Origin of the sequence: Microbacterium sp. NPDC086615, from assembly GCF_040686055.1 — a bacterium.
Lineage (GTDB): Bacteria > Actinomycetota > Actinomycetes > Actinomycetales > Microbacteriaceae > Microbacterium.
This window is the reverse complement of sequence record NZ_JBFBJJ010000011.1, coordinates 46,380-99,893: the sequence shown is the minus strand read 5'-3', so window position 1 is coordinate 99,893 and position 53,514 is coordinate 46,380. Positions and strand designations below refer to the sequence as shown.

Annotated in this window: 59 protein-coding genes, 1 tRNA gene and 2 pseudogenes (1 of these 62 cut by a window edge); 34 read left to right on the top strand and 28 right to left on the bottom strand. The window is 71.2% G+C overall.

The genetic code is table 11. From position 1 onward, the window contains the following. Both AB0O24_RS12520 and AB0O24_RS12515 read left to right on the top strand, forming a co-directional pair. Positions 1-1,175, top strand: partial view of a primary-amine oxidase gene (locus AB0O24_RS12520; RefSeq protein WP_307385463.1) — the 3' portion only. It extends 877 nt beyond the left edge of the window; the window shows 1,175 of its 2,052 coding nt (coding positions 878-2,052); its start codon lies off the left edge, out of view; it ends in the stop codon at positions 1,173-1,175. 4 nt (positions 1,176-1,179) lie between these two features. Then, a complete protein-coding gene (locus AB0O24_RS12515; protein WP_307385461.1) occupies positions 1,180-1,674 on the top strand; it encodes a hypothetical protein in 495 nt (164 codons plus the stop codon). A 141-nt stretch (positions 1,675-1,815) separates the two neighbouring features. On the opposite strand, the gene AB0O24_RS12510 is transcribed toward AB0O24_RS12515, so the two are convergent. Further along, positions 1,816-1,974, bottom strand: a complete 159-nt coding sequence (locus AB0O24_RS12510; RefSeq protein WP_307385460.1) for a hypothetical protein — start codon at positions 1,972-1,974, stop codon at positions 1,816-1,818. A 57-nt stretch (positions 1,975-2,031) separates the two neighbouring features. On the opposite strand from AB0O24_RS12510, the gene AB0O24_RS12505 reads away from it, so the two are divergent. Next, positions 2,032-2,790, top strand: coding sequence for a DUF6338 family protein (locus AB0O24_RS12505; RefSeq protein WP_307385459.1), 759 nt, complete (start codon positions 2,032-2,034; stop codon positions 2,788-2,790). A gap of 108 nt (positions 2,791-2,898) precedes the next feature. On the opposite strand, the gene AB0O24_RS12500 is transcribed toward AB0O24_RS12505, so the two are convergent. The 4 genes and pseudogenes from AB0O24_RS12500 to AB0O24_RS12485 all read right to left on the bottom strand — a co-directional run bounded on the left by AB0O24_RS12500 (position 2,899) and on the right by AB0O24_RS12485 (position 4,890). Further along, positions 2,899-3,291, bottom strand: a complete 393-nt coding sequence (locus tag AB0O24_RS12500; RefSeq protein WP_363375340.1) for a glycosyl hydrolase-related protein — start codon at positions 3,289-3,291, stop codon at positions 2,899-2,901. Continuing rightward, a pseudogene (locus AB0O24_RS12495) lies at positions 3,289-3,588 on the bottom strand (glycoside hydrolase family 38 C-terminal domain-containing protein); the annotation flags it as partial. The pseudogene AB0O24_RS12495 and the gene AB0O24_RS12500, both read right to left, overlap by 3 nt. Before the next feature lie 29 nt (positions 3,589-3,617). Continuing rightward, positions 3,618-3,868 (bottom strand): annotated as a pseudogene (locus AB0O24_RS12490) (ROK family transcriptional regulator); the annotation flags it as partial. Positions 3,869-3,957: 89 nt separating this feature from the next. Then, on the bottom strand, positions 3,958-4,890 hold the full coding sequence (locus AB0O24_RS12485) for an ROK family protein (protein ID WP_363375283.1): 933 nt from the start codon (positions 4,888-4,890) through the stop codon (positions 3,958-3,960). A 163-nt stretch (positions 4,891-5,053) separates the two neighbouring features. Here AB0O24_RS12485 and AB0O24_RS12480 point away from each other — a divergent pair, with 163 nt between their 5' ends. From AB0O24_RS12480 to AB0O24_RS12470, 3 genes are read left to right on the top strand one after another with little or no spacing between them, the layout of a single operon-like run. Further along, the gene (locus tag AB0O24_RS12480) at positions 5,054-6,094 is read left to right on the top strand and encodes a MoxR family ATPase (protein WP_193753590.1); all 1,041 of its coding nucleotides are present in this window, start codon (positions 5,054-5,056) and stop codon (positions 6,092-6,094) included. 7 nt (positions 6,095-6,101) lie between these two features. Beyond that, the gene (locus AB0O24_RS12475) at positions 6,102-7,346 is read left to right on the top strand and encodes a DUF58 domain-containing protein (RefSeq protein ID WP_363375280.1); all 1,245 of its coding nucleotides are present in this window, start codon (positions 6,102-6,104) and stop codon (positions 7,344-7,346) included. After that, positions 7,333-9,624: a DUF3488 and transglutaminase-like domain-containing protein gene (locus AB0O24_RS12470; protein WP_363375277.1), complete on the top strand. Its 2,292-nt coding sequence runs from the start codon at positions 7,333-7,335 to the stop codon at positions 9,622-9,624. Before AB0O24_RS12475 ends, AB0O24_RS12470 begins: the two co-directional genes overlap by 14 nt. Positions 9,625-9,708: 84 nt before the next feature. Here AB0O24_RS12470 and AB0O24_RS12465 read toward each other — a convergent pair. From AB0O24_RS12465 to AB0O24_RS12450, 4 genes are all read right to left on the bottom strand, one after another. After that, positions 9,709-9,800, bottom strand: a tRNA-Ser gene (locus tag AB0O24_RS12465). Between the two features lie 49 nt (positions 9,801-9,849). After that, on the bottom strand, positions 9,850-10,791 hold the full coding sequence (locus tag AB0O24_RS12460; protein ID WP_275801064.1) for an acetamidase/formamidase family protein: 942 nt from the start codon (positions 10,789-10,791) through the stop codon (positions 9,850-9,852). Then, positions 10,788-12,212: an APC family permease gene (locus AB0O24_RS12455; RefSeq protein WP_363375274.1), complete on the bottom strand. Its 1,425-nt coding sequence runs from the start codon at positions 12,210-12,212 to the stop codon at positions 10,788-10,790. Before AB0O24_RS12455 ends, AB0O24_RS12460 begins: the two co-directional genes overlap by 4 nt. A 45-nt stretch (positions 12,213-12,257) precedes the next feature. Next, a complete protein-coding gene (locus AB0O24_RS12450) occupies positions 12,258-13,148 on the bottom strand; it encodes a proline iminopeptidase-family hydrolase (protein WP_275801059.1) in 891 nt (296 codons plus the stop codon). A 78-nt stretch (positions 13,149-13,226) separates the two neighbouring features. On the opposite strand from AB0O24_RS12450, the gene AB0O24_RS12445 reads away from it, so the two are divergent. Beyond that, positions 13,227-13,973: a GntR family transcriptional regulator gene (locus tag AB0O24_RS12445; protein WP_363375271.1), complete on the top strand. Its 747-nt coding sequence runs from the start codon at positions 13,227-13,229 to the stop codon at positions 13,971-13,973. 353 nt (positions 13,974-14,326) lie between these two features. Here AB0O24_RS12445 and AB0O24_RS12440 read toward each other — a convergent pair whose 3' ends face one another. Both AB0O24_RS12440 and AB0O24_RS12435 read right to left on the bottom strand, forming a co-directional pair. Further along, positions 14,327-14,902, bottom strand: coding sequence for a GNAT family protein (locus AB0O24_RS12440; protein ID WP_275801057.1), 576 nt, complete (start codon positions 14,900-14,902; stop codon positions 14,327-14,329). Next, positions 14,899-15,270: a MerR family transcriptional regulator gene (locus AB0O24_RS12435; RefSeq protein WP_363375269.1), complete on the bottom strand. Its 372-nt coding sequence runs from the start codon at positions 15,268-15,270 to the stop codon at positions 14,899-14,901. Before AB0O24_RS12435 ends, AB0O24_RS12440 begins: the two co-directional genes overlap by 4 nt. Positions 15,271-15,378: 108 nt before the next feature. On the opposite strand from AB0O24_RS12435, the gene AB0O24_RS12430 reads away from it, so the two are divergent. Next, positions 15,379-16,872: a SulP family inorganic anion transporter gene (locus tag AB0O24_RS12430; protein ID WP_363375266.1), complete on the top strand. Its 1,494-nt coding sequence runs from the start codon at positions 15,379-15,381 to the stop codon at positions 16,870-16,872. A gap of 239 nt (positions 16,873-17,111) precedes the next feature. Here AB0O24_RS12430 and AB0O24_RS12425 read toward each other — a convergent pair whose 3' ends face one another. Next, positions 17,112-18,047, bottom strand: coding sequence for an AraC family transcriptional regulator (locus tag AB0O24_RS12425; RefSeq protein WP_275801054.1), 936 nt, complete (start codon positions 18,045-18,047; stop codon positions 17,112-17,114). A gap of 282 nt (positions 18,048-18,329) precedes the next feature. On the opposite strand from AB0O24_RS12425, the gene AB0O24_RS12420 reads away from it, so the two are divergent. Continuing rightward, complete coding sequence (locus AB0O24_RS12420; protein ID WP_275801053.1) at positions 18,330-18,671, top strand: hypothetical protein; 342 nt, start codon at positions 18,330-18,332, stop codon at positions 18,669-18,671. Between the two features lie 6 nt (positions 18,672-18,677). Here the strand turns inward: AB0O24_RS12420 and AB0O24_RS12415 are convergent, their stop codons facing one another. Continuing rightward, a complete protein-coding gene (locus tag AB0O24_RS12415) occupies positions 18,678-19,088 on the bottom strand; it encodes a MarR family transcriptional regulator (protein WP_363375262.1) in 411 nt (136 codons plus the stop codon). Positions 19,089-19,313: 225 nt separating this feature from the next. Here AB0O24_RS12415 and AB0O24_RS12410 point away from each other — a divergent pair, with 225 nt between their 5' ends. The 4 genes from AB0O24_RS12410 (at position 19,314) to AB0O24_RS12395 (ending at position 22,438) form a co-directional block, all read left to right on the top strand. Further along, the gene (locus AB0O24_RS12410; protein WP_363375259.1) at positions 19,314-20,045 is read left to right on the top strand and encodes a hypothetical protein; all 732 of its coding nucleotides are present in this window, start codon (positions 19,314-19,316) and stop codon (positions 20,043-20,045) included. Further along, a complete protein-coding gene (locus AB0O24_RS12405) occupies positions 20,042-20,455 on the top strand; it encodes a phage holin family protein (RefSeq protein WP_307385420.1) in 414 nt (137 codons plus the stop codon). The genes AB0O24_RS12410 and AB0O24_RS12405 overlap by 4 nt, the downstream gene beginning before the upstream one ends. Then, positions 20,452-21,015 (top strand): DUF3618 domain-containing protein, encoded by a 564-nt coding sequence (locus AB0O24_RS12400; protein ID WP_363375256.1) that lies wholly within the window; start codon positions 20,452-20,454, stop codon positions 21,013-21,015. Before AB0O24_RS12405 ends, AB0O24_RS12400 begins: the two co-directional genes overlap by 4 nt. Positions 21,016-21,241: 226 nt before the next feature. Continuing rightward, positions 21,242-22,438 carry a glycosyltransferase gene (locus AB0O24_RS12395; protein ID WP_363375253.1) on the top strand — a complete coding sequence of 399 codons (1,197 nt, stop codon included), beginning with the start codon at positions 21,242-21,244 and terminating at the stop codon, positions 22,436-22,438. A gap of 117 nt (positions 22,439-22,555) precedes the next feature. Here the strand turns inward: AB0O24_RS12395 and AB0O24_RS12390 are convergent, their stop codons facing one another. After that, positions 22,556-22,882 (bottom strand): hypothetical protein, encoded by a 327-nt coding sequence (locus AB0O24_RS12390; RefSeq protein WP_363375250.1) that lies wholly within the window; start codon positions 22,880-22,882, stop codon positions 22,556-22,558. A 419-nt stretch (positions 22,883-23,301) separates the two neighbouring features. On the opposite strand from AB0O24_RS12390, the gene AB0O24_RS12385 reads away from it, so the two are divergent. The 3 genes from AB0O24_RS12385 to AB0O24_RS12375 are packed head-to-tail and all read left to right on the top strand — an operon-like array spanning position 23,302 to position 26,220. Continuing rightward, a complete protein-coding gene (locus AB0O24_RS12385) occupies positions 23,302-24,390 on the top strand; it encodes a type III polyketide synthase (protein ID WP_275800591.1) in 1,089 nt (362 codons plus the stop codon). Beyond that, positions 24,387-25,109 carry a methyltransferase domain-containing protein gene (locus AB0O24_RS12380; RefSeq protein ID WP_275800589.1) on the top strand — a complete coding sequence of 241 codons (723 nt, stop codon included), beginning with the start codon at positions 24,387-24,389 and terminating at the stop codon, positions 25,107-25,109. Before AB0O24_RS12385 ends, AB0O24_RS12380 begins: the two co-directional genes overlap by 4 nt. Then, complete coding sequence (locus AB0O24_RS12375) at positions 25,102-26,220, top strand: NAD(P)/FAD-dependent oxidoreductase (RefSeq protein WP_363375247.1); 1,119 nt, start codon at positions 25,102-25,104, stop codon at positions 26,218-26,220. The genes AB0O24_RS12380 and AB0O24_RS12375 overlap by 8 nt, the downstream gene beginning before the upstream one ends. A gap of 55 nt (positions 26,221-26,275) precedes the next feature. On the opposite strand, the gene AB0O24_RS12370 is transcribed toward AB0O24_RS12375, so the two are convergent. Together AB0O24_RS12370 and AB0O24_RS12365 are read right to left on the bottom strand one after the other, a co-directional pair. Continuing rightward, entirely contained in the window at positions 26,276-26,599 is a 324-nt protein-coding gene (locus AB0O24_RS12370; protein ID WP_275800586.1) for an L-rhamnose mutarotase, read from the bottom strand. Between the two features lie 140 nt (positions 26,600-26,739). After that, positions 26,740-27,612: an amidohydrolase family protein gene (locus AB0O24_RS12365; RefSeq protein WP_275800584.1), complete on the bottom strand. Its 873-nt coding sequence runs from the start codon at positions 27,610-27,612 to the stop codon at positions 26,740-26,742. Positions 27,613-27,734: 122 nt separating this feature from the next. Between AB0O24_RS12365 and AB0O24_RS12360 the strand changes: the two genes are divergently transcribed. Then, positions 27,735-28,472, top strand: coding sequence for a FadR/GntR family transcriptional regulator (locus AB0O24_RS12360; protein ID WP_058597079.1), 738 nt, complete (start codon positions 27,735-27,737; stop codon positions 28,470-28,472). Between the two features lie 3 nt (positions 28,473-28,475). On the opposite strand, the gene AB0O24_RS12355 is transcribed toward AB0O24_RS12360, so the two are convergent. Then, on the bottom strand, positions 28,476-29,777 hold the full coding sequence (locus AB0O24_RS12355; protein ID WP_275800582.1) for an L-fuconate dehydratase: 1,302 nt from the start codon (positions 29,775-29,777) through the stop codon (positions 28,476-28,478). Then, positions 29,774-30,751: an aldo/keto reductase gene (locus AB0O24_RS12350; RefSeq protein ID WP_363375243.1), complete on the bottom strand. Its 978-nt coding sequence runs from the start codon at positions 30,749-30,751 to the stop codon at positions 29,774-29,776. Before AB0O24_RS12350 ends, AB0O24_RS12355 begins: the two co-directional genes overlap by 4 nt. Before the next feature lie 208 nt (positions 30,752-30,959). On the opposite strand from AB0O24_RS12350, the gene AB0O24_RS12345 reads away from it, so the two are divergent. The 6 genes from AB0O24_RS12345 to AB0O24_RS12320 are packed head-to-tail and all read left to right on the top strand — an operon-like array spanning position 30,960 to position 35,952. After that, on the top strand, positions 30,960-31,982 hold the full coding sequence (locus tag AB0O24_RS12345; RefSeq protein WP_363375241.1) for an alcohol dehydrogenase catalytic domain-containing protein: 1,023 nt from the start codon (positions 30,960-30,962) through the stop codon (positions 31,980-31,982). After that, complete coding sequence (locus AB0O24_RS12340; protein WP_275800576.1) at positions 31,979-32,737, top strand: SDR family oxidoreductase; 759 nt, start codon at positions 31,979-31,981, stop codon at positions 32,735-32,737. The genes AB0O24_RS12345 and AB0O24_RS12340 overlap by 4 nt, the downstream gene beginning before the upstream one ends. Beyond that, positions 32,734-33,387, top strand: coding sequence for a bifunctional 4-hydroxy-2-oxoglutarate aldolase/2-dehydro-3-deoxy-phosphogluconate aldolase (eda, locus tag AB0O24_RS12335; RefSeq protein WP_275800574.1), 654 nt, complete (start codon positions 32,734-32,736; stop codon positions 33,385-33,387). Before AB0O24_RS12340 ends, eda begins: the two co-directional genes overlap by 4 nt. Beyond that, positions 33,384-34,325: a sugar kinase gene (locus AB0O24_RS12330; protein WP_275800573.1), complete on the top strand. Its 942-nt coding sequence runs from the start codon at positions 33,384-33,386 to the stop codon at positions 34,323-34,325. Before eda ends, AB0O24_RS12330 begins: the two co-directional genes overlap by 4 nt. Positions 34,326-34,348: 23 nt before the next feature. Further along, positions 34,349-35,200, top strand: coding sequence for a fumarylacetoacetate hydrolase family protein (locus tag AB0O24_RS12325; protein WP_363375238.1), 852 nt, complete (start codon positions 34,349-34,351; stop codon positions 35,198-35,200). Then, positions 35,197-35,952, top strand: coding sequence for an SDR family oxidoreductase (locus AB0O24_RS12320; protein ID WP_363375235.1), 756 nt, complete (start codon positions 35,197-35,199; stop codon positions 35,950-35,952). Before AB0O24_RS12325 ends, AB0O24_RS12320 begins: the two co-directional genes overlap by 4 nt. Before the next feature lie 206 nt (positions 35,953-36,158). On the opposite strand, the gene AB0O24_RS12315 is transcribed toward AB0O24_RS12320, so the two are convergent. From AB0O24_RS12315 to AB0O24_RS12305, 3 genes are all read right to left on the bottom strand, one after another. Beyond that, positions 36,159-36,986 carry a UbiA family prenyltransferase gene (locus tag AB0O24_RS12315; RefSeq protein WP_275800596.1) on the bottom strand — a complete coding sequence of 276 codons (828 nt, stop codon included), beginning with the start codon at positions 36,984-36,986 and terminating at the stop codon, positions 36,159-36,161. A gap of 510 nt (positions 36,987-37,496) precedes the next feature. Further along, a complete protein-coding gene (locus AB0O24_RS12310) occupies positions 37,497-38,063 on the bottom strand; it encodes a DUF2231 domain-containing protein (protein WP_363375232.1) in 567 nt (188 codons plus the stop codon). Continuing rightward, entirely contained in the window at positions 38,060-38,941 is an 882-nt protein-coding gene (locus tag AB0O24_RS12305; protein WP_363375229.1) for a manganese catalase family protein, read from the bottom strand. The genes AB0O24_RS12310 and AB0O24_RS12305 overlap by 4 nt, the downstream gene beginning before the upstream one ends. A 233-nt stretch (positions 38,942-39,174) precedes the next feature. Here AB0O24_RS12305 and AB0O24_RS12300 point away from each other — a divergent pair, with 233 nt between their 5' ends. The 4 genes from AB0O24_RS12300 (at position 39,175) to AB0O24_RS12285 (ending at position 42,085) form a co-directional block, all read left to right on the top strand. Further along, the gene (locus tag AB0O24_RS12300; RefSeq protein ID WP_058615312.1) at positions 39,175-39,630 is read left to right on the top strand and encodes an Hsp20/alpha crystallin family protein; all 456 of its coding nucleotides are present in this window, start codon (positions 39,175-39,177) and stop codon (positions 39,628-39,630) included. Between the two features lie 302 nt (positions 39,631-39,932). After that, complete coding sequence (locus AB0O24_RS12295) at positions 39,933-40,904, top strand: iron-containing redox enzyme family protein (protein WP_275796006.1); 972 nt, start codon at positions 39,933-39,935, stop codon at positions 40,902-40,904. Next, the gene (locus AB0O24_RS12290; RefSeq protein ID WP_307385398.1) at positions 40,901-41,101 is read left to right on the top strand and encodes a CDGSH iron-sulfur domain-containing protein; all 201 of its coding nucleotides are present in this window, start codon (positions 40,901-40,903) and stop codon (positions 41,099-41,101) included. The genes AB0O24_RS12295 and AB0O24_RS12290 overlap by 4 nt, the downstream gene beginning before the upstream one ends. Before the next feature lie 3 nt (positions 41,102-41,104). After that, positions 41,105-42,085 (top strand): glycosyltransferase family 2 protein, encoded by a 981-nt coding sequence (locus AB0O24_RS12285; protein WP_363375226.1) that lies wholly within the window; start codon positions 41,105-41,107, stop codon positions 42,083-42,085. Positions 42,086-42,197: 112 nt separating this feature from the next. On the opposite strand, the gene AB0O24_RS12280 is transcribed toward AB0O24_RS12285, so the two are convergent. Continuing rightward, a complete protein-coding gene (locus tag AB0O24_RS12280; protein WP_363375223.1) occupies positions 42,198-42,560 on the bottom strand; it encodes a sugar ABC transporter ATPase in 363 nt (120 codons plus the stop codon). Positions 42,561-42,808: 248 nt separating this feature from the next. Here AB0O24_RS12280 and AB0O24_RS12275 point away from each other — a divergent pair, with 248 nt between their 5' ends. The 3 genes from AB0O24_RS12275 to AB0O24_RS12265 all read left to right on the top strand — a co-directional run bounded on the left by AB0O24_RS12275 (position 42,809) and on the right by AB0O24_RS12265 (position 45,243). Then, positions 42,809-43,135: an ATP-dependent DNA ligase gene (locus AB0O24_RS12275; RefSeq protein ID WP_363375337.1), complete on the top strand. Its 327-nt coding sequence runs from the start codon at positions 42,809-42,811 to the stop codon at positions 43,133-43,135. A gap of 65 nt (positions 43,136-43,200) precedes the next feature. Then, complete coding sequence (locus AB0O24_RS12270; RefSeq protein WP_275796004.1) at positions 43,201-44,391, top strand: FAD-dependent oxidoreductase; 1,191 nt, start codon at positions 43,201-43,203, stop codon at positions 44,389-44,391. A 399-nt stretch (positions 44,392-44,790) separates the two neighbouring features. After that, complete coding sequence (locus tag AB0O24_RS12265; RefSeq protein ID WP_058629416.1) at positions 44,791-45,243, top strand: SRPBCC family protein; 453 nt, start codon at positions 44,791-44,793, stop codon at positions 45,241-45,243. Positions 45,244-45,308: 65 nt separating this feature from the next. Here the strand turns inward: AB0O24_RS12265 and AB0O24_RS12260 are convergent, their stop codons facing one another. Continuing rightward, positions 45,309-46,301 carry an aldo/keto reductase gene (locus tag AB0O24_RS12260; protein WP_363375219.1) on the bottom strand — a complete coding sequence of 331 codons (993 nt, stop codon included), beginning with the start codon at positions 46,299-46,301 and terminating at the stop codon, positions 45,309-45,311. Between the two features lie 150 nt (positions 46,302-46,451). On the opposite strand from AB0O24_RS12260, the gene AB0O24_RS12255 reads away from it, so the two are divergent. Beyond that, on the top strand, positions 46,452-46,883 hold the full coding sequence (locus AB0O24_RS12255; RefSeq protein WP_363375216.1) for a hypothetical protein: 432 nt from the start codon (positions 46,452-46,454) through the stop codon (positions 46,881-46,883). A 37-nt stretch (positions 46,884-46,920) separates the two neighbouring features. Here AB0O24_RS12255 and AB0O24_RS12250 read toward each other — a convergent pair whose 3' ends face one another. The 3 genes from AB0O24_RS12250 to AB0O24_RS12240 all read right to left on the bottom strand — a co-directional run bounded on the left by AB0O24_RS12250 (position 46,921) and on the right by AB0O24_RS12240 (position 50,236). Then, positions 46,921-48,417, bottom strand: coding sequence for a PepSY domain-containing protein (locus AB0O24_RS12250; RefSeq protein ID WP_363375213.1), 1,497 nt, complete (start codon positions 48,415-48,417; stop codon positions 46,921-46,923). A 370-nt stretch (positions 48,418-48,787) separates the two neighbouring features. Beyond that, positions 48,788-49,402, bottom strand: coding sequence for a hypothetical protein (locus AB0O24_RS12245; protein WP_363375210.1), 615 nt, complete (start codon positions 49,400-49,402; stop codon positions 48,788-48,790). Positions 49,403-49,444: 42 nt separating this feature from the next. Then, positions 49,445-50,236 (bottom strand): hypothetical protein, encoded by a 792-nt coding sequence (locus AB0O24_RS12240; RefSeq protein WP_363375208.1) that lies wholly within the window; start codon positions 50,234-50,236, stop codon positions 49,445-49,447. Positions 50,237-50,306: 70 nt separating this feature from the next. Between AB0O24_RS12240 and AB0O24_RS12235 the strand changes: the two genes are divergently transcribed. Further along, positions 50,307-51,311 (top strand): DUF1731 domain-containing protein, encoded by a 1,005-nt coding sequence (locus AB0O24_RS12235; RefSeq protein WP_275801429.1) that lies wholly within the window; start codon positions 50,307-50,309, stop codon positions 51,309-51,311. A 56-nt stretch (positions 51,312-51,367) separates the two neighbouring features. Here the strand turns inward: AB0O24_RS12235 and AB0O24_RS12230 are convergent, their stop codons facing one another. Next, positions 51,368-51,526 carry a hypothetical protein gene (locus AB0O24_RS12230; protein ID WP_193751287.1) on the bottom strand — a complete coding sequence of 53 codons (159 nt, stop codon included), beginning with the start codon at positions 51,524-51,526 and terminating at the stop codon, positions 51,368-51,370. A 135-nt stretch (positions 51,527-51,661) separates the two neighbouring features. Between AB0O24_RS12230 and AB0O24_RS12225 the strand changes: the two genes are divergently transcribed. Further along, entirely contained in the window at positions 51,662-51,922 is a 261-nt protein-coding gene (locus tag AB0O24_RS12225) for a hypothetical protein (protein WP_307385384.1), read from the top strand. Positions 51,923-51,927: 5 nt separating this feature from the next. Here the strand turns inward: AB0O24_RS12225 and AB0O24_RS12220 are convergent, their stop codons facing one another. Continuing rightward, entirely contained in the window at positions 51,928-52,857 is a 930-nt protein-coding gene (locus AB0O24_RS12220) for a helix-turn-helix domain-containing protein (RefSeq protein ID WP_363375205.1), read from the bottom strand. A gap of 89 nt (positions 52,858-52,946) precedes the next feature. Here AB0O24_RS12220 and AB0O24_RS12215 point away from each other — a divergent pair, with 89 nt between their 5' ends. Beyond that, complete coding sequence (locus tag AB0O24_RS12215) at positions 52,947-53,408, top strand: GNAT family N-acetyltransferase (protein ID WP_363375202.1); 462 nt, start codon at positions 52,947-52,949, stop codon at positions 53,406-53,408. Positions 53,409-53,514 lie beyond the last annotated feature (106 nt).

Here is a 53,514-nt window from a genome sequence, read left to right as displayed (position 1 = left end):
CCTACGCCGACCCCGCGCCCAACCGGTTCTGGCAGAACTACTTCGACACCGGCGAGTACCTCTTCGGCCGGTACACGAACGAGCTCGAGCTCGGTTGCGACTGCGTCGGCGACATCACCTACGTCGACGCCGTGCTGTCGGACGAGAACGGGATGCCGCGCACCATCCGCAACGCCGTGTGCATGCACGAGGAGGACTTCGGCACCCTCTGGAAGCACACCGACATCTTCACCGGCGCCAGCGAGGTGCGCCGCTCACGGCGGCTGGTCATCTCGTTCTTCACCACCGTCGGCAACTACGACTACGGCTTCTACTGGTACCTGTACCTCGACGGCACGATCGAGTGCGAGGCGAAGCTCACCGGCATCCTGTTCACCTCCGCCTACCCGGGCGAGGGCTACCCGTACGCCTCGGAGGTCGCGCCGGGCCTCGGGGCGCCGTACCATCAGCACCTGTTCTCGGCGCGGCTCGACATGACCGTCGACGGGGTCGCGAACGTCGTGAACGAGATCGACGCGGTGCGCGTGCCCATCTCGGCCGAGAACCCCGCCGGGAACGCCTTCACGAAGAAGGTGACGCCGATCACGTCGGAGAAGGTGTCGGGCCGCGTCGCCGACGGCGCCGTGAACCGCGTGTGGCAGATCGCCTCGACCGAGAAGACGACGGAGCGCGGACAGGCGACGTCGTACATGCTGTTCCCGACCGAGACTCCGGTGCTGCTGGCCGATGACGCCTCTTCGATCGCCGCGCGCGCGGCGTTCGCCACGAAGAACCTGTTCGTGACGAAGTACGACCCCGATGAGCGATACGCCGCGGGCGACTTCGTCAATCAGCACCCGGGTGGTGCCGGCATCCCGGCCTTCATCGCGGGCGACGAACCGCTCGTCGGCGAAGACGTGGTGCTCTGGCACACATTCGGACTCACGCACTTCCCGCGCAACGAGGACTGGCCCGTCATGCCGATGGACTACGCGAAGTTCACACTGAAGCCGTACAACTTCTTCGAGCGCAATCCCGTCCTGAACGTCCCCGCGCCGGCGAACACGCATTGCGCGCCGACGGCGCATGCCGACGGGCACGGCCACGGCCCGCACGCGGATGAGGCGGTCGGCGCGCACGGTCATGACCACAGCACGCACGGTCACGACGGGCACGGCGACGCGCACCACTGTTGAACCGATGAGCGAGATCCTCCACGCCTGGGCGGTCGCCCCCGCCGCGGTCGGCGCCTGCTGTCTGGCAGCCGATCGCGCGCGGGTGCGGCCGCCCGAGGTCGCGGCATCCGTGCTGATGCTGCTCGCGATGCTGGATGCCGCGGTGTTTGGCGTGATCGCGCCGGTGTGGTGGACGGTTCTGCTGCTGACGGCGGCCCTCGGGCTCGGGGCCTGGCGTCGCCCGCGGCAACGCCGGGTGCCACGCGTCCCCGCCGTCATGACGCTGCACACGACGCTCGGAATGATCGTGATGGCCGGCCTGCAGCTGGCGATGGGCGGGCACGCGACCTCATCCGGCCATGCTCACGGGCTCTCCTTGCCCCCCGTGCTCGTGGGCGCAGCGGCCGTCTACGCCGTGCTGTCGCTCGAGGCCATGCGACGGATGCCGGCGCGGCTCGACCGTGCGCAGATCGGGGCCATGGCGGCATCCGTCATCCTCATGGGCGTTGCAGCGATGTAGGCAGGTCCCCGCCCCCTCCGCCCGGTCTCAGTCCCGTGGGCGTGACGTCCCGTGCAGGTCCAGGACCCAGATCAGCAGGAGGAGAAGAAATGGGCCTCGCTGCGTCGGCAGCGAGGCCCATCGATGTGTTGGGAGTCGTGATCAGCGCGACGATCGCGACGGTGAGTCGCTCGGCGGCTTCGGAAACTGGTTGGCCGGACGGACGGTCGGCTCGACACGGTTGTTCACAGGCTGCTGCGCATGCTCGATCGTCTGTCCACGCATCGTCGTATAGTGCGCGTTACCCGAGTAATTCGTCATGGCATCCTCCATTGACTGTGTGGGACGAATTTAGCACCCGGAGTCTGGAGATGACACGTGCCCACAGATCTCGTCGGCGTCGCGTTCTACGTCCTCCTCATTCTCCCGGGCGTCATGTTCGCGATCAGTCGCGAACGACACCGCCCCCGCATCAAGCAGTCCGCTTTCCGAGAGACCGCCACGGCCATCTTCGTCAGCACCGCAATCGCGGCATCATTCGGCTTCACCGTCGCGATCGCTTCGTTGCTGTCACCGCCTGTTCATTCCGAAGTCGTTCGTTTCCTCGAAGATCCCGCGCTGTACGCCCGCGAACGCTTCGAGGGGTTCGTCATCTTCGGTTTCGTTCTTCTGAGTGTGGCGACCTGGGCTGCCTGGTGGTTGGGGAGCAAGCGAGCCGATGACCTCATCTTCGCCCGCCGCGCGGAAGACCCCAACCGAGACTCCTGGGGCTATGTCTTCACCAGGAAACCCGAGGCGCGTAACTTCGCAGGGGTCCGCCTGAAGGAGGGCACCTGGGTCCAGGGGTTCGTCGACACGTACGGCAACGTCGGTGAAGAGGGTATGCCGAAAGCACTCACTCTGGTCGGCGCCATCGGCATTCGCCCTCCTGGGGGAGAGCTCGAAGCCTACGAAGGCGAAGTGCTCGTGCTCAAAGACGCCGAGATCTTGTACATGACGGTGACGTACATGGACGGGGAACCGGCCCCCGTTGCGGACGCGGCGCGAACGACCCCACGGCAATCCATCCGTATCGGAGTCGTCGCATTGCTTGTGCTGATGATCGTCCTTCTGGTCGCATTCCACGCGAACGGCTGAGAGCAGCCTCTCCCCCTCGGGGAGGTCATGACGACGAAGCGGCCGGGGTGCGATGCACCCCGGCCGCGTGTCAGTCGGATGTCAGCGCGACAACCGCACCGTGACGAGCTAGAACGGACGCAGCTCGAGATCCACGACGCCGCCCTGCACAGCGGTCACCGCTGCGGCATCCACGTCACGCTCCAGCAGGTCGGTCTCGCTCACGCGGGCGACGTAGAACCCGGCCTCGAGGCGCGCGTGCACCCGCTGACCGAGCGCCTCGTACAGGCGCACGACGACGTCTCCCGAGCCGTCCTGCGCGAGCTTGATCGCCTCGACGACCACGCCCGGCTGATCGATCGTCACCAGCGGGGCGACCGATTCCTCGGCGGCATCCGTCACCACCCGCGCGGGCAGGTTCGTCCGGTAGCCCTCGGCCACGGCATCCACGACCTCGGCCTCGACGACGATGCCCACCTCAAGGTGGTGCACACCCTGGTCCTGGCCCGGGTCGGGGAACATCGCCGAGCGGATGATCGACAGACGCACGAGCGAGTACGTGCCGCCGGCCTCGCGCTCGTGGCGCGTGATGTCGTGACCGTACGTCGAGTCGTTCGTCACCGCGACGCCGAAGCCGGGCTCGGCGACCCGCACCCAGCGGTGCGCGGCGGTCTCGAAGCGGGCCGAGTCCCCCGACGTGTTCGTGTGGGTCGGGCGCACGATGTGTCCGAACTGGATCTCGGATGCCGCGCGGTCGGTGTGCACGTCCACGGGGACCCCGAGCTTGAGCAGCTTCTGCTGCTCGTGCCAGTCCACGTCGAGCGAGAGGCGTGCCCCGCCTCGGCGAGAACGGCGAAACGCGAGCGGGGCTCGAGCTTCAACAGGGTGCGAGGCTTGCCGGGACCCGAGATGACCTTGCCCGCCTCGACGATGAGGCCCTCATCGGCGAGACGGCGCGTGACGTTGCTGTGGGTCTGGGCGCTGAGTCCCGTCCGTGCCGCTCGACGCGGCTGAGCCCCTCGGGGGCACGGCGGATCAGGTCGAGCACGAGGGTCTGGTTGTACTCGCCGACAGCCGGCAGGTTCGACCCCGTCCGCATCGCCCCTCGCTCTCGCTCGTCGGCCCGTGACGCGGACTCCGCTCAGCGTACGCCCGCGTAGAAGTAGCGCCCCGCCGCGTCGTCGTCCGTCAGGCGCCGAGCGCGAGCGCCGCTGCGCCCAGCAGGGGCCCGTCGCCGTCGAGGCCGGAGCCGACGATGCGACAGCGTCGCGCGTAGGCGTGCACCGCCGCGGCTTCCGCCGCCAGGCGCACCTGATCGACGTAGTCGTCGGCGACCTGCGAGAACCCGCCCGCGATCGCGACCGCTTCGAGGTCGCACAGCGTCGCCGCCGCGGCGATGGCCTGGCCGACCGCGGTCGCCGAGCGCGACACGGCGGCGCGGGCGATCTCGTCGCCGGCACGGTACGACGCCGCCAGGTCGAGTCCGGTGGCACCCTCCCAGCCCTGCGTGCGCGCCCACGCGACGGTTCCGGGACCGGCGGCCACGGCTTCGAGAGTGGATGCCACGGCGTCACCGTCGTGGATCGTGCGCACGAACGTCTGCCCGAGGTGACCCGCGTTGCCGCTCGCCCCGCCCATCGGACGCCCGTCCAGGACGAATCCTCCGCCGACCCCCGTGGAGACGACGATCGCCATCGCGTTCCGGCATCCGCGCAGAGATCCCCGCCAGTGCTCGGCGAGCGCGATGCACGTGCCGTCGAGGGCGAGCGTGATCGGACCGTCGATCAGACCGCTCAGCACCTCGTCGATCGGGAGACCGGCGGCCTGGGGCAGGTTGAGCGGCGAGACCGAGCGCGACGGGAGGTCGACCGGTCCGGCGCTGCCGACGCCGATCGCGCCGACACGCAGACCGGGGACCGCAGCCAGCGCCCCCTCCGCCGCTTCGCGGACGTTGCGTGCGATGGCCTTGCGGTCGTTCTCGCGCCCGGTGGGCCGGCGCGTCACGCTCTCTCGCACCACCTCGCCGGCGACCGACACGACGGCAGCGTCGACCTTCGTCCCGCCGATGTCGACGGCGAGAACGTGGGTGTACGCGGGCAGGGACGGGGTGGCATCGGACATGCGCGCTCCTCGGGTGAACGAATGCTCCCCGATCCTAGGGGCCGGTGCATCCGCCGAGTGACGCCTGTGCACCGCGCCCCGGACGGCCCCGAGCCCCGCGGCGCAGGTTACGATCAGGTCACGGCGGCAACGGCTGCCGCCGCCCATCGACACGAGGGATGCCATGGACGAGACGGCCACGCCCGAGGCGGCATCGCGACTCCGCCGCACCGAGACCGCCCGCCCGGGAAGTGACGAGCCGCTCACCGCGGAGTCCTTCGCCCGGCTGACCGATCAGATCACGGCATCCGTCTCGAACGTCATCGACGGCAAGCCGGAGGCCGTCCAGAGCGCTCTGATCGCGCTCCTGGCCGAGGGGCACCTGCTCATCGAGGACGTCCCCGGGGTGGGCAAGACCATGCTCGCCCGCGCGCTGGCCGCGACGGTCGACGCCGACGTGCGACGCATCCAGTTCACGCCCGACCTCCTACCCGGAGACATCACGGGCGTCTCGGTTTTCAACCCGGTCACGCGGCAATTCGAGTTCACGCCTGGCGCGGTGTTCGCCAACATCGTCATTGCCGACGAGATCAACCGCTCCTCCCCCAAGACGCAATCGTCGCTGCTCGAGGCGATGGAGGAGCGCCAGGTGACGATCGACGGGCGGACGCACGTGCTGCCCTCCCCGTTCCTCGTCGTGGCGACGCAGAACCCCTTCGAGATGGAGGGCACCTACGCCCTCCCCGAGGCTCAGCGCGACCGCTTCCTCCTGCGCATCTCGATGGGCTACCCCGATGCCGCCGCCGAAGCGCTCATGCTGCGCCAGCGCGACTCCGTGAACCCCCTGGACGGGATCGTGCCCGTCGTGACCGCGCGGCAGATCACCGCGATGATCGCCTGGGCCCGCGGGGTGCACGTCGCCCCCGCGCTCGAGGAGTACGTCGTGGCGCTGGCGCAGGCGACGCGGAGCCACCCCGACATCCGCCTGGGCGCGAGTCCGCGGGCCACTCTGCAGCTGGTCCGTGCGGCCAAGGTCCGGGCGGCGCTCGACGGGCGCGCCTACGTCATCCCCGACGACCTGACGTCGCTGCTCAACCCGGTGTTCGGTCACCGCCTCATCGCGAACCGCTCCGCCGCGGGCGGCCGCGCGGGAGCGGTCGTGGTGTCCGAGGCGCTCGACCGCATCGCCGCGAGCGTGCGCGTCCCGCTCGCCGCCCGAGCGTGAGGACCCGATGAGACGCCGGTGGCCGCTGACCCTCCGGGGCAGCGGTGCCGCCGTGCTCGCGGTCGCCTCCCTCGTCATCGCGCAGCGGGCCGGCATCCCCGAACTGATGTACTTCGGCGTGCTCATGGCCGCGCTGCTGGCCGCGGCCGCCGTCACCCTCCTGATCGCGCGGCGCACCGACCGCGTCACGCGGACCGTCCGCCCCGACGTGATCGACGTGGGATCGCGCACCGACGTCGTCGTGCGCGTCGGCCTGCAGACGGCCCTGCCGACCGCTCCCGGCCGATGGGCCGACGCCCTTCCCGCGGGGGTGAGCGGGAACGCGCGGGGTCTGTTCCCGGCGACGGCGTCATCGCTCGGCCGCGACACCGTCCCCGTCGAGCTCCGTTACGAGATCGTCGGCCGCGAGCGGGGCGTTCATGCGCTGGGACCCCTCGAGGTCGTCACGACCGACCCGTTCGGCCTCGTCCGTCGCCGATTCAAGCTCGGGCGGCCCTCCCCGATCACGGTCGCCCCCGCGATCGTCGACCTTCCGCCGCTTCCCCCGACCGGGGGCGAGGCGGGCGGTACCCGGCAGTCCTCGGCGCTGCAGCTCGGGGAGGGCGTCGACAACCTGGTCGCCCGTCCCTACGCCCCGGGCGACTCGATGCGGCGCATCCACTGGCGCGCGACCGCGCATCGCGACACCCTCATGGTGCGCCAGGAGGAACAGGAGTCCAGCCCCGCGGCGACCGTCGTGCTCGATCGTGCCCCGTCGCGGTGGTCCGCCGCGGCCGGCGAGGCGCCGAGCGCCGACATCGCTTTCGAGACGGCGGTCTCGGCGTGCGTGTCGGCGGTCGCACGCCTGGTGCACGAGGGGTACACGGTCGACGTCGTCGACAGCGACGGCGAGCTCCTGGCCGAGCCCGTCGACGGCGGAGAAGAGGGAGAGGCGCGCGCGCTCGCGGCGTCGTTCGCCGGCCTGACCGCGCGCATCGACGGTTCGTCCGCGCGCGTGATCCCTGCGTCGGCAGCGGTCATGATGGGACCGGTCGTGGTCGTCACGGCCGACCCCTCGCGTGACCCCGCGCTCGTCCCCGGCGCCTTCGCGCAGCGCTCGGCGCTGCCGATCATGGTCCTGGTGTCGGCCCAGCCCGATCTCGACGTCCCGCTCGCCGCGGGGTGGCGCGTGGCATCCGTCCGCCCCGGTGGCGACATCGCCGCCGCGTGGGCCGAGGCGACCGAGAGAGGACTCGCCGATGTCGGCCGGTGATGTGACGCAGCTGCGCACGCCCCGTCGCCGTCGCGACGCGTCGTTGCTGACCCTCGGCCTGTTCGCGGCGATGGCCGCTGCCATGCTCCCCGTGTTCTCGGTCATGGCTCCGGGCTCGTGGACCGTCCAGGCCGCTTTCCTCACGGCGGCCCTCCTCGGTGCCGGGCTCGTCGCGCGACTGTGCGCACTGCCGGCGCTGGTGGCGACGGTGATCGAGCTGGGCATCTGGGTCTTCGCGCTCACGGCCCTGTTCGGGCGCACCACGGCGGTGCTGGGGTTCATCCCGAGCCCGGCCACCGTGAGCACCGTCCCGGGCCTCGTCTCCGCGGCATCCGAAGAGATCCGTACCGGTGTCGCGCCCGTCGCGCCGGGAGTGGGACTCGCGTTCGTGCTGGTCGCGGCGATCGGCGCCCTCGCGATCGTGTTGGATCACGTCGTGCTCACGGCCCGGATGCCGCTGCTCGCCGCCGTGGGTCTCGTCGCGGTCTCGCTCATCCCCACCATCGCCATCCCGGCGGACGTGGACGTGCCGGGCTTCGTCCTGCTCGCCCTCGCGCTCCTCTTCCTGCTGCGCGTGGACACGCGCTCGCGCCACGCCGGCAGCCGTTCGCGTGGGCGCGGCGCGTCCGCCACCGCCCTCGGCATCGCCGCGGTCGCGGTGCTCGTCGCCGTCGTCGCGACGCCCCTCCTCCCCCAACCGGCCCTGCGCTTCGCCTCCGGCGGGACGGGCGGATACGGAACGACGATCAACCCCAACCTCGAGCTCGGCAACGACCTGCGCCAGCCGCGCGACGTCGACGTGCTCACGCTGCAGACGGACGCACCCACACCGCCCTACCTGCGCGCGGTGACGCTCTCGAGCTTCGACGGCTCGGTGTGGCAGCCCGACCGCGCCGACACCGTGAACGTCCCCGACGACGGCCCGGTGTTCGCGGCCCCGGAGATCGACCCTGACATCGCGGTCGCGCAGTACACGACCGACATCTCGGTCGGCGAGCTCGACAGCCCGTGGCTCCCCGTCCCCTCCCCCGCGACGACCGTGACGGGTCTGCAGGGCGACTGGCTCGGGATGCCGGACAACCGCACGATCGTGTCGCGCGCGGGCTCGTCGCGCGACCAGGACTACGAGGTGCAGACGATCGCGCCGCGACCGACCCTCGAGCAGATCCGCGCGCGTCCCGTCGGAGGATCGGAGCTGGGCGATGCGGTGCGCGCCCTGCCCGCCGACGTCCCCGCCATCATCGGCGACACCGCCCGTGAGATCACGGCGGGCGCGTCGTCGCCGTACGACGCCCTGATCGACCTGCAGACCTGGTTCCGCAGCAGCGCGTTCCGGTACTCGCTCGACGCCCCGGTCGAGGCGGGGTTCGACGGGGCGGGACTGGATGCCGTGGCCGACTTCCTCCAGGCGCGCACCGGATACTGCGTGCACTACGCCTCGGCCTTCGCCGTGATGGCCCGAACGCTCGACATGCCCTCACGCATCGTCGTGGGCTACCTGCCCGGCACGATGTCCAGCTCGGGCATCGGGCAGGAGCGGTCCACGTTCACCGTCACCTCGAGCCAGCTGCACGCGTGGCCCGAGGTGTATTTCCAGGGCATCGGCTGGGTGCCGTTCGAGCCCACCAACAGCCTCGGCGTCCCCACGAACTTCGCCTCCGGCAGCACGGGCAGCACGACCACCACCCCCAACGCTCCGCAGCAGTCGCAGAGCGCGGCACCGGGCAGCCAACCCACGACCGCCCCCTCGCTCGGAAACGAGGACGGCCCCGGGCTGTCGAGCGGAAGCACCGCGGGCGCGACGCGGGCGATCGGTCCGGGTCTGCTGATCGCCGCGGGCATCGCGGTGCTGCTCCTGATTCTCGCGGTTCCCGCGGTGGTTCGATCTCTGCGACGCCGTTCGCGTCTCACCGCGGCACGGGCGGGAGACCCCGTGGCCGCGTGGACGGCGGTGCAGGACGACGCGGTGGATCTCGGCATCCCGGTCCCGGGCGGTGAGTCGCCGCGGCGGTTCGCCGAGCGTCTCGTGCGGGACCACGGCGCCGATGCCGACGACGTCGACCTCCTGCGCGCGGCGGTCGAGCGCGTCAGCTACGCCGAGAACGCGCTGGATGCCACCGCCGGACCGCTCCTCGCCGACGCCGCCGCGCGGGTCGGCGCGAGCCTGAGCGCCCGGGTTGCGGGGCCGCGCCGCGTGCTCGCGCGGGTCCTTCCGCGTTCGCTCGTCGTGCGGCCGGGGACGGCGGCTGCCGAAGAGCGTGAGCGGGTCGGCGCGTAGCGGGTTCGAGCCCCCGGACGTCTCGCGCCCCGCGGAACGAACGCGAGAGCCCCGCCCGAACTTGCGTTCGGACGGGGCTCCTCGTGGCGGAAGTGACAGGATTTGAACCTGCGAGGCGAGTTACCCCGCCTACATGGATTCCAGCCATGCTCCTTAGGCCGCTCGGACACACTTCCAAGGGACGATCTTACACGGCGGCGACCCCGTCCCCCGCCGCGGGCTCTCTCAGCGGACGTCGGCGCCCTCGTCGAGCAGCGACCGCGGCACGCGGTGCAGCGTGACCGCCCCCACCGCGTCGAACGGGTGCAGGGGGTCCGGATCGACCGCGCCGGTGGGACCGCCGAGCTCCGAGTGCGCGAGCGCACTCATCACGGTGTAGGCGTCCATGGCATCCCATCCGCGGTCGACGAAGGCGTCGAAGGCGTCCTCGTAGCCGCGTCGCACGCTCTCTTGCACGGTGGCACCAAGGCCGACGAAGATCCACTCCCCGGCCGTGGCGATGCGCGGGGCGCGCAGCCCCATGCCCGGGACCACCTCCACCGACACGACGACCGTGCCCTCGGCCTCGATCGCGACGAACGACGACTCGCCGCGCGCCATGATCGCGTGCACGTCGCCGATCGCGAGGAGCGCCCCCTCGACCTCGACGGGCAGGTACACCGTCGCGCCGGGGGCGATGTCGGTGACGTCCATGTTGCCGCCGATCGCGTGGGCGGGCATGACCGTGCTCGCGACCCCCGATGCCGGCGCCGTGCCGATGCAGCCCACCATGGGTCGGGGCGCGACGGTCACGGCATCCGTCAGGTGCACTCCGGCGGCGTCGATCGGGATGCGACGCGTCACGACGCGGTCGGGCATGCGGTCGCGCAGGGCCCCGACACCGGGCAGGCTCATCGCCCACCCGGTGTCGGTCAGCCGGATCTCGTGGATCGTCACCGCGAGGGCGTCTCCGGGACGGGCACCCTCGACGTACACGGGGCCGGTCACCGGATTCAGCGGTGCCTCGAGCCTCGCGAGGTCGCCGTGCTCATGCAGCTCGCGGTAAACGGCGTCGTCGGTCTGGAACGCGAGGCGCTCCCCCGTGCCGGGCCGCACGCGCAGCACGGGTGGCACCGACGCATCGTGACCGGGGCGTCCGTGCTCCTTGCCCAGGAAGTGGTCCGTCACCGCGAGGCCACCTCGCCGCCGCCCTCACCGGCCGTCGCCGTCGCGTGCTCGGGCAGCGGCCCGGTCGCGCCACCGCTCTTGCGAGCGAAGATGAGGTAGACGACGCCACCGACGACGAGCCACAGGATGCCGCCGACCTTCGCGGTGATGTCGGCGTTCAGCAGCACGTAGCCGATGATGAGGAATCCGATGACCGGCACGACGAGGTGCAGCAGGTAGTTCTTCGACTTCTTCTTGCCGAGGTAGTAGACCGCGACCGAGACGTGCAGCAGGAGGAAGCCGAGCAGCGCCCCAAAGTTCACCAGCGACGAGATCACGGCGATCTGGCCGACGAAGAACAGCACGAGCACGAGCGAGATCGCGCTGACCGAGAGGATTGCAGCCAACGGCACCTGGCGCGAGTTGACCTTCGACAGGAAGGCGGGGAGGCGCCGGTCGCGGCTCATCGAGTACAGCAGGCGCGAGGTCGCGGCCTGGGCCGCGACGGCGTTGGCGATGCCGACCGCGACGACGTTGACGGCGAGGAACGCGGTGGCCCAGCCCGAACCCGCTGCCTGAGCGACGAGCAGGAAGAAGGCGTTGTTGACGTCGTCGTCGGAGAATGCGATCGTGCCGGCGGCCAGGGCGCTGGCGAACCACGTCTGGGCGATGAAGAGCACCGCCACCACGAGCAGCGCGATGATCATCGCGCGACCGCCCGACTTGCGGTCACCGGTGGACTCCTCGGCCATCGTCGAGATGCCGTCGAAGCCGAGGAAGCTCAGCACCGCGATCGAGAGGGCGGTGGCGATGAGGGCGGGGTTGACCTTCTCGGCATCCCACACCGGGGCGATCGAGAACTCGGCCCCGGGAATCGCTCCTGAGGAGAGGGCGACCATGGCGATCACGACGAAGATGACGACGAAGAGGAGCTGGATGCCGAGCATGACGCGGTTCGCGAGCTTGATCGAGCCGATGCCGAGCACGTTGATGACGGTGTTGATGATGACGAACGCCACCGCCCAGATCCACTGGGGCACGTCGGGGAAGATCCCGGCCATCGACGACGCCGCGAACACGTAGAGGAGCGTGGGGACGAGCAGGTAGTCCAGCAGGATCGCCCACCCGGCGAAGAACCCGACGGTGGGGTGGATGCCGCGACCCACGTAGGAGAAGACGGAGCCCGCGATCGGGAACGCCTTCGACATCTGCGCGTAGGCGAGCGCGGTGAAGATCATGGCCACGACGCCCGTGATGTACACGAGCGGGACCATGCCGCTGGCGGCGTTGTACACGACGCCGAAGATGGCCCACGGGGCGATCGGCACCATGAAGACCAGGCCGTAGACGACGAGGTCGAGGGTGGACATGGAGCGCTTGAGCTCCTGCTTGTAGCCGAAGGACTCCAGCGATTGCTGGGCTCCGGGGGCGGTGTCGGACATGGAACTCCTGTTCGGGTGCGGTGGAGCGTAACGGGGCGGGTCGGGTCAGGGAAGAGGAGCGAGGAAGTCGGCGATCACCCGGCGGAACTCGTCGGGCTGCTCGAGGTGCGTGCAGTGGCTCGCGCCGGCGAACACGTGCGAGCGCGCGCCGGGGATGTGCTCGACGAAGGGCGCCCACGTCTCGGGCGTGGCCTCGTCGAACTCGCCGGCGACCACGAGCGTGGGCACGGCGACCTGCGGCAGGCGGTCGATGATCGTCCAGTCGCGGCCGGTGCCGACGACGTGGAACTCGTTGGGCCCGTTCATCGTGAAGTACACCGTCGGGTCGGCGAGCATCTGCTGCTCGCTGTCGACGAAGTCCTGCGGCATGGGGGTGACGCGGCAGACGTGGCGCTCGTAGAAGACGCGGGTGGCATCCACGTACTCGGGGTCGTCGAGGGTGCCGTCGGCCTCATGACGGTCGAGGGCCTCGCGGGCTTCGACGGGCAGCTCGGCGCGCAGCCGAGCCGCGCCGGCGAGCCACAGTTCCATGGATGCCGGGGAGTTGCAGATCTCGAGACTCTTCAGCCCCGTCGGCTGTCGGACGGCGATCTCGGCGCCGAGCATGCCTCCCCACGACTGTCCGAGCACGTGGTACTCGTCGAAGCCGAGAGCCTCGCGCAGGTTGTGGAATTCGTCGACGAAGAGCTGGGGAACCCACTGCGAGGCCGGGGCGTCGGGGTGGTGCGAGCTCTTCCCGCACCCGATCTGGTCGTAGTGCACGACGGTTCGGCCGGTGAGCTCGGCGAGAGCGTCGAGGTTCGCGACGTAGTTGTGCGCCATTCCGGGTCCGCCGTGCAGGACGAACAGCGGAGCTTTGCCGGTCGGCTCGGCGGGTTCGGTGAGGCGGGCCCAGGTGAAGCCGTCGTGGAAGGGAACGGTGATCTCGCGGTGCATGGAGTCATCGTGGACCCCTTAATGGTTCGTTGGCAAACCTTTTCTGCGGAATTAACATGGAGGAAACGACGGGAGCCCATGGCCGAGACCGACGACGCCTCCCTGGTGGACCGCGTCACCCAGCGCCTCATCACCGCGGTCGCGGTGGGCGAGTTCCTGCCCGGCACCCGTCTTCCGGCCGAGCGCGACCTCTCCCCCCTCCTGGGAGTGGGGCGCACCACCGTCCGCGCCGCACTCGACGACCTGGCGACGCGCGGACTGATCGAGAAGCGCCGCGGCCGCGCGGGCGGCACCTTCGTCGCCGAGGAGTGGCCGGCCTCGATCGTCGTCGGCGTCGACCGCTGGTTCGAGCAGCGCTGGAGCGACCTCGTCGACGCGTGCACCGCGAGCTCGATGCTGCACTCCTCGCTCGCCCGCCTCGCCGCCGAAAGACGGACGGATGCCGACATCGCGGTCATGCAAGACCGTCTGGCCGCCTTCCACGCGGCGGATTCCGGCAATCCCAAGCAGCGCGCCGACAGCCTCCTGCACCTGTCGATCATCGACGCGGCGCACAACACGGCCCTGCGCGACATCCTCCTCGAGCACGAGAGACACCTCTCGCTGTCGGCTCCCGCGCACCCGTGGGGCGACCGCGAGAGTCACCGTCGCATGGAGAGCCGCGCCGCGCGCGAACACGATGCGATCGTGGCGGCGATCGTGACGGCGGCCCCCGACGAGGCCGCCGAGCTCGCGCGCCGGCACGTGCAGATCGACCTCGAGCTCTTCACCGAGGCGCGGGAGTTCGCGCGCCGCCGCGCGGCCGCGGCCGCGGGCTCGGACTGAGGCGCGCAAGCGGTAGCCGCGACGGGAGGATGTTCCGCACGCGGAGGACCGCCACGGCTTCCGGCATCCTCCCTCGGCTAGATCTCCTCCCGGGGACCGTCACAGCCGGGCGCGCCGACGACGCGGGGCGTGACTCGGCGTCCGGGACGGGAGGAGATTCTGGGACGGGAGGACGATCTGGCCCCGCGGAATACTCCCTCCGCCGAATCTCCTCCCAGGAACCGTCGCGGCCCGACGCGCCGACGACGCGGGGCGTAGCTCGGCGTCTGAGACGGGAGGAGACTCGGCGACGGGAGGACGATCCGGGCCGGCGGCATCCTCCCTTCGCCGAATCTCCTCCCGAGAGCTCGGCCTCAGCCTTGCAGGCGCGCCTCCAGGCCCGCCCGGACGCCCGGCCACTCCTCCCGGAGGATCGAGAAGTAGAGCGTGTCGCCGATCGAGCCGTCGCCGGCGATGCGGTGGTGACGCAGCCGTCCCTCGAAGGTCGCGCCGAGGCGCTCGATCGCCCGCGCGCTGCGCTCGTTGCGCGCGTCGCAGCGCAGTGCCACGCGGTTGAGCGCCCACTCCTCGAACGCGTGCGCGAGCAACAGCAGCTTCGTCGCGGGATTCGTTCGCCCGCCCTGGAACGCGCGGCCGTACCAGGTCGTCCCGATCTCGACCCGGCCCTGCGCGGGCGCGAGGTCGTAGAACGTGGTGGATCCACGGACGCCGGAGGTCTCGGCATCCCGAACCGTGAAAGCGAACATTCCCGGCGCCTCGCGCTGACGCTCGACGTGCGCGGCATAGGCGTCGACCGTCGCGGGCCAGGGCGTCGTCATGCCCGCCCAGAGGGAGGCGTCGGTCAGGGCCCAAGCCTCTGCGGCGTCATCGGGACGAGCGGGGGTGAGACGGATGCCGTGCCCCTCGAGCACGAGGTCGTGAGCGGTCATCGCGCCTCCAACTGCGCGACGAACTCGTCGGCTGCGGCGAGCTTGCGGCGCAGGTCGTCACGGCGGAGGATCGCCTCGTCGCGGATGTCGGCGAAGCGAGCTTGCAGCGCCGGGTCGCCGGGTGCGGCGTCGAGGCCGTCGACCACCGCGAGCAGCTCGCCCATCTGCTCGAGCGAGTACCCGAGCGGCTTCATGCGTCGGATCAACAGCAAGCGCGCCTCGTCATCGGCGGTGTACAGACGGAACCCGCCCTCGCTGCGCGCGGAGGGGCGGAGCAGACCGATCTCGTCGTAGTGGCGGAGCGTGCGGATCGACATGCCCGTCCGCTCCGCGAGCTCGCCGATCTGCATCGTGCGCTCGTCGGTCATGACCTCCCCGATCCCGCAACCCTCTCGTTACGGTAGAGTCTTCCTGGGTCGCGATCGCGACCCCCCTATTCTTCCCCGCGCGACGCGGATCCCCTCCGGAGCACCTCCATGACGAACGTCCTCGCACGCCCGCGCCCCGAGCCCACGGTGCTGCAGGCCCTGCGCTCGCCCCGCCTGCTCACCCGCGAAGTGCTCGCCGGCCTCGTCGTGGCGATCGCGCTGATCCCCGAGGCGATCGCCTTCTCGATCATCGCCGGGGTCGACCCGCGACTGGGGCTGTTCTCGTCGTTCGTCATGGCCGTCGCGATCGCGTTCCTCGGCGGACGCCCGGCCATGATCAGCGCGGCGACCGGCGCCGTCGCCCTCGTCATCGCGCCGGTGGCCCGTGAGCACGGGGTGGACTACCTGCTCGCGACGGTGATCCTCGGCGGCATCCTGCAGGTCGTCCTGGGTCTGTTCGGCGTCGCCAAGCTCATGCGCTTCATCCCGCGCAGCGTCATGGTCGGGTTCGTCAACGCGCTGGCGATCCTCATCTTTACCGCGCAGGTGCCGCAGCTCATCGGGGTGCCCTGGGCTGTGTACCCGATCGCGGCGGCGGGCCTGCTGATCATGTACCTGTTGCCGCGCCTGACGAAGGCCGTGCCCGCCCCGCTCGTGGCCATCGTGCTGCTGACGGGCGCCGTCGTGGTGCTCGGCATCTCGGTGCCCACCGTCGGCGATCAGGGGGCACTCCCCGAGAGCCTGCCGGCGCTGCTGATCCCGAACGTGCCGTTCACCCTCGAGACGCTCGGCATCGTCTTCCCCTTCGCGCTCGCCATGGCGATCGTCGGGCTGCTCGAGTCGCTCATGACCGCGGCCCTCGTCGATGACATCACCGACACGCCGTCGTCGAAGACCCGCGAGTCGCTCGGCCAGGGCGCCGCGAACGTGCTGTCGGGGCTGTTCGGCGGGATGGGCGGTTGCGCGATGATCGGCCAGACGATGATCAACGTGAAGGCGTCGGGCGCGCGAACGCGCATCTCGACCTTTCTCGCCGGAGTTTTCCTGCTCGTGCTCGTGCTCGTGTTCGGCGACGTCGTCGCGATCATCCCCATGGCCGTGCTCGTGGCCGTCATGATCGTCGTGTCGATCGCCACCTTCGACTGGCACAGCATCCGCCCCTCGACCCTGCGCCGGATGCCGCTCAGCGAGACCATCGTGATGGTGCTCACGGTCGCGATCACCGTGTGGACGCACAACCTCGCGATCGGCGTGGGGGTCGGGGTGATCGCCGCGGCGGTGCTGTTCGCCCGGCGCGTGGCTTCGCTGACGACCGTCACCCGCTCGGTCGAGGGCGACACGGCGCGGTACACCGTCGAGGGCGAGCTCTTCTTCGCGTCGAGCAACGACCTCACGACGAAGTTCGCGTACCACCGCGACCCGGCGCGCGTCGTGATCGACCTGTCGCGTTCGCACGTGTGGGACGCATCGACCGTCGCGGCCCTGGATGCCGTGCAGACGAAGTACGCGCACCTCGGGACGACCGTCGAGCTCCAGGGGATGAACGCCGCCGCGGCGCGGTTCCACGAGCGCCTCAGCGGGGGCCTCGGCGCGGGGCACTGACGCTCGCCGGCTGCGCTTGCGTGGCGAGCGGAGGACCAGGGACGGCGGGAGGAAGCTCGGACGAGAATCCTCCTCCGCCGGTCACATCTCCTCCCCTCGCCACCGGGCGGGCGACGCCGGCGACCGCGCCATCGTGGCGAGCGGAGGATCAGGGACGGCGGGAGGACGCCCGGGCCGGAATCCTCCTCCGCCGGTCACAGCCCCTCCCTCCACCACCACGCGTCTCGCGCGCGACGACCTCAGGAACGCAGCGTGGTCGACGGCGTCTCGCCGAACTCCCCGCGGTACATCGCGGCGAAGCGACCGAGGTTCGAGAAGCCCCAGCGCGCCGCGATCGCCGCGACCGTGTCGACGGACGGGTCGGCGCTGCGCAGATCGGCGCGAGCCGCGTCCAGGCGCACGCGCCGCAGGTACTGCATGGGGGTGCGCCCGGTGGAGGCCCGGAAGGCGTATTGCAGGCCGCGGGGCGACAGCCGGGCCGCCGCAGCGATGTCGGCCAGAACGACCGACTCCGCCGCGTGGGCTTCGATGTACGCCTTGGCGCGGCGGACGGGGGCCGGCAGCGGACGGGCAGGGCGGCCCGCGGCGAGCGCATCGGTGAAGGTCGTGGGGAAGGTGAGCAGCGACGCCTCGAGCATGAGCGTCCGCGCCTGCTGCTGGATCAGCGGGGTTCGCTCCGGGGAGCGCAGCAGGACATCTCTCGCGTACTCCCACGTGCGCGTCCAGTACCGCAGGCGCTGCTCGCTGACCGGGGCGTACCCGGTCGCACGGACCCGCAGTCCTTCATCACCCGAAAGCCGACGCGCGCCGTCCTCGAAATCGGACCGCGAGAACGAGACAGCGGTCCCGGCGATGCGACCGGTGAAGGCCACCTCGAGTGGGCGATCGACGACCATGAAGGGGACCGCCGTGTCGATGCGTTCACGGCGATACGTTCCCGCCACGCGCGACCCCGCGATCCGCCCCATGACGACCTGATCGAGAGGGTCGGACTCGACGAGCATGGTCGATCCGATCGTGTAATCGCAGAAGGCGAAACCCGTATCCGAGACGGCGTGCCAGTTCAACGCGGGCTGAATGGCGTCGGCGCGCGAGATACGAGCCCCCGGAACGACCGTCTGCCACATCTCCTCGACGACGGCGGCATCCCTGGTCTCGATGTTCGTATGCTCCACGGGGCTTTCCTAAATCGTCCGGAAACGTGCGGCAACACCGTTGCTTTCTCACGCGAAATGTGCGTGGGATCGCTCTCAGGACATCGGGGGGATATCGACGAGAAAGGATGCCGGGGGAATCCCTTCACCGTACCGTTCCCGGTCAGTGGCGAGAAACGAGCGGGGGCGGCCGCTGGGCAGCGCTCGCGCACCGATCGTGGTCTCTCGGCCCGCGACCGAGACGGCGGGTCGCATAATTGGTGAGGCTCGCGTTCCGGCGGCCATCGATCGACGGGATGCCAAATGACCTTTCGCACCATGGCGACTCTGCAATCGTGGGTCGATGACTTCCATGCCCTGGGGTACCACGACGCCGACATTCTGCGGGTCATTCCCCAGGATCTGGACGACGATCTGGATCGAGGGCTGATCGCGGCGCAGCTGCGCAGCGTTTCGACGACGTTCTTCGTGGCTCCCGGCGCTGCTGCCGGATCGACGGACTGGGCCGTGACATTCGAGCCGCGCGAGAACGCCGCTCCGCTGCCCGCGGGGAAGGTGCTCGCCCTCTCGGGAGAGCTCGCGATGCTCTCGGCGCTCTGCTCGTTCCTGCAGGCGCGCTCCGAAGCATTCCTCGCGGGGCAGTAAGGGTCGTCAGCCCGCTCGCGAGGCCTCGGCGACGACGCGTTCGAGAATGTGAGCGACGCGTGCGCCCTCATCCGGGTCGAGTGCCGCGATCGCCCGCTCGATCGACCGGTCGAAAGCGCGCAACAGCGACCAGGGGTGCGCGTCGAGGTCGATGATCGCGGTGATGTGGTTCACCCGACGATCCTCGGTGTCGAGGTCGCGACGCACCGCACCGCGCTGCACCAATCGATCGATCAGCGTCGTCACGCCGGCGGACGTGATGCCGAGGTGGTCGCGCACGTCCGAGGGTCGAGCGCCCGGGTTGTCCACGATGAAGAGCAGCGCGCGAGCGTCGAGTTCGTTCAACGACAGCTCGCGCCGCGCCTCGGCGACCGCCGTGCGACGCGCCTCGCCGTAGGCGAGGAGGGCGCGGCCCATCGATGAATCCGGGGCGGAGCCGGATGGCGAATTGGGTGACGACGACACGACCGTACATCGTACTCATTCCGGCTCTGTGCGCGTGAGCGGACGCCGACGGGTGAACGGACGAGCACTGGGCCGGATCGCGCATTGCACGCGCAACGGCGGGGCGCAAGGCCATCGGAAGCGCCCGTCGATCGCACCTATACCGAGAGTCCCATCAGGACAACGGAAGGAGCGAACATGTCGCAGTTCACCGCGTCAGACGGCGAGGAGCGAGACGCCCCCGGAAAAATGGATGCCGCTACGCACGAGGCGTCCGAAGTCACCACCACCGCACGAGAGGCCGCGCAGAGCGTCGCCGAGACGAGTGCGCGCGAGGCGGCAGCGGTCGCCGGCGTCGCCAAGGATCGCGTCGCCGACCTCGTGTCGCAGTCGCGTCGAGAGCTCGCCGACCAGGCAGCCGGCCAGCAGCAGCGTCTCGCCGTCGGCCTCGGCACGATGGGCGACGACCTCTCGCGGATGGCGGATGCCGACGAGAACGGCGGTTTCGCGGGCGAACTCGTGCGGCGCGCGGCGTCTCACGTGTCGACGGTCGGAACCTGGCTCGGCGACCGCGATCCCCAGCAGCTCCTCCACGATGTGACGGGTTTCGCCCGGCGTCGGCCCGGCACGTTCATCGCGGCGGCCGCGATCGCGGGAATCGTCGTCGGCCGCCTCAGCCGGGCCCTGGCCGCCGGCGCATCGACCGGAGACGCATCGAGCACCGCGAGCGCGTCGGACACGGCGGACGGCCCACGATTCGCCGAGGCGGATGCCGCCGCGCGGGCAGCCGAGGCTCCTCTCCCCTCGACCGAGGGGGATGCCGTCGTCGACGACACCGGCCTCGTCGCGGGAGTCGACGGTGGCGATCCGCCGCTGTACACCGAATCCGCCGCCCGCCTCGGTGGCACAGACGCCCGGGGTGACGGATGAGCGACGCAACCCCCTCGGAGCGCCGGGCCGCGACCACCTCGCTCGGCGACCTGGTCGGCGAGGTCACGCGCGACATGTCCACCCTCATGCGCCAGGAGCTCGCGCTCGCGAAAGCGGAGGTGAAGGACTCGGCCTCGAAGTCGGCGAAAGGTGCCGGGCTGCTCGGCGGGGCGGGCTACGCGGCCGGGATGGTCGTGCTGTTCCTTTCCATCGCCCTCTGGGCGGCCCTCGCCCTCGTCGTCGGGTCGGCGTGGTCCGCGGTCGTCGTGGCCGTGCTCTGGGCGATCATCGCGGGGATCCTCTTCGCGATCGGCCGCGCACAACTGAAGAAGGTGCAGGGCGTGCCGCAGACGGCGGCGACCCTGCAGGAGATCCCGGAAGCATTCACCAGGAACGAGGAGAACCGATGACCGATTCACCGGAAGCCATCCGCGCAGAGATCGAGCGCACGCGAGCCGAGCTTGGCTCGGACGTCGACGCTCTCGCCGACAAGGTCACCCCGTCGAAGATCGTCGACCGCCAGAAGAGCAAGGTGCGCCACGCCGTCGGCGGCCTGCGCGACCGCCTCATGGGTGCTGCAGACGACACAGGCTCGGCTGCGAGCGATCTCGCCCACGGAGCCGCGGATGCCGCGCACAACGCGACCGAGAAAGTGAAGGGTGCCCCGCTCGCGGTCGGCCTGGTGGCCTTCGGCGTCGGCCTCGTCGTCGCCTCGCTCATCCCCCCGTCGCGCGCCGAGCGCGACGCCGCCGCGAAAGCGAAGGACAAGGCCGAACCGCTCGTCGAGCAGGCGAAGAGCGTCGCCCACGACATCGCGGAGGATCTCAAAGAACCGGCCGCGGATGCCGCCGCCGCGGTGAAAGACCGCGCGACTGAGGCGGTGCAGCACGTCAAAGACGACTCGTCGGAGGCGGTGTCGACCGTCCGCGATCGCGCGCAGGACGCCGGAGACGCCGTCCGCGAGGCGTGACGGAGCGGCTGCGCCGAGAACACCGTGGGGCGGGGCACCGGGCTCGCCCCGCCCCACGGCTGCCCTGCAACGAGGCGCCGGGTCCCTCTCGGAATCCGGCGCCTCGTGACGTGTCCGGTCGTTCACACGATGGTCTTCGCGGCGTAACCCGCCACCCGGGGTCGAGCCTTCAGCATGAGACAACCGCGTCAGACGACGCGGCGCCCCTCCCCCGGAAGGCGATCCGATGTCTCGACCCGTGCGCGTGCTGTCGCTCTACGAAGGATTCTTCGCGGGAGGCGCGCGGATCCTGCACTCCGACGTCGTCGCCAGCCTGGCGGCATCCGGCGATCAAGAGCATCATGTCCTGTCGCTGACCTCAGCGGCCCGTCGCGACGCGTCCCTGCAGGACGCCCGGGATGACACGCGCTACCGCCGTCTGCGCGAAGCGGGGGTCGGGATCACCGCGTTCGAGCGCGTCGCCGGCGATCGACCGATCACACCCGACGCCTTCAGCGCTGCCGAGCTCGACCACGCCGCCGCGCTCTTCGACGAGGCCGACATCGTGCTGTCTCTGAAGGAGCAGCCCCTGAGCCTGGTCCTCGCGCTCGACAAGGCAGGCCTGCTCCCCGTTCGTCCGACGGCCGCGTGCCTGCACCGCTCCGACCCCACCCACTCCGGACCGGCTCTGGGATGGCTGACGGATGCCGCCGCCGCGGGCATCGTGTCGGCGACGATCTCGTGCGCGGCCTCCACGTCCGACGCGTACGCCCGCGCCGGTGTCGCCGCCGGCGACGCCTGGATCATCGACAACGGCATCGACACGCGACGGTTCCGGCCGGGGACGCGGTTCGAGCGTCGGCGGATCCGCGAGGGTCTCGGCATCCCGGAGTCGGCACACGTCGTCCTGCTGGCGGCGCGGTTCGACGCGATGAAGGATCCGGGCCTGTTCCTCGCGGCGGTGGCGCGGCACGCGCGGCGCTTCCCCGACACGCACTACGTCATGTGCGGATCGGGGATGACTCGCGACAACGTCGGATTCACCTCTCTCGTCGCCGAGAGCGGCATCCCGGACGGAGCGCACCTCCACGCCCTCGGACTCCGCGAGGACATGCCGCAGCTGTACCGGATCGCCGACGTGGTGGCGCTCACCAGTGCCTTCGGCGAGGCCTCACCGCTCTGCCTGGCCGAGGGGGCGGCATCCGGGGCCATCCCCGTGACCACCGACGTCGGCGACGCCGCCCGCGTCGTCGAGGGCTTCGGCCTCGTCACTCCGCGCGACGCGGACGCGATCGCCGGCACCTGGGCGCACGCTCTCGCCCACCGCGGCGCGCTCCGCGCAGCCGCGATCCGCGCGCGGGGTCGTCTCGACCGACGCCGGATGGTCGACGAGTATCGCGAGGCGATCTCGGGCCTGCTGCTCCGGGACGCGCTCGCCGCGTAACTGAGTCGGGTCGCGCGAGGTGCCGTCCCGGCGCTGAGTGTCCCAAACACCCGGACGATTTTTGCGGGCGTCCGGGTGTTTCGGACACTCGAGCAGCACGCGGAGCGCCCGTGCTGCTCAGGCGGGCATCCACGCGGCGATCGCGATCACCACGATCACGAGGAGCGCGACCGCGGCCTGCACGCACAGGAGGACGGCGAACAGGTACCCCTGGTACGAGCCCTTGCGTCCCGTGAAGCCGTTGACCAGCAGGGCCGCGAAGATCGCGACCTGGAACGCGATGCCGATCCACGCCCACGCCGCGACGATCGGGACCGAGAACGCGAACAGCACGATCGCGATCAGGGCGAGGAGCCCGGATGCCACGAGCCAGACCTTGCGGTTCGGGTTCTGCACGGCTTCCTGGTTCAACACCCGGTTCGGGTCGTGGCGGGGGCCGGTCATGGCGGCGTCCTTTCCGTAGGGAGGGGCCACCGTAGGCCTGTCGAGCGGAACGAGCTGAGCGGGTTGACAGGCTCCGGACACGACTGCCACCGGTCCCTTCGACGAGCTCAGGGACCTCCGCCGCGAGGGACGTGCGACCGGACCGCGCCGCGGTTGCCACCGGTCCCTTCGACGAGCTCAGGGACCTCCGCCGCGAGGGACGTGCGGCCGCAGCGCGCCGCGGTTGCCGCCGGTCCCTTCGACAGGCTCAGGGACCTCCACGCGGCAGGGACCTCGCCGCGACGGCGACCCGGCCGGAACGCGAGGTGGCTGAGCCCGTCGATGCCACCGTGCCCTCCGACGGGCGCCGCACCATAGACGGCGGGCGACACCCGCGCCATCCCCGCAGCCGACCCGGGAAAGCGTGTCTACAGTGAGGCATGACCGCGCGCATCCTCTCGATCGGCACGGCCCTGCCCGAAACGCGCGTCGACCAGGCCACGCTCCGCGACCTCTTCGCGGCCCAGCCCGGGTTCGACCGGAAAGCGCAGCGGCTGGTCGGCGCGGCCTTCGACGCGGCGGCGATCGACACGCGGCACGTCGTCCTCCCCCAGCTCGCCGGCGAGGGCGGCGGAGCCCTCGGTGTCCGCGACGGCGACACCCTGCTGATGCCCCCGACCGGCGCCCGCAATGACGAGTACCGCCGCACCGCGCCGACGCTCTTCGCCGAGGCCTCGCGCACCGCGATCGCCGGGTCGGGGCGGACGCCGGATGCCATCACCCACGTCGTGACCGTCTCGTGCACCGGCATGTTCGCGCCCGGCCCCGACTACCGGCTCGTCCGCGACCTGGGTCTCGCCACCACGGTCGAGCGGTACCACCTCGGATTCATCGGGTGCGCCGCGGCGATCCCCGCGCTGCGCCTGGCCGCGCGCATCGTCGCCGCCGACGCCGACGCCGTCGTGCTGGTGGCGTGCGCCGAGCTGTGCTCTCTGCACTGGCAGACCTCGTCGCACCCCGATCAGATCGTCGCCGCCTCGGTGTTCGCCGACGGTGCCGCTGCGGCGGTCGTGGCATCCGCGGATCCCGGGCACGAGGGCTTCGACCTCGACGGCTTCGCCACCCACCTCACGGGCGAAGGCGAACGCGACATGGCGTGGACCGTCGGCGACTCGGGCTTCGCGATGACGCTGACGCCCGAGGTCCCGCGCATCATCGGCCGAGAGATCGTCGGCATCGCCGCCGACGTGATCGGCGACCTCGACGGGATCGACGCGTGGGCCGTTCATCCCGGGGGCCGCAGCATCCTCGACCGCGTCGAGACCGCCCTGGATCTGGATGCCGGCGCCCTCGCGCCCTCGCGAGAGGTCCTGCGCGCGCACGGCAACATGTCGAGCGCGACCCTGCTGTTCATCCTGCGCGACCTCCTCGCCGAGCCCTCGCGCGACGACGGCGACCGCGTGGCCGCGCTGGCCTTCGGCCCGGGGCTGACCGTGGAGGCGGCGCGTCTGACGCTGCGCCGTTCGTGACCCGCGCACGGGGAGCGTGGCGAGGGCTCGCCGAGCGTGACACCGCCCTCACCGAGCTGATGGACGACCCCGACTGCGACCCCCGCGCCCTCGCCGCGACGTACCGCCGGTTCGACCTCGTGAACCGGCTCGTCTCGGCGTGGGGCCACGTGTACCGCTCGCGCGTGCGCCCCGAGCTGCGCGCGCTCGGCCGCCCCGCCCGCGTTCTCGATCTCGGATGCGGCGGCGGTGACGTGGTGGTGCGCCTCGCGACCCTCGCCGCGCGCGACGGCCTCGACGTCGAGTGGGTGGGGGCCGACCCCGATCCCCGGGCGCTCGAGGCGGCACGCGAGAGAGAACGGCCCGGGGTCCGCTTCGTCGCACAGGGGTCACGCGAGCTGATCGCCGCCGGCGAGCGCTTCGACGTCGTGCTCTCGAACCACGTCCTGCACCACCTCGACGCCGGGGCGCTGCAGCGGTTCGCCGACGACTCGCTCACACTGTCGCGCGGACCCGTGCTGCACGGCGACATCGCCCGCGGCCGGCTCGCCTACGCGCTGTACGCCGTCGGCATCACGCCGCTGTCGGCGGGAACCTTCCTGCGGGTCGACGGACTCCGCTCCATCCGCCGCAGTCACCGGGCGCCCGAGCTGGCCGAAGCCCTCGGCTCTCCGTGGCACGTCGAGACTCCCGCGCCCTTCCGGGTGCTCGCCGTCGCGAGAGGGCGCGCGGATGCCTGAGGTCCTCGTCGTCGGGGCGGGCCCGGTCGGTCTCGCCCTCGCCGCCGACCTGCGCGCGCGGGCGGTCGAGGTCGACGTCGTCGAGAAGCGGACGGCGATCGGCGGGGGGACGCGGGCCATCGGCATCCACTCCCCCGCCCTCGCGCACCTCGAGGCCTCGGGCGCGACGGACGAGCTGCTCGGCCGCGCGGTGCGCATCGAACGCGGGGAGGCCCGCGCCGACGGGCGGCTGCTGGCCGAGATCCGCTTCGACCGGCTGCGCGCGCGACACCCGTACGTCGCCGCGCTCCCCCAGGCCGACACGGTCGACGTCCTCACCCGGCTCGCTCCGCCGGTCCGGCGCGGGGTCACCGTCATGGCGCTCGCCGACGACGGCGCGTCCGTGCGGGTGCGCGCCAGCGGGCCGCGCGGCGACGAGGAGATCCGGGCCCGGTTCGTCGTCGTGGCATCCGGGTGGGCGGGGAGAGACCTCGTCTACCGACCCGGTGCCGTGCGCACGCACCGATACCCCGACCGGTACGCGATGGCCGACGTCGTCGCTCCCGGCGGTCCCGTCGCGCGCGTCCACCTCGAACGCGCGGGCGTGCTCGAGTCATTCCCGCTCCCCGACGGTCACCGTCGTCTCGTGGCCTGGGCGGGCACGGACGAGATCCCGGATGCCACGGCCTTCCTCCGCCGCGCCGTCGCCGACCGGGCCGGGCTCGACGTCGACATCCCCGCGGCGACGACCTTCCGCGTCCGCCGCGCCGTGGCTCCCGCGCTCCGGCGCGGCCGCGTGATCGTCGTCGGCGACGCGGCGCACGAGGTCAGCCCGATCGGCGGTCAGGGCATGAACCTCGGACTGCTCGACGCGCTGACCCTCGCCCCTCTGCTCTCGCGCTGGCTCCGGACGGACGCGCCGGACGGGCTCCCCCGATGGGAGCGCGATCGTCTCGCGTCGGCGAGGCACGCGGCCCGCCTGGCCGCGCTCAACACGTTCCTCGGGCGGGCGCTCGGCCCGTCCGCACACGCGGCCAAGACGGCGGCGCTGCGCACGGTCCTCCGCGGGCCGGGCGGCGCCGCCTTCACGCGCGCGTACGCGATGCAGGGGGATCGGGCCGCCCGCAGCTGAGCCGTACCTTGGCGCGGGCGCGATGCCGGCCGCGACACGGCGCCCGGGCCGCGGGTCAGTCGAGGTGGAAGATCTCGGGGAGCTCGTGCCACCACTCGCCCTCGCGCCGGTCGGGCACGGGGCTCTGCAGGGGTTCTTGCACCGACCACCAGCGTTGCGTCTCGGGGTCCGCCGCGATCGCCGCCATGTCGGCCTCGTAGTCGTCGCCGACGTACTCGTAGTACGCGAACAGCAGCTCGCCGTAGCGATAGATCGAGTAGTTGCGGATGTTGCTGCGCGTGAGCCGCTCGAGCACACCGGGCCAGACGGCGGCGTGATACCGCTCGTACTCTTCGCGGTTCTCGGGCGAGACACCGATGACGGACGCGAACCTTCTCATTCGTTCTCCTTCGAAGCGGCACGGTCACCGGCACGGGGGTGACCGGGCGAAGCCGGTCGACCAGCTGCGGCGGCATCAGGTTCGTCCCGACGATACATCATATGAATGACGACCTCGTCCACCGGAGGAGGAGTTCCAGATCAGTCGGCGATGCCCAGCCGGAGCGCGTCGAGACGGTAGAACTCTGCCGCCGTGCGCCCCAGGACTCGCTCGCGGGCGTCGGCGTCGAGCTCGTCGAAGAGGGGGCGCAAACCGTTCCACACCCGCGTGTACCCGCCGGAGAGGACCGAGATCGGCCAGTCCCCGCCGTACATCAGGCGGTGCGGCCCGAACATCTCGAGAGCCCGGTCGACGAACGGGCGGATCTGGTCGGTCGTCCACGCCGAGCTGTCGCCCGTCGCCGAGTACAGTCCACTCACCTTGGCGTACACGTTCGCGTTCTCCGCGGCGGCACTCATCAGACGACCCCACTCCGCCCCGTCGCTCACGCCGATCGGCGGCTTCGCGAGGTGGTCGATCACCATCCGCAGGCGGGGATGGCGAGCGGCGACCAGTGGGACGATCTCGACGTGGCGCGGGAGCACGGCGACCACGTCGAAGGACAGACCGCGCTCTTCCAGCAGCCCCAGGGAGGCGTCGACGTCCGGCCGCAGGAGCCAGTCGGGGTCGGGCTGGTTGTGGATGAGGGTGCGGACGCCGACCATGAGCGGGTCGCCGTCCCACGACGCGAGCGTGCGAGCCGTCGCCTCCGGATCCTCGAGCGGGGCGTACCCGACGATGCCGGCCACCTCGGGGTGGGCCGCAGCCGACTCGCGCATCAGCTGCGTGTCCTCCGGATTGTCGGCCGACTGCACCTGCACGGTGAAGTCGATACCGGCCGCGCGCAGCTCTGGGGCGACGTCGGCGAACGTCATGACCCCGTCGATCGGGGCGGCGTCCGGCGTGAGCCAGTCGTACTCGGCGCGGGACGGGTCCCACACGTGCTGATGGGCGTCGATCACGGGAAAGGTCATGCGTGCCTCCTCGGGCGGGTTCGGACAATCATCATCGGAGGTTTTCGCCACCGACGGGGGTGTTTCGAGCGGAATCGGCCGAATTCCTCCGATGAATCCTTGCAGTCCGTAGACTGACCGCCATGACCGACGACTTCGTCTCCGCACCGCGTTCCCAGACGGACGTCGTCATCGACGGCATCAAGACGATGCTGACGCGAGGGGAGCTCGGTCCCGGGTCGCGCCTGCCGATCGAGAAAGATCTGGCGGCGCAACTCGGCGTCTCGCGCGGCTCGCTGCGCGAGGGCGTCCGGGCGCTCGCGACGCTCGGGGTCCTCGAGACGCGACAGGGCGACGGCACGTACGTGACGGCGCTCGACCCCCGCACCCTGCTGAGCCCGCTCGGCTTCCTCGCCGACCTCCAGCAGCCCGCCCACGCCGCCGACCTGCTGGCGGTGCGACGAATGCTCGAGGCCGAGACCGTCTCGCTCGCCGCCACGCGTCTCACCGACGAGGAGCTGCAGCAGCTCGACCGGACGCTCGGGGTCGTCGACACGATCCTCGAGAACGAGCCCGACATGGACCTCGAGGGCTTCATCGACGCCGACACCGAGTTCCACCGCATCATCGCCCGAGCGAGCGGCAATCCCGCGCTGGCCGCCATCATCGACACGCTCGTGGGGCGCACGTTCCGCGCGCGACTCTGGCGCGCCATCACGCACCGCGGGTCGGTGCGCGAGACGCAGGCCGAGCACCGGGCGATCCTCGACGAACTCGTCCGTCGGGATCCCGCCCGGGCTCGCATCCGCATGCAGGTGCACCTCCTGGGCGTCGAGGAGTTCAGCGCCGCACACGCGGACGAAGACCCCGAAGCCCAATAGCCGTCACCGGCTCGCCCAGTACGTTCCCTCAGGGAAGGTGTACTCGGCCAGAGACGCGTCGTACATCTCGGCGCTGTAACCGGGCAGCGAGGGGAGCACGTACGCGCCGTTCTCGACGATGCACGGGTCGACGAAGTGCTCGTGCAGGTGGTCGACGAACTCGGTGACGCGGTTCTCGAGCGTCCCGGACACGCACACGAAGTCAAAGATCGACAGGTGCTGCACGAGCTCGCACAGACCGACGCCGCCGGCGTGCGGGCACACCGGCACTCCGAACTTCGCCGCCATCAGGTAGACCGCGATGATCTCGTTGACGCTCGCGAGGCGGGCGGAGTCGAGCTGGCAGAAGTCGATCGCCTCGGCCTGGAACATCTGCTTGAACAGCACCCGGTTCATCCCGTGCTCGCCGGTCGCGACCCCGATCGGGGCGACGGCCTTGCGCACCGCGGCGTGCCCGAGAACGTCGTCGGGGCTCGTGGGCTCTTCGATCCACAGCGGCTTGAACTCGGCGAGGTGGCTCATCCACTCGATCGCCTCGGGGACGTCCCAGACCTGGTTCGCGTCGATCATCAGGTTGGCATCCCACCCGATCACCTCTCGCGCGATGCGCAGACGCCGGATGTCGTCGTCGAGGCTCGCCCCGACCTTGAGCTTGACGTGGCGGTACCCCTCGTCGACGGCCTCCTGCAGCAGACGCCGCAACTTGTCGTCGCTGTACCCGAGCCAGCCGGCACTCGTGGTGTAGCAGGGGTAGCCGCCGCGGCCCTCGAGCTCGGCGATGCGCGCGGCGCGCGTGGGAGCGAGCTCGGTCAGGATGCCGATGGCCTCCTCGCGCGTGAGGGCGTCCGACAGGTAGCGCATGTCGGCGACGTCGACGAGCTGCTCCGGGGTCATGTCGGCCAGCAGGCGCCAGAGGGGCTTCTGGGCGACCCGTGCGGCGAGATCCCACATGGCGTTCATGACCGCGGCCATGCCGAGGTGGACAACGCCCTTCTCGGGACCGAGCCAACGCAACTGCGAGTCGGAGGCGAGTTCGCGGTAGACGCCCCCGAGGTCGGCGACGGCATCTTCGACCGAGCGTCCGACGAGGGGCAGTCCGCGCTGACGCGCCGCCTCCACGCACAGGTCGTTGCCGCGCCCGATGGTGAAGGTGAAGCCGTACCCCTTCAGGTCGGGGTCGTCGGTGTGCACCACCACGTAGGCGGCGGAGTAGTCGCCGTCCTTGTTCATGGCATCCGACCCGTCCATGCTGAGCGAGGTCGGAAAGCGCACGTCGTGCGCGGTGACGGCGGTGATCGTGGTCATGCGTCTTCCTGGGAGATGAGGCCGGCCTCGGCGAGGTCGAGCCAGAGGTCGTCGGGGATGGGGGTGGCGGCGCGATCGAGGTTCTGCGTCACTTGGCGGCGTCCTCGCGCGCCGAGCACGACGGATACGACCGCGGGATGCCGCAGGGCGAAGGCCACCGCGACGTCGGGCAGGGTCACCCCGTGGCGCTCGCTGACGTCGGCGATCGCGTTCGCCCGCGCGATGAGCTCCGGGGGCGCGGGCTGGTAGTCGTAGGTCGCGTCCGCCGGCGGACGCGGGGCGCTGAGGAGGCCGGAGTTGAAGACCCCGGCGGCGACGACGCCGACTCCGCGCTCCTGGGCGAGCGGCAGAAGCTCTGCGGCAGCGGAGTCGTCGAGGAGCGTGTACCGCCCCGCACACATCACGACGTCGATGTCGGCGCGCCGGATGAGCTCGGCGAGCGGGTCGGCCGCGTTCATCCCGGCACCGACGGCCGAGACGACCCCCTGCTCGCGCAGCTCGATGAGCGCGCCGATGCCCTCGGTGGACGCCTGCGCGAAGTGATCGTCGGGATCGTGCAGGTAGAGGATGTCGAACCGGTCGAGTCCCGTACGCCGCAGGGAGTCCTCGACCGAGCGCAGGATGCCGTCGCGACTGAAGTCCCACCTGCGGACGACGTCGCGCGGCACGTCGAAGCCCTCGTCATCGCGCAGATCCGCGGTGTCGGGGCTCGACTCGAGCACGCGCCCGACCTTGGTGGAGATCACGAACTCGTCGCGAGGCCGGTTCGCGAGACGCGCCCCCAGGCGACGCTCCGACAGGCCGAGTCCGTAGTGGGGGGCCGTGTCGAAGTACCGGATACCGCCGACCCACGCCGCGTCGACGGACTCGTCCGCCTCGGCCTCGGTGGTCTCGCGGTAGAGGTTGCCCAGTTGGGCGGCACCCAGACCGATCTCGGTGAGCGGTGTTCCGTGCCGCAGTGCACGCGTTCGCATGGAGCCTCCTTCGTCTCGCTGAGCGTACACGACATTCATCCGATGACTGAGACATATTTACCGCGCGCCGCCCGCGCCCTCGCGGCTTGGCATCGTGCTCCTTGCCATAGAAACCGCTTCCTAGCCCGTCATTGGTGGCGAAATCAAGACATATGACCACCTGTGGTGCATGATGGATGCGAGAGTCATCTGATCTTTAGGAGAGTCAATGTTGACAGCAGCCTACGTGGGCGATCACACGATCGACGTCCGGCAGGCAGATGCCACCCCTCCCGGTCCCGGCCAGGTGCAGATCCGCGTGGCCTACACCGGCCTCTGCGGGACGGACCTGCACATCCTGCACGGCTCGATGGACGCGCGGGTGCAGACGCCGCTCGTCTTCGGTCACGAGATGAGCGGCACGATCGCTTCCCTCGGCGAGGGCGTCGAAGGATGGGAGGTCGGCGACGGGGTCACCGTGATGCCGCTCGCGTGGGACGGAACCTGCCCCGCCTGCCGCGCCGGCAACCAGCACATCTGTCAGAACCTCGATTTCATCGGCATCGACTCCCCCGGCTCGCTCCAGGGGCTGTGGAACGTGCCGGTCGAGACGCTCGTGCGTCTGCCGGAGGGGATCGCACTGGATCACGCCGCCCTCGTCGAGCCCATCGCCGTCGCCGTGCACGACGTGCGCCGCGCCGAGCTCGCGCCCGGCGACAAGGCCGTGGTCATCGGCGGTGGCCCGATCGGCGTCCTCATCGCGTGCGTCGCCCGCCATGTCGGCGCCGAGGTGCTCGTGATCGAGCTCGACGAGAAGCGCCGCGCGCAGATCGAGGAGCTCGGCTTCGCCACCCTCGATCCCCGCGAGCGCGACCAGGTCGCCGTGGTCGAGGAATGGACCGGGGGCGCGGGCGCCGACGTCGTGTTCGAGGTCTCGGGAGCGGCTGCCGCCGTTCGCGGTGCCACGGGCCTGGCGAAGGTGCGCGGCACCATCGTGGTCGTCGCCATCCATCCGACTCCGCGTGAGATCGACCTGCAGCGGATGTTCTGGCGCGAGCTGCGCCTGCTCGGCGCGCGCGTCTACCAACGTCCCGACTTCGAGACCGCCGTCGAGCTCGTCGCCGGCGGTGTGATCCCCACCGATCTGCTCATCACCCGCATCGTGCCGCTCAGCGCCACCGCCGAGGCCTTCGCCGACCTCGAGGCCGGCCGCGCGATGAAGATCCTCGTCGACGTGGGAGGCCAGGCATGAGCGGGCTGTTCTCCCTCGAAGGCACGACCGCCGTCGTCACGGGCGCCCGACGCGGGATCGGCTTCGCGATGGCGCTCGGCCTCGCCGAGGCGGGGGCCGACATCATCGGGGTCAGTGCCTCGCAATCGACGTCGGGCAGCGAGATCGAACGCGCGGTGACGGCCACCGGTCGCTCCTTCACCGGAATCGCGTGCGACTTCGGCGACCCGTCGGCGGTCGACGCGCTGGCGGCGGAGCTTTCCGGACGCCATATCGACATCCTCGTCAACAACGCCGGCACGATCGAGCGCGCCCCCGCCGCCGTCCACCCTCTCGACGCATGGGACCGCGTGCTGCAGATCAACCTGAGCAGCCAGTTCCGGCTCACGCAGGCCGTGGCGCAGCAGATGCTCGAACGCGGTCGGGGCAAGATCATCTTCACCGCTTCGCTGCTCAGCTTCCAGGGCGGCATCAACGTCCCCGGCTACACGGCGGCCAAGTCGGGCATCGCCGGGCTCACGAAGGCCCTCGCGAACGAGTGGGCGTCGAAGGGCGTCAACGTCAATGCGATCGCGCCGGGCTACATCGCCACCGACAACACCGAGGCCCTGCGCGCCGACAGCGCCCGCTCGACTGCCATCCTCGACCGCATCCCGGCGGGGCGCTGGGGCGAGGCATCCGATCTCGCCGGGGCGACGGTGTTCCTCGCCTCCCGCGCCTCGGACTACGTGTCGGGCATCACGCTCCCGGTCGATGGAGGATGGCTCGGACGATGACGGACTCTTCACGATCGTTGACCGAACGCATCAACACCGTCGGTATCGTCCCGGTCGTGGTGCTCGACGACGCCGACCGCGCGTACGACCTGGCCCTCGCCCTCCGCGACGGGGGCGTCGGCTGTGCGGAGTTCACCCTCCGCACGCCCGCCGGTCTCGCCGCGATCGCCGCGACAGCGGGCATCGAGGGATTCCTCGCGGGCGCGGGCACCGTCCTGACCACGGAGCAAGCGGATGCCGCGATCGACGCGGGCGCGACCTTCGCCGTCACGCCGGGGTACGACCCCGCGATCGCCGACCGGCTGCGCGCCGGCGGCGTCGCGGTCGTGCCGGGAGTGGCCACGCCCACCGAGGTCCAGCGGGCCCTGTCCGACGGGTTCACGGACGTGAAGGTCTTCCCCGCCGGGCACCTCGGGGGCGCGAGCTACCTCGATGCCCTGCACGGACCGTTCCCCGGTATGCGATTCGTGCCGAGCGGCGGCGTCTCGCCCGACAGTCTCGGCGACTACCTCCGTCGTCCGTGGGTGCTCGCGGCGAGCGGCAGCTGGATGGTTCCGCGCGACGCGATCGCGCGCGGCGATTTCGACGCGATCGCGGCGGCAGCCGCCGACTGCGCCCGCATCCGCGACGACGCACGGTCCGCCCGATGAGCCGCGTCGTCACGCTCGGCGAGAGCATGGGGCTCGTCCTCGGTGCCGGTGTCGGGGGCTGGGAGCACCAGTCGCAGGCGCACGTCGCGACCGGCGGGGCCGAGGGGAACACCGCGATCGGACTCGCCCGCCTCGGGATCCCCGTGACGTGGCTCGGCCGCGTCGGCGATGACGCTCTGGGGCGTCGCGTGGTGGGAGACCTGCGTTCGGAGGGCGTCGAGGTCCGAGCCCTGGTCGACACCGGCGCGCCCACCGGTCTCATGCTCAAGTCGACGCCGCGCGCGGGGGCCACGACCGTCGACTACTACCGCCGCGGCAGCGCGGGGAGCCGTCTCGAGGCCGCCGACCTCGACGGGCTTCCCCTCTCCGCCGGCGACATCCTGCACGTGACCGGTGTCACGCTCGCCCTGTCGGAGTCGGCGCGCGACGCCGTGGTCGTCGCGGTCGACCGTGCTCGCGCAGCCGGCGCCCTGGTGTCGTTCGCCGTGAACCACCGCAGCCGTCTCTGGGCCCACGCCGAGGCCGTCGCCGCGTACGCGCACGTGATCGCCCGCGCCGACATCGTCTTCGCGAGCGACGACGAAGCCCGGATGCTGCACGCGCACACGGCTCCGGAAGACCTCGCCCGCGCGCTGGCCGCGGCCGGTCCCGCCGAGGCCGTCGTCACCCTCGGCGGCGACGGGGCCGTCGCGGTCGTCGACGGCGACCTCCATCGCGTGGCCGCCGTCCCGATCACCCCCGTCGACACCGTCGGCGCCGGTGACGCGTTCGCCGCCGGATACCTGTCCGAGCGCCTCCTCGGCGGCGACGCCGCGACCCGCCTGCGCACGGCATCGCTGGCCGGCGCGTACGCCTGCCTGCATCCCGGCGACTGGCAGGGCGGCATCCGACGATCCGAGCTCGACGGCGCGGCATCCGCCGACCCCGTCACCCGCTGAACCATCCACCCCAAGGAGAACCCATGACCTTCGCTCGACTCGGTGACCCCGGCGCCGAGATCCCCGTCCTGCGCCACGACGGTGCCGTGTACGACCTGCGGCCGCTGACCGCCGACATCGACGGGGCGTTCCTCGCCGCCGACGGTCTGGCCCGCGCGCGTGCCGCGGCCGCACGCGGCGAGCTGACACCGCTCGCCGATGCCGACGCCCTCCGTGTCGGAGCGCCGATCGCCGCCCCGGGCAAGATCGTGTGCATCGGGCTGAACTACCACGACCACGCGGCCGAGACAGGTGCCGCGGTGCCCGCCGAGCCGGTCGTCTTCATGAAAGACCCCTCGACCATCGTCGGCCCCTTCGACGACGTGCTCATTCCGCGCGGATCGACGAAGACGGACTGGGAGGTCGAGCTCGGGGTCGTGATCGGCTCGACCGCGCGGTACCTGTCCTCCCCCGACGAGGCGCTCGCCCACGTGGCGGGATACGTCGTCTCGCACGACGTCTCCGAGCGCGAGTTCCAGCTCGAGCGCGGCGGCCAGTGGGATAAGGGCAAGAGCTGCGAGACGTTCAACCCCCTCGGACCCGACCTGGTGCCGGCATCCGACATCGAAGACCCGCAGGCTCTCGGCCTGCGCCTCTCGGTGAACGGGGTCGTCCGCCAGAACGGCTCGACGTCCGCGCAGATCTTCTCCGTCGCGTACGTCGTCTGGTACCTGTCGCAGTTCATGGTGCTGCGCCCGGGCGACCTGGTGAACACGGGGACCCCCGCGGGCGTGGCCATGGGGCTCCCGGACATGCCCTATCTTCGGGCCGGCGACGTGGTGGAACTCGAGATCGACGGTCTCGGCCGCGCACGTCAGACGATGGTGCAGGCATGAGCGCCGACGAGTTCGACGGTCTGTCCGTCGTCGTGACCGGGGGAGCCTCGGGCATCGGCCTGGCGACGGCGCACGCCTTCGCCGCGCGGGGTGCCCGGGTGGCGGTGCTCGATCTGGTCACCGACCATCTCGACGAGGGCCTGACGGGATTCGGGGCGGACGTGACCGACCGGGATTCCGTGGATGCCGCCCTGGCCGCCGTCGCGAACCGGTTCGGCGGCGTCGACGTGCTGGTGAACAGCGCGGGTGTGAGCTGCGTGGGAACCGTCGAGGAGGCGACCGAGGCCGACTGGGACCGCGTGCTGAACATCAACGTGCGCGGGACCGCCCGCGCGAGCGCCGCAGCACTCCCGTACCTCAAGCGCTCGGAGCGCGCGTCGATCGTCAACGTGTGCTCGATCGGGGCGCTCAACGGCCTCCCCCAGCGCGCCGTCTACAACGCCTCGAAGGGAGCGATCCTCTCGCTCACCTACGCGATGGCGACCGACCATGTGCGCGAGGGCGTGCGGGTCAACTGCGTCAGCCCGGGTACGGTCTCGACCCCGTTCGTGGAGCGGATGCTGCAGAACTTCCCCGACCCGGTCGCCGAGCGGGCCGCCCTCGATGCCCGCCAGGCGACGGGCCGCATGGTCACGCCCGACGAGGTCGCCGGGGCGATCCTGTACCTCGCGAGCCCGCTGTCGGGGTCGACCACGGGCACGGCCCTCGAGGTCGACGGCGGCGTGACGCACCTCCGGGTGCGCCCGCAGTAGTCCGCGGTCCGGGGCGGGGCGCCGCGGCGGCTCAGTCCGTCGGTGCCCCGCCCCGACCGCTTCACTGCCGGTGGCTGAGCCGCGCACCACCGCCCCAGCACAGGTGGCTGAGCCCGTCGAAGCCACCGGACCCCGCCCCCACCCCCGCAACACAGGTGGCTGAGCCCGTCGAAGCCACCGGGCCGTTGCCCAGCGGCCCGCGCGCGTCACGCCACGACGAGCTGCGCGGCGAGCAGCAGCGCCGCCAGCATCGTCAGCTGGAACACCGCCCGCCCCGGCGATCGCACGAACACCATGACCACCGCGGCGACCGCGACCGCCGCCACCGCCACGAAGAAGACGAGGCCCAGGGCCGTGGCATCCGTGCCCCGAAGCACCGCGATCGCGCCGGCGAGGATCCCGCACGCGGCCAGGACCACCGAGGCGCGCGCCCCGAGACGGTGCGGGAGTCCCCGCACCCCGGTGCGGCGGTCGTCGTCGAGGTCGCGCACGACGTTGGTGAGGTGGACGGCTGCTCCGAGCGCCGCCCCGGCGACGGACGCCCAGGGCGCCGCGAGCGCCGGAGGGACGGTCGACAGCGTCGCGAACGAGGGGAAGAGCCCGAAGCTCAGCACGAAGGGCGCGATCGAGAACGGCGTCGACTTCAGCCCGGCGTTGTAGGCCCAGGCCGAGCCGAGCGCGATGGCGTGCGCCGCGACGAGCCCCGGGCCCAGCGGCACCGAGAGTCCCACGGCGAGGATCGCGGATGCCACGGCCACCGCGAGCGCACGCTCCGGGGTGACCGCTCCCCCGGCGATGGGCTTGTCGGTGCGGCCGACGGCCGCGTCACGCGCCCCGTCGATCGCGTCGTTGGAGAGCCCCACCGAGACCTGACCCGCGAAGACGGCCACCACGAGCAGCGCGAGCCGCGCCGGCTCGACGCCCGCCGCGATCCCGAGCGCGAGGGAGAGGACGGTGACCACGAGCGTGGGACCGGGATGGGTCGCGCCCCAGAGGGCCCGCACGAGGTGCGGCTTCGCCGCGGCATCCGTCATTCGTCGACGCTATCGTGCGGCGAGGGCGGTCGGCGCGGCGTGCCGTCGTGCGGAGTTTTCACCCGGCGCGCCGTGCCGTCGCGCGGAGTCGGGGCGCGGCGCGCCGGTCCCGAGCCCGCGGCGCCGGCGTGTCGCCGCCGAGGTCCGCGCGACGGTACACGTCCTGCCACTTTCGTCATCCACGAGGTCTCCCGGCCACCCGTGCCGTCGCGCGGAGTTCTCGCCCGACACGCCGATCCCGAGACCGCTCCCCCGGCGTGCCGCTCACGAACTCCGCGCGACGGCACACGTCCGGCACAGCCGCGACACGGCCACAGGCCTCCCCGGCCACCCGTCCCCGCGTACCGTCGTGCGGAGCCCCTCCCCGACACGCCGCCACCCCACACCCCCACCCGGCGTGTCGCCGACGAACTCCGCCCGACGGCACACGTCCCGGCACGACCGCGACGGGGGAACGACGGAACCCGGATGCCATGGCATCCGGGTTCCGAAACCGAGACGACGCGACCCTCAGGCGGATTCGAAGCCCTCACGCTGCGTGTTCTCGTCGGCGACGCGGACGCCCCAGCGGTAGGCGAGCTTGCCGCCGAGCCAGCCGGAGACGCCGAGACCGAGAGAGGCCACCGCGCTCAGAGCGAAGGCGACGACCGGCACGCGTCCGAGGTCGAGCAGACGCACGAGCAGACCGAGCGAGAACAGCACCATGGCGGTGACGTTGAGCACCAGGTGCGCGAGCGCGGTCCGGCGAGCGGGGGTCCCGGGAGGGATCCGCGACAGGTCGAGCAGCCCGAGCACCGACGCGACGCCCGCTCCCCCGAGACCGATCCCGATGAGCCAGCGCGAGCCCGTCGCGAAAGCCCGAGGGTCGTCGGCGGCGAGCCCGAGCAGATCGAACACCAGGCTCGACGACCACGCCCCGATGGGGATGGTCACCGCCACGGGGTGGAACGGGTGCCCGTAGGGTCCCGCGACGATCGCCCGGGGAACCTTGGCCGCGCGCATCGCGGGGAAGCTCGCTCCGCTCCGCGGCGCCGAGACCGTCGAGGGCCCCGGCGCCGCGGCATCCGTCCCGCTCATTCCTTGTGCAGCGCGTCCTGGGCGCGACCGACGAGCTTCTCGACCGTGTTCGGCAGCTCGGTGGTGCCGTAGAAGCGCACGTCGGGCTTGGTGGGCGGGGGCATCGGCACGCCCGCGGGCGGCTCCGGCAGGTAGGTGAACTCGCCCTTGCCGTCGGGGGTCGGGCCCGAGGCCCAGGTACCGTCTCCGGCCTGCTTCCCGTCGCTGAAATTGATGTACTGGTACGACACGTCGCGATCCTCCTTGTCGAGGGGGAAGTTGCTCGGCACCGGGAGCTTCTCGAGCCCCTCGGCCTGCAGTTCGGCGGCGGCCGCTGCCCACTGGTTCTGGTGCATGGTGTCGCGTGCGAGCAGGAACGCGAGCAGGTCCTTCACGCCGTGGTCATCGGTCTGGTGGTAGAGCCGCGCGACCTGCACGCGCCCCTGCATCTCGGCGTTCGCGTTGGCGGTGAAGTCGGCGAGGAGGTTGCCGCTCGCGGTGATGAAGCTGCCCTGCCACGGGTTGCCGTTCGAATCGACCGGGCGCGCACCGGCACCGGCGACGATCCCGTGCTGGATGTCGGTGCCGCCGATGACCGCGGCGACCGTGGGATCGTTCTGCACGGCCTCCTCGGTGATGCCGAGCGGGGCCTTCTCGAGCAGCTGGGCGATCATGATCGCGAGCATCTCGACGTGGCCCATCTCCTCGGCGCCGATGCCGAACACGAGGTCGCGGTACTTGCCGGGCATGTGCATGTTCCACGCCTGGAACTGGTACTGCATCGCGACCGAGATCTCGCCGTACTGCCCGCCCAGCACCTCCTGGAGCTTGCGGGCGTAGACCGCGTCGGGCTTCTCGGGGGTCGCGGAGTGCTGGAGCTCTTGCCGGTGGAAGTACATCGTCTCTCCTCACCGCGCCGTGGGGGGATGGTCGGTCGGTCGACCGGGGTGGCGCGTTGGGGGCTACGAAACGGGTCGCTCGACGGGTTCGGCACGGGGGTTGTCGTCGGCCACGGAGTGCGTGACAATCGCGCACCCGAGGTCTTGGCACTCTCACCCCGAGAGTGCTAATCTGGTCGCAGTTGAGCGAACACGACTCAACTTCAACGGACAGATCGAAAAGGAGTATCGACATGGCCACCTACGACCCCTTCCGCGACCTCGACCGCCTCGCGTCGACCCTTCTCGACGCTCGCCGCGGCGGCGGACCGCGACGGATGCCGATGGACCTCTACCGCGATGGTGACCACTACGTCCTCGCCGCCGACCTCCCGGGCGTCGACCCGGGATCGGTCGACATCGACGTCGACGGTCAGCTGCTCACGATCCGCGCCGAACGCACGCTCTCCTCGGGCGAAGGCGTGAAGTGGATCACCCGCGAGCGCGAGACGGCCTCGTTCGTGCGGCAGCTCAACCTCGGCCAGGGCATCGACACCGACAACATCAGCGCGTCGTACCGCAACGGCGTGCTCAGCGTCACGATCCCGGTCAGCGAGAAGGCGAAGCCGCGCCGCATCGCCGTCTCGACCGACGACCACGACGGCGTCATCGAAGCGCACGAGAGCACCCCGCAGCTCATCGAGCAGTGAGTCGCACCACGAGGGGGCCGGCCTTCCGGGGCCGGCCCCCTCGCCGTCTGCGCGCGGTGCATGGGCGCAACCGTGAAGGTAGGCGACGGGCGCGCCCCGCCGTGCGCGCGGGGCGAACGCCGCGTGCGCGGAGGGCACGGCCGGTCGTGCCCGCGCTCGGTGTCAAGGCCCTCGGCGCAGCGCGCTGACCGCCGCAGAGTGCCGAGGTGTCTGTCACCATCCCCTCCCCCCTGAGCCCCCCGGACGATCGCGCCGTCGCGCCCGCCCTGCCCTTCCGTCCGCGCGGCCCGGTCAGCGCCGCCGTGCTCGACCACCTCGTCCACGGTGCCGTCACGGCCCACACGGCTCTCGCCGACGCCGCCGTCGCGGCATCCGTCGACATCGAACGCGACGAGGATCTGCAGCTGGCCCTGTTCGCGCTGTACGCGTCGTCGTACGGATCCATCCCCGCCTTCCGCGACGACCTGGAGTGGAACCCGAGCCTCATCGCCACGCGCCGCGTGATCGAGACGGCTTTCGATCTCTCGCTGCGGCGAAGCGTCGAGGTTCCCGCGCTTCCGGCGGCGACAGCGGATGCCGTGGCCCGCGCGCTCTTCACGATGACCGGCGCCGACACCGGCCCGAGCCTGTCGCGCCACCTCGCTCGGAAGGCGACCCTCGACCAGGCGCGCGAGTTCCTCGTCCAGCGCACGATCTACACGCTCCGGGAAGCGGACCCGCATTCGTGGGCGATCCCGCGGTTGACCGGGCGCCCGAAGGCGGCGCTCGTCGAGATCCAGTCCGACGAGTACGGCGGCGGCCGCCCGGACCGCGTGCACGCGACCCTCTTCGCCCGCGCGGTCCGCGCCGCAGGCCTGGATGCCGAGTACGGAGCGTACATCGACGAGGTGCCAGCCGTGACCCTCGCATCGCACAACGCCATGTCGATGTTCGGCCTCAATCGGCGCCTGCTGGGCGCGATCGTCGGGCATCTCGCCGCGTTCGAGATGACCTCGTCCATCCCCAACCGTCTCTACGCCGAGGGGCTACGTCGGCTCGGGTTCGACGACGACGTCTGCGAGTACTTCGACGAGCACGTCGAAGCGGATGCGGTGCACGAACAGATCGCCGGACACGACCTGGCCGGCGCCCTCGCCGAAGACCGCCCCGACCTGCTCGCCGACATCCTGTTCGGCGCGGCGGTGTGCCTCGAGGTCGATGCGCGGGTGGGCCGGCACATGCTCGACGCCTGGTCGCGGGGCGAATCGTCGTTGCGTGAAGAGGATGCACGATGAGCGACGACCCCGTCACCATCACCGCCTACCCCGACGGTCCGCTCCTCGTCCGCGGGGACGCCGAGATCCGCACGAGCGAGGGCGAGCCCGTCGCCCGAACCCGGCGCACGGTGGCGCTCTGCCGCTGCGGCCTGTCGACGATCAAGCCCTACTGCGACGGCACCCACAAGGCATCCGGGTTCCGCACCGACGACTGAGCCGTGCGCGTCGACGCCGAGTACGTGCTGCCGCTGCGGTGGCACGACGACCGCGACCTCGACGAGCTGACCGCCTATCTGCGCGACCTGTCGCGGTGGATCGACGTGACCGTGGTCGACGGTTCCGCGCCGGCGTTCTTCCGCGCGCACGCCCGCGCGTGGGGAGGGCACGTGCGCCACGTGCCGCCCGCCGTCGAGAGCGGGGCGAACGGCAAGGTGCGCGGCGTGCTGAGTGGTCTTGCCCTCGCGCGCCACGAGATCGTCGTCCTCGCCGATGACGACGTGCGCCACACGCCCGACACCCTCGCGGCCCTCGTGACGGAGCTTCAGGATGCCGACCTGGTCAAGCCGCAGAACGTCTTCGTCCCGTGCCCCTGGCACGCCCGTTGGGACACGGCGCGGTCGCTGGTGAACCGCGCCCTCGGAGCCGACTACCCCGGGACGTATGGGCTCCGCCGGTCCGCCCTGCCCCGCGGATACGACCCCGACGCCCTGTTCGAGAACTGCGAGATGGAGCGCACCGTGCGCGCAGGCGGAGGGCGAGTACGCGCGCGGCGCGACCTTTTCGTGCCCCGACGACCTCCGTCCGCGCGCCGGTTCTGGTCGCAGCGCGTCCGCCAGGCGTACGACAGTCATGCCCAGCCGGTGCGGCTCATGGCCGAGCTGGCGATCATCCCCGTCGTGTGGCGCCTGCGTCGGCGGCGCGGCATCCTGGCCTTCCTCACCCTCGCGGTGATCGGGTTCGGGGAACTCGGCCGCCGTCGCGCGGGCGGTGAGGCCGTCTACCCACGGTCCGCGGCGCTGTGGGTGCCGGTCTGGGCCATCGAGCGCGGCCTCTGCAGCTGGGCGGCCGTCGGACTCCGGCTCCGCGGCGGCATGCCTTACGCCGGCGCACGCCTCCGGCTGGCGGCGACACCGTTGCGGACGCTGCGTCTCCGGATGACCGACGCCGCGGCCCGCCCCCGGCGCGAGCGAAACTCCTGAGAAACGCGGCACAGCGGCCGGGTACGGGGGCTCCTCCCCACGGACCCAAAAGAAACTCAGGAGTTTCGCCCCGCGCCGCCCCGCCGCAGGAACCGGGGGCGAAGCGGGCTCGTCAGAGGTCTTCGGGAGCGAGGTCGCCCTGGCCTTCCTCACCGAGCTCGACGATGCCGGGGTCTTCACCCTGCGAGTCGGTTCCGGTCGACTCCGGGTGGATGTCCTCGAGCGGGATGTCGCTGTCGTCCGCGGGGATCTCGGCCGGGTCGGCACCGGTGGCCGTCGCGGGGTTGATGTCCTCGGGGTCGACACCGGCATCGACGGCCGTCGTGGCATCCCACTCGGCCTGCGCGGGGTCGAGCGCGGGGTCGGGCTCGATGGAGGTGTCGCCGTCGCGCAGGGGCTGGGCACCCGAGAGACCGCCGTCGGAGTCGGTGACGGGGACGTCGGGGGTGGACGGGTCGATCGAGGCGTCGCTCATGAGAGGTCCTTTCGTTTGAACCCCTTCATCCCATCGCGGGCGACGCGCACCGCCCCGCCCCTTGACAGCGCCACGGGCAGGACGAGGACTACGGGGAAAACTACCTAGGCCGGCCCACCCGACGACGCGAAAGTGCGGGAACTCGTACGCAAAGCGGCCGTCCTTCGGCGCGCGCCGGGCCTCGTGGAGCTCGCGAGCGGCTTCGATGACACGGACACAGCAGCGGGATGGCCCGCGGAGAGGGATACGTGGGCAAGTTCATCTACGAGAGCGGCGTTCGCAACGAGTTCGAGGACCGCCTCCTGGCGCACCTCCAGGTCGTGATCGGCAACAAGCTGCGGCGGGGTGAGCCGTTCTACTTCGTGTGGAAGGACGACATCAGCACGGGCGGCGGGCGCACCGCGGTGTGGCTCCACCCCCGAGCGAACCTCGTGTTCAAGTTCAACGGCGGACGTCCGCCGGCGGTGAACCGCGCGTGGCTCGAAGCGCTGATGTCGACGGCGAACTCCCCCACCGGTCTGTACGTCGTGCCGGAACCCGCGGACGACAGCCTCCCCGCCGCCACCTTCGCGTAAGCGCGTCACCCACCACGGCTGTCAAGGCGCTGGCGCGGGTCCACGACATGACGTTGCGTGAGGGCATGACGAATCCCCGCATAGTCGTGGTCGGCGGCGGCAACGCCGGACTGTCGGTCGCCGGGCGCCTGCACCGCGCCGGTCTGGCCGACATCACGGTCATCGAACCGCGGACGCTCCACGTCTTCGCTCCCCTGCAGTCGCACATCGCCGGCGGGGCTGCCCGCGCCTCGGAGGCCGCGCGGCCCCAGGCCGACGTCATCCCTCCGGGGGTGCGGTGGCTGCGCGACGAGGTCTTCACGGTGGATGCCGACACCCGGCGAGTCCACCTCGTCTCGGGCGGGCGAGTCGATTACGACCAGCTCGTGGTCTGCGCCGGGATGCGCATGGCGTGGGAACAGGTCCCCGGCCTGCCCGAGGCGATGGCCGCCGACTCCGGCATCTCGAACTACGACTACGCGCTGGCCGCGAAGGCCTCCGCGGTCCTGCGCGATCTCCGGTCGGGGACCGTGGTGTTCACGCAACCGCCCGAGCCGGCCTCGTGCGGCGCGGCCGCGCAGAAGCCCATGTACCTTGCGTGCGACTGGTGGCGCGCGATCGGCGTCCGCGACGACATCCGCGTCGTCTTCGTGTGTCCCGACCCCGTGCCCTTCGGCATCCCGGCGATCGATCGCGAGCTGCGGCGCAAACTCGACGAGTACGGCATCGAGGTGCGCTACAGCCGTGACCTTCGATCCGTGGATGCCGAGACCCGCACGCTCACGATCGGCCGCGGCGACGCGGAGGAGACGCTGGAGTACGACGTGCTGCACGCCGTGCCTCCTCAGCGGGCGCCCGAGTGGATCGCGGGCAGTGGACTCGCGGCATCCGATGATCCGCACGGGTTCGTCGACGTCGATCCCGAGACGCTGCAGCACTCGCGGCATCCCGAGATCTGGGCCGTCGGCGACGCGGCGGCGGTCGCCACCCGGCGCTCGGGAGGAGCGATCCGCCAGCAGGCCAAGGCGCTCGTGAAGAACCTGCGCGCCGTTCTGGAGGGACGCGCGCCCACCCAGAAGTACAACGGGTACAGCGTGGTGCCGTTCACGGTGTCGCGCGGCACGGTCGTGTTCGCGGAGTTCGACCGGTGGGGCCGGCTGCAGCCGACGATCCCGTTCTGGCGCTCGCTGTACCGGGAGCGTTACCTGTCCTGGATCGCCGACCGCCGGGTGCTGCCCTGGGTGTACTGGCACCTGATCCTGCGGGGGCGTGCCTGACGCGGGGCTCCCGGCGGTTCCGCCCCGGCGCGTCGGGGCGTTCGCACGCGCGACCGCGCAGCGCCGAAACGACACGCGCGCCGCACGCACGCGCGACACCCAGGCGTGCCGACCCGGCGCCCGAGGCGCACGCATAAACGCGATCCGCGACCATAAACGCGCTCTGCTCGCGTTTCTGCGCGCGAATCGCGTTTATGACGCGGCCCCCACGCCATCGCGGCCGCGCCCGAACGCCTCCGCCGCCGCGCCCGAACGCCTCCGCCGCCGCGGCGCCCGCGCACTGTCGCCACGGCGCCCGCGCGTATAGGTCATCCGTGCCGATCCCTCAACCCCGGGGGCACGTCGGCCACGACGGCCGAAGACTGGAACAGCCCCGGCAACCACACGAAAGAGGACACCATGGCACAGGTCATCGAAACCATCGACGTCAACGTTCCCGTCCGCGTCGCGTACAACCAGTGGACGCAGTTCGAGGAGTTCCCGCACTTCATGAGCTTCGTGGAGTCCATCACGCAGAAGAGCGACACCCTCACGCACTGGAAGGTGAAGATCGCCGGGGCCGAGCGCGAGTTCGACGCCGAGATCACCGAGCAGCACCCCGACGAGCGGGTCGCGTGGAACAGCATCGGCGGAGACGAGAACCACGCCGGCGTCGTGACCTTCCACCGCCTGTCGGACGACGAGACGCGTGTCACGGTTCAGATCGACTGGGCGCCGACGGGCGTGCTCGAGAAGCTCGGCGCGGTCTTCGGCGCCGACGACCACTCGGTGAAGAAGGACCTCGAGAACTTCAAGGAGTACATCGAGTCGCGCGGTGCCGAGTCCGGCGCCTGGCGCGGCGACGTCAGCTGACGCGTCCCCTGAACGACAAGCCGGGCCCGCCTTCACGAGCGGGCCCGGCTTTCGTCATGCGCGGGTCACCACTGCGGGTGGATCTCGGCGCGCAGTCGGCGGTCATACACGTCGCGGACGAGGGCGTCGAACGAGTCGAGGTCGAAGCCGCCCTCGAGCAGCTGGGCGGCCTGCGCGTTCGCCGTAGCCTGCGACACCGAGCGTGCGCCCGGGATCACCGACGTGACACCCTCGCGCGACGCGATCCACGCGAGCGTCGCCGCGGGCAGCGTCACGCCTTCGGGGAGGGATGCCTTGAGCTCGTCGGCCGCGGCAACGCCCTCGTCGAACGGGACACCCGAGAACGTCTCGCCCTTGTCGAACGCCTCACCGTTGCGGTTGTACGAGCGGTGGTCGTTCTCGGCGAAGGTCGTGGATCGCGAATACTTGCCCGACAGCAGCCCACTCGCCAGCGGCACGCGCGCGAACACGGCGACGTTCTTCTCGGCCGCGAGCGGCAGCACCTCGTCGAGGGGCTTGAGACGGAACGGGTTGAAGATGATCTGCAGGTTGGTGAGGTTCGGGCGGGTCAGGGCCGACAACGCCTGGTCCATCGTCTCGACCGAGGCGCCGTACGCCGCGATAACCCCTTCGGACACGAGCTGGTCGAGGGCCTCCCACGTGGCGTCGTCGTCGATCACCGCCGACGGCGGGCAGTGGAGCTGCACGAGGTCGAGGGTCTCGGTGTCGAGCAGGCGGCGCGAACGGTCGAGCCAGCCGCGGAAAATCTCCATCACGTAGTTCTCGGGCACCTGGTCTTCGCGGCGACCCATCTTGGTGGCGACGGTGATGTCGTCGGCATCCCGGCTCTTCAGGAAACTCCCGATGATCTGCTCGGACCGGCCGTCGCCGTAGACGTCGGCGGTGTCGAAGAGCGTGACGCCGGCCTCGGCCGAGGCCGCCAGCACGGCCCGCGCATCGTCTTCGCTGACGTCTCCCCAGTCGGCACCGAGTTGCCAGGTGCCGAGACCGATCGCCGAGACCTCGCGGCCGGTGCGGGAGAGGGGGCGCTGCTGCATGGGGTGTCCTTTCGACGCTGTTCTCGAGCCTAGCCAGCGCTCCCGACATCGGGGCCGGGGATGCCAGCACTCTGGCGATGCACGTCAACCCCGGCGCCGATGTCGGACCCCGCACCTAACGTGGCCGCACGCCCCACGGAAGGATCGACCATGAGCACCCCCACCCCCGAGAATCTCCCCGGTGCCGATCACGATGACACCGTCGCCGACTCCGACGGTCTCGCCGCCGACGTACCCGCGGGCGGCGCCGGAGCCGACAGCGGCGCGGTCGCCGCGACCGAGATCGACCCCGACGACGACGCGCGCGTGCAGAACGTGTCGAGCCAGAACGACCTGCCCGGGGTCGGAACGCGCGCGGCCGACGGCGGTATGGAGCGCGGCACCGACGACGCCCGCGGTGACAGCGGCTCGACCTCGCGCCACCATGAGGACACGACGGCCGAGGAGCCCGTGAACGGCACGGATCCGGAGCCGCACGTCGACGGCGACGATCCGATCGCGAAGTATCAGCCCGGCGTGGGCCGCGACTCCGCTGCCTCGAGCCGCATCGCCCAGAACCTCCCGGATCCCGACGACGCCTGACCGGCGGGGTCCGAGGCGGGCTCCGAGGCGGGCGTGGTCACCCGTCGGATGGCCGGAGCCCCGCCCGCCGCGCGCGCCACCCGAGCAGCACGTCAAGCACCACGAAGGCGGCGAGCGGGTAGCCGACCAGCGGAAGCACCAGTCCGATGAGCACGGCGCCGACGAGAACAGCCCCGACGCCCCACCAGGGAGCCCCACGAAGAGCGCCCCGCGCGGGAGCGGCGGCGAATCCGCGCGTCGGCCGACGCTTCCACCACATCGCGTATCCGAGCACGACGAGGGTCGTGATCGCGGCCGCGAGGGCGAACAGGGCGAGTTGGTTCACCAGACCGAACATCGTGCCCATGTGCAGATCGATGCCCCACCGCGAGAGCTTCGCGAGCAGCGGGAAGTCCGCGAAGTCGACGCGATCGACGACCTGCATGGTCGTGCCGTCGATCGCCACGGCATCCACCTCGGTCGGAAAGCTCCGGTGGACCTCCTGCACGACCCACGCGGTGCCCGGGACGCTCGGTGGGCGGATCTCGACGTCGCCGGTGTCGACGTTGATGCGCTCCGCGGTCGCCAGCACCGCATCGAACGTCGTGGAGTCCGCAGCCCCCGTCGGCGCAGTGGGCATGGCGCCCAGGTGCTCCGCGTGGTCCCCGCCGGCGTCGGCGGCACCGTGCAGCGAGGTGTCAAGAGCGGGCGTTCCCCCGCCGATCGCCGCGCGCAGGTCCGTCACGTTCGCGCCCGCGAAGGTCGACCATGTGATCCCGGTGGCCGAGAGGAATATCGCCCCGAGGACGACCCAGATCCCGACCGCCGAGTGCCAGCCCGACAGGCGACGGTACCCGCGGTGCGACCGGTTGGGGCGGAGCAGATCGCGGCGCCCGCGGCGGCTGCGTACGAAGCGCCCGATCCACAGTCCGAGTCCCGCGAGCGCGACGATTCCGAGCCAGGATGCCGCGAGCTCGCTGTACCAGCGGCCCGGGGCGCCGAGGTGCAGCGATCGGTGCAGATCGCTGATCCAGTGACGCACCGGGAGCGCGCCGCTCGTGCCGTAGACGGGGAGATTGCCGCGGATCTCGGCCGTGGCGGGGTCGACGAAGATCGCTCGCGTGGTGCTCTCGGGCAGCGTCTCATCGGTGAACATCACGCGTGTGGTGGCGCCGGGCTCGGGCGCGGGTCGCACGGCGACGGGCGAGGCACCGGAACCGACGTAGGCTTCGGCGGCCTCGATCTGGTCGGCCAACGGCATCCCAACCAGGGTCGAGGTCGCGGTGAGCTCGTGGGAGTACACCATCTTCTCGATCGTGGGTGTGAGGGCGTACAGCCCGCCGCTCACCGCCGCGACGAGGATGAACGGCCCCACGAGGATCCCCGCGAAGAAGTGCACCCTCCGCAGCAACGCCGTGAACCATCCCTTGCGGACGGCACCGGATGCCGCGCCTCCGGCGCCGCGACCAGGTTGGGTGTCCAGAACACCCGGGCCCGCGGCCCCGGCGTTCCGGGTTTCTTGGGCACTCGCCGGGGAGGGGGAGGCGCCTGACACGGGTGCGCCGCCCGAGGCGGAAAGACCACCGGGTCGGTGAGGCGTCATCGCGAGACCCCCTCTCCGGATGGATGGGACAACAACTCGTCGTGGGCGGATGCCGGGACGGCCGCGACGGCGCGGAGGCGGATCATGGGGTTCTCTCTTTCGGCGATGCCGAGCGCGCCGCGACGGCGCGGGTTCAGCGCACAGCGCTGCCCACGCGCACGGGCGACCGTACGGCACGACGGACACGGGCGTCCCTGAGGACGCGAATCCCCGCCGTGCGCGTGCACGACGGGCCGGTCGCGGCGGGTGCCGAGCGCTGAGGAGCGTCAGACACCGGATGCCGACGACCGAACGCCCCGCGACGGATCACGCGGGGCGGGCGTCAGTGTGCGCCGAGGGGCGGGCCGCGTCGCCGAGAGCTCGCGGCCAGCAGGACCGAGACGGATCGCACGTCGGCGACGATCTCGGCGAGGACGCGACGCGCCGGAACCGGCCCGGGCGCGACGGTGAGGATGTGCACCCGCGCGCGCAGCCAGCCGGCCAGGCGGAGGGCGAGCTCGCGCAGGTGCGCGACGGTCCGCTCGCCGCGGTGCAGGGCGGCGGTGGTCAACGCGGCGGCGACGACGACGTGCCAGCCCCACATCGTGGCATCCGGAGCCATCGTCATCATCACGGCATCCGCACCGAGGGCGGGCACCGCGTCTGTTCCTCCGTGGACGTGACCGGCGGAGGCTCCCGGACCGAAGCTGCCGAGGACGAAGAGCGTGTGGAACAGCACCTGGCTGATGCCGACCGCAAAGCCCAGACGTAAAGCCGAGAGGCGACGACCGGCGAGCACCGTGCACGCGACGAACGACAGCGCGAGAGGGACGAGGATGCCCACCGCGCCGGGCAGGGCTCCCCCGGCGGTCACGTGCGAGAGCAGAGCGATGAACGTCGCCACCGCGGCAGCCACGGCTCCGCGCACGACGCGCGTTCCTCGTTCCTGCCGTCGCATGACAGCCATTGTGTCAGGCGGGCGCGGGGCCGACCGCCGCCATCACCGCGCGAACAGCGCGATCCCGACGCCCAGGAGCGCCACGACGGCGGCCACGGAGCCGTAGAGCACGAGAGCCCTCCGTCCTCCGCCTTTCCACGGCCGGTCCTTCATCGGCAGCACCGGAGGAGCCCCGGATGCCATGGCATCGGTGCCGTCCGCCTCCTCGACGGCCTCGCGGACGGCCGCCACGACGCCCAGCGCCCGCCGCCACACGCGCGGGTCCCCCACGGCGAGTTGCCGCGGACTGTAGAGAAACAGCCAGCCCTCGACGATCTCGAGGTCGAACGGCAGCTCGGCGTCGTCGAGGAGCTCGAGGATGTCAGGACGCAGGATGCCACGGGCCCAGTCCACCGCCCGAGTATCGACGTGAACCTCGGTACCGTTCCCGAGCGTGAGCGTCACCACGGCGGTCGGCGTCGACGGCAGGAGCCGGATCGCCCGCGCGCTCGCCGTCTCGACGAGGAGGGCCGGCGCGGGGCGCGACAGACGGACGGCGGCGTATCCCCACGCCGAGCTCATGACGTTGAGCTCGATCGCGTACTGGAACGCGGAGTTGGCGATCTCGATCTCGGGGTCGCCCGGGAACCGCACGATCCGGCCCGCACCCTGCATCTGACGCGGACGGCCGGCGGCGTCGCGGAAGACCACACCCGGCAACGGTTGGTCGAGGACGAGGGGCCAGAACTGCGCGCCGTTCGCCTCGGCGAACAGACGCACGGCCTCGGACTCCTCGCGATCGCCGTACCCGTCGCGCAATTGCAGGAGGGGGGCCACATCGAGCGGTTTCGCCATGCGTCTCATTCTGTCGACAGCGGACACGGGCGGTACGCCCCCTAGGCTGAGTCCGACCCAGGAGGATGCCGTGCCCCGACCCCGTGTCGTCATCGCCGGAGCGAGTGGTTTCGTCGGCCGAGCTCTGGCATCCGCGTTCCGTGACGAGGGATACGACCTCGACACGATCGGCCGGACGGGCACCGCGACCTGGGGAGACCAACCGGCCATCGATCGCCTCGTCGACGGCGCGGACGTGCTCATCAACCTCGCGGGCAAGATCGTGTCGTGCCGGTACACCGACGCGGCACGCGACGAGATCCTGCGTTCACGGGTCGAGACGACGAGGGCGTTGCACCGCGCGGTGCGCACGGCAGCCCGTCCGCCCCGCGTGTGGTTCAACGCGTCCACCGCCACGATCTACCGCCACGAGACGGAGCGGGGGAACGACGAACGCGACGGGGTCATCGGCGACGGATTCTCGGTCGACGTGGCGACCTCGTGGGAGCAGACGTTCTTCGACGGCGACCTCCCCGCGACCCGCCGCATCGCGCTGCGCATGGCGATCGTCCTCGGTGACGGACCGGCGACACGCATGCTGTTCGCGCTCGGGCGCCTCGGACTCGGCGGAGCGCAGATCGACAGCTGGTGGTTCCCGCACCGCCGCTACCGAGGGATCGGCGCGCATCCGACCGGGCCGGTCTGGTCGAACTGGCACCGGACGTCGGGCCGCCAGCGCTTCAGCTGGATCCACATCGACGACGTGGTGGCATCCGTCCGGTTCCTCCGCGATCGCGACGATCTCGAGGGACCGGTCAACCTGGCGGCGCCCGGCGTCAGCGACAACCGCACGCTCATGCGCGAGATCCGGCGCGTCGCGGGGCGGAGGATCGGCCTCAGCGCCTACCGGTGGATGCTCGACCCCGCGATGGCGGTGCTGCGCAACGAACCCGAGCTGGTGCTGAAGAGCCGGTGGGCCGTGCCGCGCGTCCTCACCGAGGCCGGCTTCCGCTTCCGGCATCCGGAGCTGGGTCCGGCTCTGGATGCCGTGGCCTCGGTGCATCGCCCGCGCGCACGCGACCTCTTCTCGGCGTGACGGACGGCGCGTGACGAAGCGCCCGCCCGAGCAGATCGGGCGGGCGGACGAGTCGGTCAGGCGTTTCGACGGATGAAGCGCATGAGGGCCGCGATCACACCCACGATGAGGATGATGATCCCGATCCACAGGAGGAACTTCACGGCCTCGACGAAGACGCCGAGGAACAGCAGGACGAGTCCGACGATGATGAGGATGATGGCGAGAGCTGGCATATCTCCACTCTGTCCCGCCGACCCCCTCGGGCGACCGCCCTTGACACGAGGCCGATAGGCCGTCGTGTCAAGGCCGGGCGGCCTCGCGGAGTCGGGTCTACGGTCGAGAGCATCACGACGGCGGGAGACCCAACGATGAGCGAACGCGACACCACAGGCCGTGGAACCGGACCCGACGAAGGCGAGTACACCGACGTGCAACTCCCCGGCCGCGAGCGCGACCACGGCAGTTCCGATCTGCCCGGCGAGTACGTCGATCGGGAGAATGCGGACGGTACCGAATCGCGGCCACGAGCCGACGAAGCCGGCGCCTACACCGATGTCGAGCTTCCGTCGGGGAAAGAGGACCGCGAGGACCTCGAGAACCCCGGCGAGTACACCGACCGCGACCGCTGAACGGTTCAGCGATCGAGGACCACCTGTGGATCCACGCGGTAGGCCTCGCGGTACGCCTGGGCGAAGCGCCCCGGAACGGTGAAGCCCCAGCGGGCTGCGACCTGGGCGACCGTGGTGACCGCGGCGTCGGACGCGACGAGATCGGCGTGGGCGGCGCTGATACGCGCCGCGGCGAGGTACGCCTCGGGGGTCGGCGCCAGCTGGCCATTCGCCGCGAAGGCGCGCCGCAGCCCCTCGGTCGAGGCCCCCACCGCGGCGGCGGCGTCGTCGATCGTGATGGGCAGCGAAGCGTGATCGTCCAGCCATGCGGTCGCCGAGGCGTATATCGCCGCCTGCTCGATCGCCGAAGCGCGCCGCTCACGCGGATCGCCCACGAGGGCGAACGCCTCGAGGGTGGCGGCGGCGAGGGAACGGTACACGTGGGCACGTACGAGCGGTTCCGCCATCAACGGCGTCTGGGTCAGCGACCAACACAGGGTGGCCAGCCAGTACTCGCGCATCCGGCGCGAGACGGGTGCCGTCCCCTCGAACCGGACGGTGAGCATCTCATCGCCGTAGATCATGCGCGCCGTCTCGGTGAGCCGGGCAGCATCGAAGGCGGCGAGCTGCAGCCTCGTCGATTGCGGGCGGCCTGTCAACTCCTGGCCCGGTTGCACGATTCCCGGCTCGACGCTGTACTCCCCGGCATCCGATCCGATGCTCCAGGCGTATCCGGGCGTGGAGGTCGCCACGAAGAAGCGATCGGCCTCGTAGATGACTTCGGCACGACAGTCCCAGTCGAGGTAGCGCAACGAGAACGCCCCATCCCCGATCGCGTGCTCGGCGAACGACGCGTCATCGGCCTGGACGTCGACGTGCCCGTACTGAGCCTGCAGCCACGCCAGCGTGTCGGCGACGTCGTCGGTGCGGACGCGGGTATCGAAGAAGTCGTTCATTGGTGGCCACAGCCATCGTAGTTAACCCCGTGACCCCGGACCGTTGTCATCTCCGCCCTTTTTGTTCACCTCTCCCCCGGAAAGCGATCATGACCGCCAGCCCCCGTATCCGCCCCATCACTCCCGACGACGCCGGAGAGGTGCTCACGATCCAGCGCGCGGCCTTCGCGAGCGAGGCGCTCATCTACGGCGACCCCGACATGCCGCCGCTGACCCAGACGTTGGAGGAACTCCGCGCCGAGCTCGTCGAGAACCTCGGCTGCGTCGCGGTGTCGGATCACCGCATCGTCGGTGCCGTACGCGCGCGGCGGGACGGCGACCTGCTCCTGATCGGGCGTCTCGCGATCGCGCCCGACCAGCAGGGCGAGGGACTCGGGACGCTCTTGCTCGGTGCCGTCGAGGAACGCGGGCGTGAGGCCGGCGCGAGTGAGGCCGAGCTCTTCACGGGCGGCCTCAGCGAGGCGAATCAGTGCCTGTACGAGCGCGAGGGGTATCACCGCACCGAGGAGACGGCCGACGGCGAGATCTTCTACCGGAAGCGGCTCATCTGACCGGGGCCGCCCAGGTCCCTGAGCTCGTCGAAGGGACCGGAGGCTTCGACAAGCTCAACCACCTCCCCACCACAGGTCCCTGAGCTCGTCGAAGGGACCGGAGGCT

Bases quoted from the DNA above. Each gene is read 5' to 3' on its own strand.
- AB0O24_RS12475 (WP_363375280.1), top strand. From the start codon at position 6,102: ATGAGACGCCGGTGGCCGCTGACCCTCCGGGGCAGCGGTGCCGCCGTG.
- AB0O24_RS12270 (WP_275796004.1), top strand. From the start codon at position 43,201: ATGACGAATCCCCGCATAGTCGTGGTCGGCGGCGGCAACGCCGGACTG.
- AB0O24_RS12255 (WP_363375216.1), top strand. From the start codon at position 46,452: ATGAGCACCCCCACCCCCGAGAATCTCCCCGGTGCCGATCACGATGAC.
- AB0O24_RS12395 (WP_363375253.1), top strand. From the start codon at position 21,242: ATGTCTCGACCCGTGCGCGTGCTGTCGCTCTACGAAGGATTCTTCGCG.
- AB0O24_RS12220 (WP_363375205.1), bottom strand. From the start codon at position 52,857: ATGAACGACTTCTTCGATACCCGCGTCCGCACCGACGACGTCGCCGAC.
- AB0O24_RS12215 (WP_363375202.1), top strand. From the start codon at position 52,947: ATGACCGCCAGCCCCCGTATCCGCCCCATCACTCCCGACGACGCCGGA.
- AB0O24_RS12440 (WP_275801057.1), bottom strand. From the start codon at position 14,902: ATGACCGCTCACGACCTCGTGCTCGAGGGGCACGGCATCCGTCTCACC.
- AB0O24_RS12385 (WP_275800591.1), top strand. From the start codon at position 23,302: ATGACCGCGCGCATCCTCTCGATCGGCACGGCCCTGCCCGAAACGCGC.
- AB0O24_RS12485 (WP_363375283.1), bottom strand. From the start codon at position 4,890: ATGTCCGATGCCACCCCGTCCCTGCCCGCGTACACCCACGTTCTCGCC.
- AB0O24_RS12340 (WP_275800576.1), top strand. From the start codon at position 31,979: ATGAGCGGGCTGTTCTCCCTCGAAGGCACGACCGCCGTCGTCACGGGC.
- AB0O24_RS12405 (WP_307385420.1), top strand. From the start codon at position 20,042: ATGAGCGACGCAACCCCCTCGGAGCGCCGGGCCGCGACCACCTCGCTC.
- AB0O24_RS12225 (WP_307385384.1), top strand. From the start codon at position 51,662: ATGAGCGAACGCGACACCACAGGCCGTGGAACCGGACCCGACGAAGGC.
- AB0O24_RS12305 (WP_363375229.1), bottom strand. From the start codon at position 38,941: ATGTACTTCCACCGGCAAGAGCTCCAGCACTCCGCGACCCCCGAGAAG.
- AB0O24_RS12320 (WP_363375235.1), top strand. From the start codon at position 35,197: ATGAGCGCCGACGAGTTCGACGGTCTGTCCGTCGTCGTGACCGGGGGA.
- AB0O24_RS12315 (WP_275800596.1), bottom strand. From the start codon at position 36,986: ATGACGGATGCCGCGGCGAAGCCGCACCTCGTGCGGGCCCTCTGGGGC.
- AB0O24_RS12330 (WP_275800573.1), top strand. From the start codon at position 33,384: ATGAGCCGCGTCGTCACGCTCGGCGAGAGCATGGGGCTCGTCCTCGGT.
- AB0O24_RS12325 (WP_363375238.1), top strand. From the start codon at position 34,349: ATGACCTTCGCTCGACTCGGTGACCCCGGCGCCGAGATCCCCGTCCTG.
- AB0O24_RS12510 (WP_307385460.1), bottom strand. From the start codon at position 1,974: ATGACGAATTACTCGGGTAACGCGCACTATACGACGATGCGTGGACAG.
- AB0O24_RS12435 (WP_363375269.1), bottom strand. From the start codon at position 15,270: ATGACCGACGAGCGCACGATGCAGATCGGCGAGCTCGCGGAGCGGACG.
- AB0O24_RS12230 (WP_193751287.1), bottom strand. From the start codon at position 51,526: ATGCCAGCTCTCGCCATCATCCTCATCATCGTCGGACTCGTCCTGCTG.
- AB0O24_RS12260 (WP_363375219.1), bottom strand. From the start codon at position 46,301: ATGCAGCAGCGCCCCCTCTCCCGCACCGGCCGCGAGGTCTCGGCGATC.
- AB0O24_RS12345 (WP_363375241.1), top strand. From the start codon at position 30,960: ATGTTGACAGCAGCCTACGTGGGCGATCACACGATCGACGTCCGGCAG.
- AB0O24_RS12350 (WP_363375243.1), bottom strand. From the start codon at position 30,751: ATGCGAACGCGTGCACTGCGGCACGGAACACCGCTCACCGAGATCGGT.
- AB0O24_RS12420 (WP_275801053.1), top strand. From the start codon at position 18,330: ATGACCTTTCGCACCATGGCGACTCTGCAATCGTGGGTCGATGACTTC.
- AB0O24_RS12365 (WP_275800584.1), bottom strand. From the start codon at position 27,612: ATGACCTTTCCCGTGATCGACGCCCATCAGCACGTGTGGGACCCGTCC.
- AB0O24_RS12415 (WP_363375262.1), bottom strand. From the start codon at position 19,088: ATGGGCCGCGCCCTCCTCGCCTACGGCGAGGCGCGTCGCACGGCGGTC.
- AB0O24_RS12300 (WP_058615312.1), top strand. From the start codon at position 39,175: ATGGCCACCTACGACCCCTTCCGCGACCTCGACCGCCTCGCGTCGACC.
- AB0O24_RS12290 (WP_307385398.1), top strand. From the start codon at position 40,901: ATGAGCGACGACCCCGTCACCATCACCGCCTACCCCGACGGTCCGCTC.
- AB0O24_RS12390 (WP_363375250.1), bottom strand. From the start codon at position 22,882: ATGACCGGCCCCCGCCACGACCCGAACCGGGTGTTGAACCAGGAAGCC.
- AB0O24_RS12445 (WP_363375271.1), top strand. From the start codon at position 13,227: ATGGCCGAGACCGACGACGCCTCCCTGGTGGACCGCGTCACCCAGCGC.
- AB0O24_RS12410 (WP_363375259.1), top strand. From the start codon at position 19,314: ATGTCGCAGTTCACCGCGTCAGACGGCGAGGAGCGAGACGCCCCCGGA.
- AB0O24_RS12265 (WP_058629416.1), top strand. From the start codon at position 44,791: ATGGCACAGGTCATCGAAACCATCGACGTCAACGTTCCCGTCCGCGTC.
- AB0O24_RS12450 (WP_275801059.1), bottom strand. From the start codon at position 13,148: ATGCACCGCGAGATCACCGTTCCCTTCCACGACGGCTTCACCTGGGCC.
- AB0O24_RS12430 (WP_363375266.1), top strand. From the start codon at position 15,379: ATGACGAACGTCCTCGCACGCCCGCGCCCCGAGCCCACGGTGCTGCAG.
- AB0O24_RS12355 (WP_275800582.1), bottom strand. From the start codon at position 29,777: ATGACCACGATCACCGCCGTCACCGCGCACGACGTGCGCTTTCCGACC.
- AB0O24_RS12515 (WP_307385461.1), top strand. From the start codon at position 1,180: ATGAGCGAGATCCTCCACGCCTGGGCGGTCGCCCCCGCCGCGGTCGGC.
- AB0O24_RS12470 (WP_363375277.1), top strand. From the start codon at position 7,333: ATGTCGGCCGGTGATGTGACGCAGCTGCGCACGCCCCGTCGCCGTCGC.
- AB0O24_RS12240 (WP_363375208.1), bottom strand. From the start codon at position 50,236: ATGGCGAAACCGCTCGATGTGGCCCCCCTCCTGCAATTGCGCGACGGG.
- AB0O24_RS12400 (WP_363375256.1), top strand. From the start codon at position 20,452: ATGACCGATTCACCGGAAGCCATCCGCGCAGAGATCGAGCGCACGCGA.
- AB0O24_RS12245 (WP_363375210.1), bottom strand. From the start codon at position 49,402: ATGCGACGGCAGGAACGAGGAACGCGCGTCGTGCGCGGAGCCGTGGCT.
- AB0O24_RS12280 (WP_363375223.1), bottom strand. From the start codon at position 42,560: ATGAGCGACGCCTCGATCGACCCGTCCACCCCCGACGTCCCCGTCACC.
- AB0O24_RS12480 (WP_193753590.1), top strand. From the start codon at position 5,054: ATGGACGAGACGGCCACGCCCGAGGCGGCATCGCGACTCCGCCGCACC.
- eda (WP_275800574.1), top strand. From the start codon at position 32,734: ATGACGGACTCTTCACGATCGTTGACCGAACGCATCAACACCGTCGGT.
- AB0O24_RS12360 (WP_058597079.1), top strand. From the start codon at position 27,735: ATGACCGACGACTTCGTCTCCGCACCGCGTTCCCAGACGGACGTCGTC.
- AB0O24_RS12370 (WP_275800586.1), bottom strand. From the start codon at position 26,599: ATGAGAAGGTTCGCGTCCGTCATCGGTGTCTCGCCCGAGAACCGCGAA.
- AB0O24_RS12500 (WP_363375340.1), bottom strand. From the start codon at position 3,291: ATGTTCCCCGACCCGGGCCAGGACCAGGGTGTGCACCACCTTGAGGTG.
- AB0O24_RS12375 (WP_363375247.1), top strand. From the start codon at position 25,102: ATGCCTGAGGTCCTCGTCGTCGGGGCGGGCCCGGTCGGTCTCGCCCTC.
- AB0O24_RS12455 (WP_363375274.1), bottom strand. From the start codon at position 12,212: ATGTCCGACACCGCCCCCGGAGCCCAGCAATCGCTGGAGTCCTTCGGC.
- AB0O24_RS12310 (WP_363375232.1), bottom strand. From the start codon at position 38,063: ATGAGCGGGACGGATGCCGCGGCGCCGGGGCCCTCGACGGTCTCGGCG.